Source organism: Boseongicola aestuarii (assembly GCF_900184815.1).
Lineage (GTDB): Bacteria > Pseudomonadota > Alphaproteobacteria > Rhodobacterales > Rhodobacteraceae > Boseongicola > Boseongicola aestuarii.
In genome coordinates this window covers 56,197-113,867 of record NZ_FXXQ01000004.1, presented here as the reverse complement: position 1 = coordinate 113,867, position 57,671 = coordinate 56,197, and the positions used below count along the sequence as shown (strand labels likewise).

52 protein-coding genes (2 of these 52 only partly in view) are annotated in these 57,671 nt (G+C 56.8%); 31 read left to right on the top strand and 21 right to left on the bottom strand.

Features of this window, described 5'->3' with window-relative positions:
* The 3 genes from BOA8489_RS07790 to BOA8489_RS07780 all read right to left on the bottom strand — a co-directional run.
* Positions 1 to 745, bottom strand: partial view of a KpsF/GutQ family sugar-phosphate isomerase gene (locus BOA8489_RS07790; protein WP_093973454.1) — the 5' portion only. Its footprint begins 236 nt before the window's first position; only the first 745 of its 981 coding nucleotides appear in the window; it begins with the start codon at positions 743 to 745; the stop codon falls past the left edge of the window.
* 71 nt (positions 746 to 816) lie between these two features.
* Positions 817 to 1,635 (bottom strand): 3-deoxy-8-phosphooctulonate synthase, encoded by an 819-nt coding sequence (gene kdsA, locus BOA8489_RS07785; protein WP_093973453.1) that lies wholly within the window; start codon positions 1,633 to 1,635, stop codon positions 817 to 819.
* Positions 1,632 to 2,426 (bottom strand): 3-deoxy-manno-octulosonate cytidylyltransferase, encoded by a 795-nt coding sequence (locus BOA8489_RS07780; protein WP_093973452.1) that lies wholly within the window; start codon positions 2,424 to 2,426, stop codon positions 1,632 to 1,634. The genes kdsA and BOA8489_RS07780 overlap by 4 nt, the downstream gene beginning before the upstream one ends.
* 149 nt (positions 2,427 to 2,575) lie before the next feature.
* Between BOA8489_RS07780 and BOA8489_RS07775 the strand changes: the two genes are divergently transcribed.
* From BOA8489_RS07775 to BOA8489_RS07750, 6 genes are all read left to right on the top strand, one after another.
* The gene (locus BOA8489_RS07775) at positions 2,576 to 5,785 is read left to right on the top strand and encodes a 2Fe-2S iron-sulfur cluster-binding protein (protein WP_093973451.1); all 3,210 of its coding nucleotides are present in this window, start codon (positions 2,576 to 2,578) and stop codon (positions 5,783 to 5,785) included.
* Between the two features lie 75 nt (positions 5,786 to 5,860).
* Complete coding sequence (locus BOA8489_RS07770) at positions 5,861 to 7,171, top strand: acetylornithine deacetylase/succinyl-diaminopimelate desuccinylase family protein (protein ID WP_093973450.1); 1,311 nt, start codon at positions 5,861 to 5,863, stop codon at positions 7,169 to 7,171.
* A complete protein-coding gene (locus tag BOA8489_RS07765; RefSeq protein ID WP_093973449.1) occupies positions 7,168 to 8,640 on the top strand; it encodes an ABC transporter substrate-binding protein in 1,473 nt (490 codons plus the stop codon). The genes BOA8489_RS07770 and BOA8489_RS07765 overlap by 4 nt, the downstream gene beginning before the upstream one ends.
* A 66-nt stretch (positions 8,641 to 8,706) precedes the next feature.
* Positions 8,707 to 9,654 carry an ABC transporter permease gene (locus BOA8489_RS07760; protein WP_093973448.1) on the top strand — a complete coding sequence of 316 codons (948 nt, stop codon included), beginning with the start codon at positions 8,707 to 8,709 and terminating at the stop codon, positions 9,652 to 9,654.
* Positions 9,651 to 10,472, top strand: coding sequence for an ABC transporter permease (locus BOA8489_RS07755; RefSeq protein WP_093973447.1), 822 nt, complete (start codon positions 9,651 to 9,653; stop codon positions 10,470 to 10,472). Before BOA8489_RS07760 ends, BOA8489_RS07755 begins: the two co-directional genes overlap by 4 nt.
* Positions 10,469 to 12,049, top strand: a complete 1,581-nt coding sequence (locus BOA8489_RS07750) for an ABC transporter ATP-binding protein (RefSeq protein ID WP_093973446.1) — start codon at positions 10,469 to 10,471, stop codon at positions 12,047 to 12,049. Before BOA8489_RS07755 ends, BOA8489_RS07750 begins: the two co-directional genes overlap by 4 nt.
* Positions 12,050 to 12,119: 70 nt before the next feature.
* On the opposite strand, the gene BOA8489_RS07745 is transcribed toward BOA8489_RS07750, so the two are convergent.
* From BOA8489_RS07745 to BOA8489_RS07725, 5 genes are all read right to left on the bottom strand, one after another.
* Entirely contained in the window at positions 12,120 to 12,419 is a 300-nt protein-coding gene (locus BOA8489_RS07745) for a putative quinol monooxygenase (protein WP_093973445.1), read from the bottom strand.
* 10 nt (positions 12,420 to 12,429) lie between these two features.
* Complete coding sequence (gene otnC, locus BOA8489_RS07740; protein ID WP_093973586.1) at positions 12,430 to 13,068, bottom strand: 3-oxo-tetronate 4-phosphate decarboxylase; 639 nt, start codon at positions 13,066 to 13,068, stop codon at positions 12,430 to 12,432.
* Positions 13,069 to 13,105: 37 nt separating this feature from the next.
* Positions 13,106 to 14,209 (bottom strand): isocitrate/isopropylmalate dehydrogenase family protein, encoded by a 1,104-nt coding sequence (locus tag BOA8489_RS07735; protein ID WP_093973585.1) that lies wholly within the window; start codon positions 14,207 to 14,209, stop codon positions 13,106 to 13,108.
* Positions 14,210 to 14,240: 31 nt separating this feature from the next.
* Complete coding sequence (locus BOA8489_RS07730; RefSeq protein WP_093973444.1) at positions 14,241 to 14,912, bottom strand: GntR family transcriptional regulator; 672 nt, start codon at positions 14,910 to 14,912, stop codon at positions 14,241 to 14,243.
* A 106-nt stretch (positions 14,913 to 15,018) separates the two neighbouring features.
* Positions 15,019 to 15,996, bottom strand: coding sequence for a zinc ABC transporter substrate-binding protein (locus tag BOA8489_RS07725; RefSeq protein WP_093973443.1), 978 nt, complete (start codon positions 15,994 to 15,996; stop codon positions 15,019 to 15,021).
* A gap of 96 nt (positions 15,997 to 16,092) precedes the next feature.
* On the opposite strand from BOA8489_RS07725, the gene BOA8489_RS07720 reads away from it, so the two are divergent.
* The 8 genes from BOA8489_RS07720 to BOA8489_RS07685 all read left to right on the top strand — a co-directional run bounded on the left by BOA8489_RS07720 (position 16,093) and on the right by BOA8489_RS07685 (position 22,942).
* Positions 16,093 to 16,572, top strand: a complete 480-nt coding sequence (locus BOA8489_RS07720; protein ID WP_093973442.1) for a Fur family transcriptional regulator — start codon at positions 16,093 to 16,095, stop codon at positions 16,570 to 16,572.
* The gene (locus tag BOA8489_RS07715; protein WP_093973441.1) at positions 16,569 to 17,303 is read left to right on the top strand and encodes a metal ABC transporter ATP-binding protein; all 735 of its coding nucleotides are present in this window, start codon (positions 16,569 to 16,571) and stop codon (positions 17,301 to 17,303) included. The genes BOA8489_RS07720 and BOA8489_RS07715 overlap by 4 nt, the downstream gene beginning before the upstream one ends.
* A gap of 2 nt (positions 17,304 to 17,305) precedes the next feature.
* The gene (locus BOA8489_RS07710) at positions 17,306 to 18,106 is read left to right on the top strand and encodes a metal ABC transporter permease (protein WP_093973440.1); all 801 of its coding nucleotides are present in this window, start codon (positions 17,306 to 17,308) and stop codon (positions 18,104 to 18,106) included.
* A gap of 108 nt (positions 18,107 to 18,214) precedes the next feature.
* Positions 18,215 to 18,772: a dTDP-4-dehydrorhamnose 3,5-epimerase gene (gene rfbC, locus BOA8489_RS07705; RefSeq protein WP_093973439.1), complete on the top strand. Its 558-nt coding sequence runs from the start codon at positions 18,215 to 18,217 to the stop codon at positions 18,770 to 18,772.
* The gene (rfbB, locus tag BOA8489_RS07700; protein WP_093973438.1) at positions 18,769 to 19,809 is read left to right on the top strand and encodes a dTDP-glucose 4,6-dehydratase; all 1,041 of its coding nucleotides are present in this window, start codon (positions 18,769 to 18,771) and stop codon (positions 19,807 to 19,809) included. The genes rfbC and rfbB overlap by 4 nt, the downstream gene beginning before the upstream one ends.
* Positions 19,806 to 20,663, top strand: coding sequence for a dTDP-4-dehydrorhamnose reductase (gene rfbD, locus BOA8489_RS07695; protein ID WP_093973437.1), 858 nt, complete (start codon positions 19,806 to 19,808; stop codon positions 20,661 to 20,663). Before rfbB ends, rfbD begins: the two co-directional genes overlap by 4 nt.
* Positions 20,660 to 21,544 carry a glucose-1-phosphate thymidylyltransferase RfbA gene (gene rfbA, locus BOA8489_RS07690; RefSeq protein ID WP_093973436.1) on the top strand — a complete coding sequence of 295 codons (885 nt, stop codon included), beginning with the start codon at positions 20,660 to 20,662 and terminating at the stop codon, positions 21,542 to 21,544. The genes rfbD and rfbA overlap by 4 nt, the downstream gene beginning before the upstream one ends.
* 75 nt (positions 21,545 to 21,619) lie before the next feature.
* Positions 21,620 to 22,942 (top strand): UDP-glucose dehydrogenase family protein, encoded by a 1,323-nt coding sequence (locus tag BOA8489_RS07685; protein ID WP_093973435.1) that lies wholly within the window; start codon positions 21,620 to 21,622, stop codon positions 22,940 to 22,942.
* Between the two features lie 13 nt (positions 22,943 to 22,955).
* Here BOA8489_RS07685 and BOA8489_RS07680 read toward each other — a convergent pair whose 3' ends face one another.
* Genes BOA8489_RS07680 through BOA8489_RS07670 form a run of 3 tightly spaced genes read right to left on the bottom strand, consistent with a single transcriptional unit; the run spans position 22,956 to position 26,184 of the window.
* Positions 22,956 to 23,789, bottom strand: a complete 834-nt coding sequence (locus BOA8489_RS07680; RefSeq protein ID WP_093973434.1) for a CpsD/CapB family tyrosine-protein kinase — start codon at positions 23,787 to 23,789, stop codon at positions 22,956 to 22,958.
* 23 nt (positions 23,790 to 23,812) lie between these two features.
* A complete protein-coding gene (locus tag BOA8489_RS07675) occupies positions 23,813 to 25,333 on the bottom strand; it encodes a GumC family protein (RefSeq protein WP_093973433.1) in 1,521 nt (506 codons plus the stop codon).
* Positions 25,330 to 26,184, bottom strand: coding sequence for an ExeA family protein (locus BOA8489_RS07670; RefSeq protein ID WP_093973432.1), 855 nt, complete (start codon positions 26,182 to 26,184; stop codon positions 25,330 to 25,332). Before BOA8489_RS07670 ends, BOA8489_RS07675 begins: the two co-directional genes overlap by 4 nt.
* A gap of 506 nt (positions 26,185 to 26,690) precedes the next feature.
* On the opposite strand from BOA8489_RS07670, the gene BOA8489_RS07660 reads away from it, so the two are divergent.
* From BOA8489_RS07660 to BOA8489_RS07640, 5 genes are all read left to right on the top strand, one after another.
* Positions 26,691 to 27,368, top strand: a complete 678-nt coding sequence (locus BOA8489_RS07660; RefSeq protein ID WP_245813731.1) for a sugar transferase — start codon at positions 26,691 to 26,693, stop codon at positions 27,366 to 27,368.
* Between the two features lie 96 nt (positions 27,369 to 27,464).
* On the top strand, positions 27,465 to 29,912 hold the full coding sequence (locus BOA8489_RS07655; protein WP_093973429.1) for a tetratricopeptide repeat protein: 2,448 nt from the start codon (positions 27,465 to 27,467) through the stop codon (positions 29,910 to 29,912).
* Between the two features lie 121 nt (positions 29,913 to 30,033).
* Complete coding sequence (locus tag BOA8489_RS07650) at positions 30,034 to 30,639, top strand: polysaccharide biosynthesis/export family protein (protein WP_093973428.1); 606 nt, start codon at positions 30,034 to 30,036, stop codon at positions 30,637 to 30,639.
* A 5-nt stretch (positions 30,640 to 30,644) separates the two neighbouring features.
* Complete coding sequence (locus tag BOA8489_RS07645; RefSeq protein ID WP_093973427.1) at positions 30,645 to 32,027, top strand: hypothetical protein; 1,383 nt, start codon at positions 30,645 to 30,647, stop codon at positions 32,025 to 32,027.
* Between the two features lie 21 nt (positions 32,028 to 32,048).
* Positions 32,049 to 32,723: a rhomboid family intramembrane serine protease gene (locus BOA8489_RS07640; protein WP_245813729.1), complete on the top strand. Its 675-nt coding sequence runs from the start codon at positions 32,049 to 32,051 to the stop codon at positions 32,721 to 32,723.
* On the opposite strand, the gene BOA8489_RS07635 is transcribed toward BOA8489_RS07640, so the two are convergent.
* Both BOA8489_RS07635 and BOA8489_RS07630 read right to left on the bottom strand, forming a co-directional pair.
* Positions 32,720 to 33,397, bottom strand: a complete 678-nt coding sequence (locus BOA8489_RS07635) for an acylneuraminate cytidylyltransferase family protein (protein ID WP_093973426.1) — start codon at positions 33,395 to 33,397, stop codon at positions 32,720 to 32,722. The two genes, BOA8489_RS07640 and BOA8489_RS07635, sit on opposite strands and share 4 nt — an antisense overlap.
* A complete protein-coding gene (locus BOA8489_RS07630; RefSeq protein ID WP_176440232.1) occupies positions 33,394 to 34,680 on the bottom strand; it encodes a 3-deoxy-D-manno-octulosonic acid transferase in 1,287 nt (428 codons plus the stop codon). Before BOA8489_RS07630 ends, BOA8489_RS07635 begins: the two co-directional genes overlap by 4 nt.
* Positions 34,681 to 34,819: 139 nt before the next feature.
* Between BOA8489_RS07630 and BOA8489_RS07625 the strand changes: the two genes are divergently transcribed.
* Positions 34,820 to 35,851 carry an N-acetylneuraminate synthase family protein gene (locus tag BOA8489_RS07625; protein WP_093973424.1) on the top strand — a complete coding sequence of 344 codons (1,032 nt, stop codon included), beginning with the start codon at positions 34,820 to 34,822 and terminating at the stop codon, positions 35,849 to 35,851.
* Here the strand turns inward: BOA8489_RS07625 and thpR are convergent.
* Together thpR and BOA8489_RS07615 are read right to left on the bottom strand one after the other, a co-directional pair.
* Entirely contained in the window at positions 35,829 to 36,389 is a 561-nt protein-coding gene (gene thpR / locus BOA8489_RS07620; RefSeq protein WP_093973423.1) for an RNA 2',3'-cyclic phosphodiesterase, read from the bottom strand. The genes BOA8489_RS07625 and thpR overlap by 23 nt on opposite strands.
* The gene (locus tag BOA8489_RS07615) at positions 36,380 to 37,531 is read right to left on the bottom strand and encodes an acetoin utilization protein AcuC (RefSeq protein WP_245813727.1); all 1,152 of its coding nucleotides are present in this window, start codon (positions 37,529 to 37,531) and stop codon (positions 36,380 to 36,382) included. Before BOA8489_RS07615 ends, thpR begins: the two co-directional genes overlap by 10 nt.
* Here BOA8489_RS07615 and BOA8489_RS07610 point away from each other — a divergent pair.
* From BOA8489_RS07610 to BOA8489_RS07590, 5 genes are all read left to right on the top strand, one after another.
* On the top strand, positions 37,477 to 38,106 hold the full coding sequence (locus BOA8489_RS07610) for an NUDIX hydrolase (RefSeq protein WP_306345754.1): 630 nt from the start codon (positions 37,477 to 37,479) through the stop codon (positions 38,104 to 38,106). The two genes, BOA8489_RS07615 and BOA8489_RS07610, sit on opposite strands and share 55 nt — an antisense overlap.
* Positions 38,107 to 38,234: 128 nt before the next feature.
* A complete protein-coding gene (locus BOA8489_RS07605) occupies positions 38,235 to 39,242 on the top strand; it encodes a TAXI family TRAP transporter solute-binding subunit (RefSeq protein ID WP_093973421.1) in 1,008 nt (335 codons plus the stop codon).
* 94 nt (positions 39,243 to 39,336) lie between these two features.
* Positions 39,337 to 41,442, top strand: a complete 2,106-nt coding sequence (locus BOA8489_RS07600; RefSeq protein WP_093973420.1) for a TRAP transporter permease — start codon at positions 39,337 to 39,339, stop codon at positions 41,440 to 41,442.
* Positions 41,443 to 41,525: 83 nt separating this feature from the next.
* Positions 41,526 to 41,981: a DUF1178 family protein gene (locus tag BOA8489_RS07595; protein WP_093973419.1), complete on the top strand. Its 456-nt coding sequence runs from the start codon at positions 41,526 to 41,528 to the stop codon at positions 41,979 to 41,981.
* A gap of 81 nt (positions 41,982 to 42,062) precedes the next feature.
* Positions 42,063 to 43,301 (top strand): aspartate kinase, encoded by a 1,239-nt coding sequence (locus tag BOA8489_RS07590; RefSeq protein WP_093973418.1) that lies wholly within the window; start codon positions 42,063 to 42,065, stop codon positions 43,299 to 43,301.
* A gap of 1 nt (position 43,302) precedes the next feature.
* Here BOA8489_RS07590 and betA read toward each other — a convergent pair whose 3' ends face one another.
* Together betA and betI are read right to left on the bottom strand one after the other, a co-directional pair.
* Entirely contained in the window at positions 43,303 to 44,955 is a 1,653-nt protein-coding gene (gene betA / locus BOA8489_RS07585; protein ID WP_093973417.1) for a choline dehydrogenase, read from the bottom strand.
* A 1-nt stretch (position 44,956) separates the two neighbouring features.
* The gene (betI, locus tag BOA8489_RS07580; protein ID WP_093973582.1) at positions 44,957 to 45,532 is read right to left on the bottom strand and encodes a choline-binding transcriptional repressor BetI; all 576 of its coding nucleotides are present in this window, start codon (positions 45,530 to 45,532) and stop codon (positions 44,957 to 44,959) included.
* Positions 45,533 to 45,614: 82 nt separating this feature from the next.
* Between betI and choX the strand changes: the two genes are divergently transcribed.
* Positions 45,615 to 46,529, top strand: coding sequence for a choline ABC transporter substrate-binding protein (choX, locus tag BOA8489_RS07575; protein WP_093973581.1), 915 nt, complete (start codon positions 45,615 to 45,617; stop codon positions 46,527 to 46,529).
* Here the strand turns inward: choX and BOA8489_RS07570 are convergent.
* Positions 46,526 to 47,164, bottom strand: coding sequence for a glutathione S-transferase family protein (locus BOA8489_RS07570; protein ID WP_093973416.1), 639 nt, complete (start codon positions 47,162 to 47,164; stop codon positions 46,526 to 46,528). The genes choX and BOA8489_RS07570 overlap by 4 nt on opposite strands.
* Before the next feature lie 73 nt (positions 47,165 to 47,237).
* Between BOA8489_RS07570 and choW the strand changes: the two genes are divergently transcribed.
* From choW to ptsP, 3 genes are all read left to right on the top strand, one after another.
* On the top strand, positions 47,238 to 48,071 hold the full coding sequence (choW, locus tag BOA8489_RS07565) for a choline ABC transporter permease subunit (RefSeq protein ID WP_093973415.1): 834 nt from the start codon (positions 47,238 to 47,240) through the stop codon (positions 48,069 to 48,071).
* Positions 48,068 to 49,099, top strand: coding sequence for a choline ABC transporter ATP-binding protein (choV, locus tag BOA8489_RS07560; RefSeq protein WP_093973414.1), 1,032 nt, complete (start codon positions 48,068 to 48,070; stop codon positions 49,097 to 49,099). The genes choW and choV overlap by 4 nt, the downstream gene beginning before the upstream one ends.
* 79 nt (positions 49,100 to 49,178) lie before the next feature.
* Positions 49,179 to 51,440 carry a phosphoenolpyruvate--protein phosphotransferase gene (gene ptsP / locus BOA8489_RS07555; RefSeq protein ID WP_093973413.1) on the top strand — a complete coding sequence of 754 codons (2,262 nt, stop codon included), beginning with the start codon at positions 49,179 to 49,181 and terminating at the stop codon, positions 51,438 to 51,440.
* On the opposite strand, the gene BOA8489_RS07550 is transcribed toward ptsP, so the two are convergent.
* Positions 51,437 to 52,804, bottom strand: a complete 1,368-nt coding sequence (locus BOA8489_RS07550) for an MATE family efflux transporter (protein ID WP_093973412.1) — start codon at positions 52,802 to 52,804, stop codon at positions 51,437 to 51,439. The genes ptsP and BOA8489_RS07550 overlap by 4 nt on opposite strands.
* Positions 52,805 to 52,919: 115 nt before the next feature.
* On the opposite strand from BOA8489_RS07550, the gene BOA8489_RS07545 reads away from it, so the two are divergent.
* Positions 52,920 to 54,581 carry a thiamine pyrophosphate-binding protein gene (locus tag BOA8489_RS07545; RefSeq protein ID WP_093973411.1) on the top strand — a complete coding sequence of 554 codons (1,662 nt, stop codon included), beginning with the start codon at positions 52,920 to 52,922 and terminating at the stop codon, positions 54,579 to 54,581.
* Positions 54,582 to 54,686: 105 nt separating this feature from the next.
* On the top strand, positions 54,687 to 56,309 hold the full coding sequence (locus tag BOA8489_RS07540) for an alpha-amylase family glycosyl hydrolase (RefSeq protein ID WP_245813725.1): 1,623 nt from the start codon (positions 54,687 to 54,689) through the stop codon (positions 56,307 to 56,309).
* Here BOA8489_RS07540 and BOA8489_RS07535 read toward each other — a convergent pair.
* Positions 56,306 to 57,613 (bottom strand): NAD(P)/FAD-dependent oxidoreductase, encoded by a 1,308-nt coding sequence (locus BOA8489_RS07535; protein WP_093973410.1) that lies wholly within the window; start codon positions 57,611 to 57,613, stop codon positions 56,306 to 56,308. The two genes, BOA8489_RS07540 and BOA8489_RS07535, sit on opposite strands and share 4 nt — an antisense overlap.
* On the bottom strand, positions 57,610 to 57,671 hold the final stretch of the coding sequence (locus BOA8489_RS07530; RefSeq protein WP_093973409.1) for a TetR/AcrR family transcriptional regulator. It continues 613 nt past the right edge of the window; the window shows 62 of its 675 coding nt (coding positions 614–675); the start codon falls outside the window, past its right edge; the stop codon is at positions 57,610 to 57,612. Before BOA8489_RS07530 ends, BOA8489_RS07535 begins: the two co-directional genes overlap by 4 nt.

Here is a 57,671-nt window from a genome sequence, read left to right as displayed (position 1 = left end):
CACCGTCGGTTATCACACCTTGCAGTTGACCCGCGTCCGTCACCCCGACGATGCCCTGCCCCTTGGCCGACAATACACTCAAGGCCGACATGACTGGCGTGTCATGCAAGACCAACGGCAGTTCATCGCCCTCGATCATGATCTCATCAACGCGCTTCAAGGCTGCCCCAAGAGACCCGCCGGGGTGAAAGGAATGGAAGCTTTCTTCTGTAAAACCTCGCTTTTGCAACAAAGCGATCGCAAGAGCATCACCCAGAGCGAGTTGTAGCAACGTCGACGTAGTTGGCGCCAAATTGTGAGGACAAGCCTCTCGGACTTTGGGTAGAACGAGTGCCGCGTCCGCCGCGCGACCAAGCGCACTTTCAGCGGACCCGGTGATCGCCACAAGTTTCACCGCATGCCGTTTTGCGTATCCGATCACGTCCGACAATTCGCGTGTCTCACCCGACCAGCTCAGTGCGAGAACCACGTCATCGGGTTGCACCATACCGAGATCGCCGTGGCTCGCTTCTGCGGGGTGCAGGAAGTACGCAGGTGTTCCGGTTGATGCAAAGGTCGCCGCGAGTTTTGCTCCGATATGACCGGACTTTCCAAGCCCTGTGACGATGAGGCGCCCCGACATTTCTGAAATAAGATCAAGAGCCGCCCCCAAAGCCGGTTCCATGCCCTCCAACGCCTCGGTCAAGGCAACAAGAGCAGCAAGATCCGTTTCGATGGCCGTCCTGATGGGCGCGGTCGTGTTCATATCGTGAAAACCTTTCGTTGCCGAAGGACATAACGGATTAACGACCACGGGCAAAGATGGCGCCGGGCAAGTTATTGTTTGACGATGCTGTCCAATGCCTTGAGGCGTTCCAGCAGCACCGGCATATCCGCAAGGGCGACCATATTCGGACCATCAGATGGGGAGCGCGCTGGCTCTTCGTGGGTTTCGATGAAGACCGCCGCGCAACCAACCGCGATGGCCGCCCGCGCGAGTGGCGGTACGAACTCTGCCTGTCCGCCCGTTGATCCGCCAAGCCCCCCCGGCAACTGCACGGAATGCGTTGCATCGAATACAACCGGATAGCCCGTCCGAGCCATGATCGGAAGGCTGCGCATATCGCTGACCAACATGTTGTAACCGAAACTTGCGCCGCGTTCGGTCAGCAATATCTTCTCATTTCCAGTGCTTTCCACCTTCTCAACGATGTTCTGGACATCCCAGGGAGCGAGGAATTGCCCCTTTTTCACATTGATGATGGCACCCGTTTCTCCGGCAGCCAGCAACAAATCAGTCTGGCGGCACAGGAAGGCAGGTATCTGAAGCACGTCAACAGCTTCGGAAGCGGGTTTGCACTGTCCGATATCATGTACGTCCGTAAGAACAGGGCACCCGAATTCTTCCCGGATTTTGGAAAGAATCGTAAGCCCTTCGTCCATCCCCACACCGCGCTTGCCGCTGAGACTTGTGCGGTTGGCCTTATCAAAACTCGCTTTGAAGACAAACCCGATCCCCAAATCGGCACAGGTCTTGGACAGTGTTTCTGCAAGCATGCGCGCGTGATCGAGGGTTTCTAACTGACAAGGCCCGGATATCAATGAGAACGTCGCCTCGTTGGACACGCTGAGCGCGCCGATAGAAACCGTTTTCATACCAAGCCTTCCTTTGCCATTATGTCCTCGATGATCGGAATGTCGGTCGGATTGTTCAACTCCCAAAAGGCGCGTCCGCTTGATGACACTTCAACGCATCTTACCGGGATTCCATGTTCCAGAAACCGCAATTGCTCAAGTCCCTCGCGTTTCTCCAATGGTCCTTCGGGCAAAGAATTGTAGGCTTTGAGGGTCTGCGGTCGGTAGGCATAGCAGCCCACGTGGTGGAAAACGGGGACGGCATCCTGTCGGGCGTTGTCATAAAACGGCAGGACCTCCTTCGAGAAATATAGAGCGTCATGATTTGCGGCAAAGACGGCGGTTGTTGCGCCGACACGCCCGGCTTTCCGGTCTGCCTGAAGCTTGCCAAGATGCTCGGGCGCAGTTCTAAGGACAGGTGTCGCCATCCCGATCGCAGGATCCTCGATCATGGCCGAGACAAGCGCTTCGACATAGTCGGGCGGTGTAAGCGGGGCGTCGCCCTGTAGATTCACGATGATATCCGGTTCTTCCTGCAGCAATTCGGCCGCCGCTGCGCAGCGTTCAGTCCCATTGCGACATGTAGCCGGCGTCATCAGAACCTGCGCACCAAAAGCGTTGGATGCTTCCTCAATGCGCCTATCATCCGTCAGAACGAAAACATCCGATACGCCTGCCACAGAGATCGCTGCGTTCCAGCTACGTTCAATCAACGATTTGGAGACACCACTCGCTCCGCGCAGGACGGCCAATGGCTTGCCGGGAAACCTCGCGGACTGGTACCTCGCGGGAATGAAGATGACAGTTTTCACGTAATCTGACCTTTTTGGACCTTACCTTGGCTTAGGGAATATCCAAACAGTCTGCAATCGTATGGTCACTACGCGACGCGAAACTCCGGTCGACATGACCGAGTGAAGCGTTAATCTGCGGTCTCATTATTTTCACGAAAGGCCGCGTTTTGGGCGTTCGCTTATTCTCCGACAAGAAACGCGCCGTGCACTTGGGCCCTTTCCCGCTTGAGCGTTTGTCACGGGGTGAAATACCGGATTTGTCCGCCGTCCCCGAAGATCGGGAAGTTGTTTTTGCCAGCGACACGCCCGAGTCGTTGCTGAATGCGATGCGAGACTATCAGGCGATGATGGATGCGATCCGTGATGGTCTGGTCAACAGGACGAAATCAAAGATTCCAGACGATATTGCCGAGCGGTCGCGACACCTCAAGGCGTTTTGTTATTTCAACGACGCCAGTATGGTAGGCATCGGCGCATTGCCGGACTCAGCCCGACGCGCGACAGCCATCAAGAACCCCGAGATCGACCGCCTGTCTTACGACCTGTCAACGAAGCAAACCAAGACTTTGGCCAGCGGCATTGATATGATTATGGCCGATTTGAAAGAGTCGATGTCCGCCCCCTCGACCGATATAGACACACATTCCTCCGCACTTGTTATCTTGAACGAAGCGCCGCGCGCACCCTGGCAGGACGAGCCCGGATCAGGCTGGCTGTCGGGCGCGAGCTTGCCTGCAGCTGCGCTGCGTGCGTCCGAAACTGCGGTCGTGTTGGCGAACTATATCCGTCTTCTTGGTTGGGAAGCGCGGGCGCACGCAGTTACGTCATCGGACGTTCATCTTGGCCGCCTCGGCGTGGCTGCCGGGCTTTTGACTTTGGAAAGCGGCGGGCTTGAAGCGCCCTATCTGGGCGAAAGCTATGGCCTTGCGGCGGTGACCACATCCATGCCACTGGAACACGATGCCACTTTGCTCCCAAAAGCGATGCAGTCTTGGGCACGCACCCACGGTCCGAATTGGTGGCTGGGAACCTCGGGTGCGCGCCGCTCCGGCGTCAATGGCGACCCGTTCAGAAAGCGCGCCTTTCATCTGGGGCCACATCCATTTGAAACCCTGAAACGTGTTGAATCACCAACCACTTACATCGATGAACCGAACGTGGCGCGCGTTCCGAAACGTACCGATATGTTCGCGCGGGCGCAGTTCGGGGACATGGGGCCGGCGCTGCAAAATGGTGCGAAAGGTGGCCACTATGTCAGAAAGGCCGCCCCATCGAGCGCGCAGCGCCGCTTGCTCGGGGCTTTTGTTTTGCTTCAGGATGGACCCGCAAAACCACAGCGTTTACAAAGTGATGCTGCGAAAAACGCTTTGGCGATCAAGGCTGCGAGTTATTTTCTTGGTATTGATGCCGTCGGAATAAGCCGTTGCCCGGAGTGGGCCTGGTATTCGCATGATGCGACCGGCGCACCGATAGAGCCGCCCCACGATCAGGCAATTTCAATGATTGTTGATCAGGGACACGAGACGATGGAAGGCGCCAGCGGCGACGACTGGATTAGCGTCGCACAATCCATGCGCGCTTATCTCAGATTTTCGCTGCTTGGTGGCATCATCGCCGCACAAATCCGCAATCTCGGGTATTCCGCCAAGGCTCATACTGTGATGGACGGAGAGGTTCTTCAGCCACCACTCCTGTTGCTTTCCGGCCTCGGAGAAGTCAGCAGAATTGGCGAGGTCATCCTGAACCCGTTTCTGGGGCCCCGCCTGAAGTCCGGTGTCGTAACGACCGACATGCCATTGGCGCATGACATGCCGATCGATTTCGGGATGCAGTCCTTTTGCGAAGCTTGCAACAAGTGCGCCCGCGAGTGCCCAAGTGGCGCGATCACGGCCGGGCCGAAGCTGATGTTCAACGGCTATGAGATCTGGAAGTCGGACAGTCAGAAATGCGCTACTTATCGGATCACCACCGAAGGTGGAGCGATGTGCGGGCGATGCATGAAGACTTGTCCCTGGAATCTTGAAGGCCTGTTTGCCGAGAAACCGTTTCGTTGGGCCGCGATGAATTTGCCGAAGTCCGCGCCCGCTCTTGCGAAACTGGATGATATGGTCGGCAAGGGTCGCCTCAATCCCGCGAAGAAATGGTGGTGGGATCTGGAACTCTCGAACGACGGCGCCTATCGGCCTACGGCGAAGCCAGTGAATGCGCGAGACATTCAGCCGGACCTCGAAGTGAATTACGAAGATCAGACTTTGGCGGTTTATCCGGCAAACCTTGCCCCACACCCTTGGCCCTACCCGTACGCGATGGACCGCGAAGCGGGAATCGAAGCCTATCAGGCACTTGTGACAGCCGAAGAATACCAGCGCCGAAAAGACGGCGGTGACGAAAGCCATATCCATCGGTACGCGGTCGCAGGGGAAAGTCCGGTGCTACGCGTGGTCTGCTCAAAGGCCGAACAAATGTCCCCCGATGTCACAAAGTACGAATTCCGGAACGTTGACGGGAAAGATCTGCCCGTCTGGGAGGCAGGTGCGCATCTCGACATTGTCGTCGCGCCGGAATTCCTGAGGCAATATTCCATGTCCGGTGATCCTGCTGATCGTAAGGTCTATCAAATCGGCGTTCTGCGCGAAGACCATGGTCGCGGCGGGTCCGCATTGCTGCACAGGATATTTTCGGAAGGCAGAAAGGTCTTTATCTCGCGCCCCATCAACCACTTTCCACTGGTTGAAGATGCCGAGATGACGTTTCTGATGGGGGGAGGCATCGGGATCACGCCGATGATCGCAATGGCGCATCGCCTTCACGCGCTTGGGCGTCCCTTTGAGGTGCACTATTCGGTCTCTTCCCGCGAAAACGCGGGCTTTCTAGCCGATCTGGACGCGGCTCGCTGGCGCGAAAACGTAGCGCTTCATATCTCTGATGCAGGAAGTCGCGCCGATTTCTCACAACTTCTAAACAAGTATCGCCAAGGTTCGCACGTCTACACATGTGGACCGGATCGCTACATGGCCGCCGTCCTCGATGCCGCAGAACGAGCAGGGTTTCCCGAAGGCGCGCGGCATCTGGAATACTTCTCGGTTCCGGAAGTCCCCGACTACAAGAACCATCCTTTTTCGATTCGCCTCGTGAAATCCGGCAAGCAACTTCACGTACCCGCTGACAAAACGGCATCGGACGTTCTGATCGCGAATGGGATTCCAATTGACTTAAAATGCTCGGATGGCCTTTGCGGAGTATGCGCTTGCGGCCTTGTCTCTGGCGATGTCGAGCATCGTGATTTCGTTCTGTCCCGCGCGCAGCGCGAAACGCGCTTCATCACTTGCCAGTCACGCGCCACAGACGCGAACGGTATCGTGGAATTGGATCTTTGAGCGCTGCCAGAGCGGCTCAAGGTATTGAATTGGAGGTCTGAGATCTTCATGCTGGCAAGGCAATCAGGACGGAACATGAAGTCGGTTCAAGCTGAAACACTTTTTCGAAGCATCGAACAGCGCCGTGATGATTTGATCGCGCTGACCCAGAGCCTTGTTCGCATCCCAACGATCAACCCTCCGGGCGATCATTATCTGGAAATCTGCGAATTCCTCAAACGGCGACTTGAGGCCACAGGATTTGAAACGGAACTGATCCGTGGGAAAGGCACGCCGGGTGACAGCGATCGTTTTCCGCGCTGGAATATCGTTGCTCGACGTGAGGGGAAACATCCGGGCGAATGCGTTCACTTCAACTCGCACACCGACGTTGTCGAAGTCGGTCAGGGTTGGACCAAAGACCCCTTCGCGGGCGAATTGGAGAACGGCAAGATCTACGGACGCGGCACCTGCGATATGAAAGGGGGCTTGGCGGCTTCGATCATCGCGGCTGAAGCTTTTGTCGAAGCCTGCCCGGATTATGCCGGAGCAATCGAAATTTCGGGGACGGCGGATGAGGAGTCCGGTGGATACGGAGGCGTCGCCTACCTGGCTGAACAGGGATATTTTTCACCAGAACGCGTTCAACATGTCATTATCCCGGAACCTCTACAGAAAGACCGGATCTGCCTTGGACACCGGGGTGTCTGGTGGGCAGAAATCGAAACGCATGGTGAAATTGCACATGGCTCAATGCCATTCCTCGGGGACTGCGCCATTCGCCATATGGCGGCTGTTCTGAACGAGATGGAAACCTCGCTTTTCCCGGTACTGGCAACGCGCTCGACCTCAATGCCCGTTGTTCCGGAAGGCGCCCGTCAGTCCACTTTAAACATCAATTCATTTCATGGCGGACAGGATGAGTCTCCAACCGGATTCACTGGATTTCCATCGCCTTGCGTGCCCGACAGCGCGCGCATGGTGATCGACAGAAGGTTCCTGATCGAAGAGGACTTTTCCGACGTCCAGCAAGAGATCCATGACCTTCTGGAGCGCGTGAAATCTCAGCGGGAAAAATTCAGCTATGACGTGCGCGAGTTACACCACGTGATCCCGACCATGACGGAAAAGACCGCACCCATCGTCGAAAGCGCCGCAAAAGCAATCAAGAGCGTTCTTGGGCAGGATGCAAAATATGTCGTTTCCCCAGGGACTTACGATCAAAAACACATTGACAGGATCGGACGGCTCAAGAACTGCATTGCCTACGGACCTGGATTGCTTGAACTTGCACACAAGCCCGATGAATACATCGGCGTTGAAGATATGCTGGATTCGGCCAGAGTGATGGGATTGTGCTTGATTGATCTTTTGACCGATGCAGGCGAACAGGGAGAAAAGTTATGAACGTCAAGACACTGACAAGCGCGATTGCTCTAACGCTTGCCGCAGGGGCCACTCAGGCCGAAACCGGCTTGATCGTGGGCATCCAACTTGAACCACCACATCTTGATCCAACCAGTGCTGCCGCGGGAGCAATTGACCAGGTACTTTATTCGAACGTCTTCGAAGGACTAACCCGATTTGGTCCCGACGGCTCGGTAAACCCGGGACTGGCAGAAAGCTGGGAGATTTCGGAGGACGGCCTCACCTACACATTCAAGTTGCACGAAGGTGTGACTTTCCATGACGGCACGACGATGGATGCTGACGATGTCGTCTTCTCACTTGATCGCGCGCGGGCTGAAGACAGCGCCAACGCGCAGAAAGCACTTTTCGCCGAGATCAAAACCGTCGAGGCTGTCGATCCGTCAACCGTTCGCGTCACTCTTTCCAGTGCGAACGGCAGCTTCTTGTTCAATATGGCATGGGGCGACGCGGTGATCGTCGCGACCGAAAGCATCGAAGACATCAAAACGATGCCGATCGGCACAGGAGCGTTCAAATTCTCCAACTGGGTGCAGGGCGACCAGATTGAGTTGGTGCGCAACGAAAACTACTGGGGAACGCCCGCCAGTCTCGAATCCGCGACTTTCAAATTCATCTCTGATCCGACTGCCGCTTTTGCCGCGATGATGGCTGAAGATGTTGACGTCTTTTACAGCTATCCGGCTCCGGAAAACCTGCCACAGTTCGAAGCCGATCCGCGCTTCGAAGTTCTTGTCGGTTCGTCGGAGGGCGAGACAATCCTTTCGACGAATAATCTGATGGAACCATTCACGGATATCCGTGTCAGAAAGGCCCTCGCGCACGCAATCGACCGCCAGGCGATCATTGACGGCGCGATGTTTGGTCTTGGAACACCAATCGGAACCCATTTCGCGCCGCACAACCCGGACTACGTCGATCTGACGGCGAACTCGCAGTACGATCCGGAGTTGGCGAAATCACTGCTTGCCGAAGCGGGCTATCCCGACGGTTTCACGACGACGCTGAAACTACCGCCGCCGTCCTATGCCCGCCGCGGCGGCGAGATCATTGCCTCGCAACTGCGCGCTGTCGGAATACAGACCGAGATCAGCAATCTTGAATGGGCACAGTGGCTTGAGCAGGTCTTCCGGGGCAAGGACTTCGGACTTACCATTGTCAGCCATACGGAGCCTTTCGATATCGGGATTTACGCCCGCCCCGATTATTACTTCCAGTACGACAACCCGGATTTCCAGAAGCTCATTGCCGATCTCACTGCCGAGACTGATCCTGCAAAACGCTCCGAGCTTATCGCGATGGCGCAGACCATTATCTCAAACGACTATGTGAACGTTTATCTTTTTCAGCTCGCCGTTCCTACCGTGGTCAAGGCTGGTGTTCAGGGCATCTGGCCCGACGCCCCTACTCAGGCAATTGATCTGACAGTCGTCAGCTGGAGCAAGTGATCGCAAACCCTCGCCCCGGTGTGCAGACCGCCTGCCGGGGCGATCTACTGATTTAAGGCGCATTTCATGGCGCGTTATTTTCTAATAAGGCTGGTATCGCTGGTCATCAGCCTGATCGTTGCCAGTGTGGTGATTTTCAGCCTGATCGAAATCATTCCCGGTGATCCTGCGGCCTTCATGCTTGGGATAAACGCTCAGGAAGACACCGTCGCGGCCTTGCGTGCCGAGCTTGGTCTCGATGTTAGTCCGGTTACGCGCTATTTCGAATGGATCGGCGGAATGATGACCGGCGATTTCGGCACATCCTATACCTATCGAACCCCGGTGACGGAAATGATCGGCGAGCGACTTTGGATTTCGCTTCCGTTGGCATTGATCGCGCTGGCATTGTCGACACTTATCGCCTTTCCCGTCGGCATTTTGGCGGCCTCTAGGCGCGGCTCGATGACCGACACGGTCATCATGGGATTCACGCAACTCGGAGTGGCCATTCCGAATTTCTGGTTCGCAATGCTCATGGTTCTCGTCTTTGCGATCAATCTTCGCTGGTTTTCGGCCGGTGGCTTTCCCGGCTGGGATGAAGGATTTCTTGCCGGACTGAAGGCACTCACGCTGCCAGCCGTATCCCTTGCCTTGCCGCAGGCCTCTATTCTTGCCCGTGTGATGCGGTCGGCGCTGGTCGATACGCTTGATGAGGACTTCATGCGCACGGCACGCGCCAAGGGGCTGAACAGGCGGCAGGCGATTTGGCGACATGCCCTTCGCAACGCGATGATCCCGGTGCTGACGATCATTGGTTTGCAGTTCTCATTTCTTCTTGCAGGCGCAATCATTATCGAGAACGTGTTCTTTCTTCCCGGTCTGGGGCGGCTCATTTTTCAGGCGATTTCCCAGCGCGATCTCATCGTGGTCGAAAGCGTCGTCATGCTACTGGTGTTCGCCGTAATCGTCGTGAACTTTGCGGTCGACATCGCCTATGCGCTTGTCGACCCACGACTGAGGCGGCAGGCATGAACACCTATCGAAACCTAGTTATCGGTGCCACGTTGAGCGGCCTTTTTGTCATCGCTGCGCTCGTCTCGTTTCTGTGGGTTCCTTACGATATCGAAAACCTGAACATCGCCGAACGGATGCGCACGCCGACACCGGCGCACCCACTTGGAACAGATCATTTCGGTCGCGATATTCTGTCTATGGTCATGATCGGTGCACGGACGTCGATTGCTGTTGCATTCGTTGCGGTCGGAATTGGCATGGGACTGGGTGTACCACTTGGACTCGCCGCGGCAGCGCACAAGGGCAGCCTTCTGGATGAAGTGATCGGACGCGGGAATGATCTTGTGTTCGCATTTCCCTCGCTATTGATCGCCATCTTGATCACCGCGACCTTCGGACCAAGCGCAGTGAACGCAATTATTGCAATTGGCATTTTCAACGTGCCCGTCTTTGCGCGACTGACGCGCGGTTCGGCACTGAGCCTCTGGAAACGCGAGTTTATCATGGCCGCCCGCGTCAGCGGCAAGACCACGGTACGGATATCAATCGAACATATCTTGCCGAACCTCTCCAACCTCCTGATCGTGCAGGGAACCATACAGTTCTCGCTGGCGATCCTTGCCGAGGCCGCCTTGTCTTATGTCGGGCTGGGCGCGCAACCACCAACCCCTAGTTGGGGGCGTATGCTTGCCGACAGTCAGACGATGATAAGCCTAGCCCCTCATCTGGCTCTCGCGCCGGGGTTGGCGATCGTTTTCACGGTCTTAGGGTTGAACCTCTTGGGCGACGGCTTGCGGGATGTTTTCGATCCGCGTTTGCGCAGGGGCCGGACATGACGCTTCTTCGTATTGAAAATTTGTCGCTGTCGATACGCGGAACGCCCATCCTCAAGGATATTTCATTGTCCCTTGACGAAGGGAAAGTTCTGGGCGTGATCGGAGAAAGCGGCTCAGGCAAGTCCATGACAGCTTACTCGATCCTGCAACTTCTGCCGTCTGGTGCCGTGACGACGGGTCGACTGAGCGTCGGGGTGATCGACACGCTCGACGCTTCCGAAGAAGACCTATGCAAGATGCGCGGCAACGAGGTCTCAATCGTCTTTCAAGAACCGATGACTGCGCTCAACCCGCTGAAAAACATCGGTCAGCAAGTGGCGGAAAGCATTCTGATCCACGAGCCAAAGACGAAGCGGACCGAGGCATTGACCCGCGCTCGGGCTGCTCTAGCAAGGTGCGAATTGCCAGAGGATCGGTTTTCTTCCTCGCTCTATCCTCATGAGTTGTCCGGTGGACAGAGACAACGCGTCATCATTGCCCTTGCGATCGCACTCCGACCGAAGCTACTCATCGCAGATGAGCCGACGACTGCTCTGGATGTCACGACGCAGGCCGAGATCCTGGACCTCCTCAAACGTCTCGTCCGCGAGGACGGAATGGGATTGATGCTCATTAGCCATGACCTTGCCGTGGTCGCGGACATAGCTGATGACATTGTCATCATGAAAGACGGTCGGATCGTTGAATGTGGCGCGGCCAGCCGCATTTTCCGCGAAATGAAGCATCCCTATACTCGCGCGCTCTATGAAGCCTCCAGCCATGTACCGGAGCGGGTACCTGCAAGAAGCCAAACACCACTTTTGACAGTGCGCGACGTCGTGCGTGATTATCGAATGCCAAGGGCTCGCCTTTTTACGAAGCCCAAGCATTTCCGGGCTGTCGATCATGTCAGCTTCGATATCTTCAAGGGCGAAAGCTTGGGGCTGGTAGGGGAAAGCGGCTGCGGGAAATCGACACTTACGCGCGCCATCCTAGGGCTTGAACAGCTTCAGGGTGGTGAGATCCTGTTGAATGGAACGCCCATTCTGCATGGAAAGAAGGTGAACAGCGGTTTGCGACGACAGATGCAAGCTGTCTTTCAGGATCCCTATGGGTCCTTCAATCCACGCCACCGGGTTGATCGATTGGTCAGTGAACCGCTTCATTTGCTTGAGGCCCCCGAATGGAGGGGCCACAGGCACGAAGTCGTCGCGGATGCGCTTCGCGCCGTAGGTCTCAGCCCCGATGATCAGTTCAAATACATCCATGAATTTTCAGGCGGACAAAGGCAACGCATCGCGATTGCCCGTGCGCTGATCATTCAGCCCGATTTGATCCTGCTGGACGAAGCGACTTCGGCCCTCGATGTCTCGATACGAGCACAAATCCTGGATTTGCTGGCCAGTCTCGCCGCAAGCCACGGCCTGACTTACCTCTTTATCTCTCACGACTTGTCAGTGGTGCGATCAATTACCGACCGGGTGCTCGTGATGAAATCCGGGCAGATCGTGGAGGAAGGTCGGACCGATGAGGTATTTGAGAACCCTAAACATGCATACACCAAGGCGTTGATCGCTGCGACGCCCGTACTGCCCTGAAACACGGCCGCTGTTTGGGCGAAACCTGTTGAAAACTCGATTGAGAAAAGCGTGTCCGAAGGGACACTCCTTACGGCCCGCCGGGCCTGACGTTTTCAAACGTTGAAACCTCTTTTTTTAGCGTCCACCCGGAGACCTCTGCATCAAAAGCCAAGAAGTGTTCGCTTTCACTGTGCAATTCGAACGCACGTCGATCTTCGTAGAGTTCATAGAGGAAAATTGCGCTCGACAGCCCGCCATCGTGACAGACGTCAAACCTGTGGCACCCTTCTTCTTTCGACAGACTATCATCCGCTTGCTGGTGCATTCTTCGCAGGAATTTGTCGAAGGCGTCCGGCCGAATATGGAAAGTCACACAAACTGCATACATGTCGAGCTCCTCAAGCCGTTGACGGAAAACGACGTCGCAGCTCCGCGACCTGCTCGTCGCTCAATGGGCGCGTTTTCATACCTTGCAAGGCAAGGAACAGCTTAGCGGTCTCTTCGAGTTCTTCTGTGGCGTAGACCGCGTCTTCAAGCGATTTCCCCGCCACGACAGGTCCGTGATTGGCCAGTAAAACGGCGTGGTGTTTCGAAGCCATTTCCTTCACTGCATCAGCCAGTTTCAGATCACCCGGGGGAAAATACGGGATCAACGGCAGGACACCGATCCGCATCACATAATAGGCCGTCAGCGGAGGCAGCACATTGGACGGATCCACACCGTGGAGGCAGCTTGCTGCCACCGAATGCGTCGAATGCAAATGAACAATTGCTCCGGCATTCGGGCGGCACTCATACATTGACGTGTGCAAGAACGCCTCCTTGGTGGGCGCATCACCATCGACAAGCTGGCCGTTCAAATCAAGTTTGGAAATCCGTGCCGGATCGAGGTTGCCCAAACTGGAGCCCGTCGGGGTCATCAGCCAGCCGTCCTCAATGCGCACGCTGATGTTTCCCGTCGACCCGAAGGTCAGGCCGCGGTCAAAAAGCGAGCGACCCAAGTCGGCAATTCTCTCTCGAATTCGGCTTTCTGACATCTTGGCGTTCCGCATATTTTTCACGACACTAGTCGGCCTAACTCGCGCTGTCGATCTGTGCCAGCACTTCGCGGGTAACGGCTTTCGTACCCATATTTCCCCCGAATTCCATCGGGTGTATTCTGTTCGCTTCAAATCCAGCCTGAACGGCATCATCCACCATACGCGCGGCCTCTGCATAGGCATCCAAGCCGGTTCTTTCGGCCAGATAATCCAACATCAAGGCACCGCTCAGAATTGCGGCCAATGGGTTGGCTTTGTCCTGTCCCATGATGTCGGGAGCCGTTCCGTGTGCCGGTTGAAAAAGCCCGTGTTCGTCGCCGATTTCCGCACAGGCTGCCATTCCCATACCCCCGACAAGCCCGCCCCCAAGATCGGACAGAATATCCCCAAACATATTCTCCATCACCAGGACATCGGATTCCCAGGGCTGCCGGATCAAATTCAAAGCCTGAGCGTCAACATAGGCGTAATCGTGAGCGATATCCGGATACTTCGGCGCGATTTCATCGAAGATCTTTCGGAAAAAGGCCATTGAATTGAAAACGTTAGCCTTATCAACACAGGTTACCTTTCCCTGACCGCCACGATCTTTACGCCGCGTTGCCAGGCGAAACGCGAAGTTGTGGAGCTTCTCAGTGGTCGTGCGCGTTATCCGCAAGATATCGCGCGCTTCGCTGTCGCCGATGACTTCGCCGCGCCCATGGACGGCTGCCGAATAAAACAAACCCTCAGTCGATTCTCGAAGTATAATCAAATCGATCGCAGCAGCCCTCGGGTCAGCAAGTCGTTGGGGGGCATTCGGATAGGCTTTGACTGGCCGAACACCCGCGTAAAGCCCATAACGATCGCGCAAGCGCAAATGTGGAGCAATTTCCGTGCCGTCCGGACGCCGGACGGACGGCAATCCAATCGCGCCCAGAAAAATCGCATCAGCATCTCCCGCGCGTTCCTCCCCGTCCTGCTCAATGTCGAGACCAGTTTGTTGAAAATAGCCGGCTCCAGCTGCGATCTCAGAAAAAACAAGTGCCTGACCGCCTGCCCTCGAAACCGCAGCGTTTACAACTTCCATGGCAGCATCCGTGACTTCCACGCCGATCCCATCACCCCTGATCAATGCGATTGTTGTTTGCCGTGTCATCTGCGGCGCTCCTGTTTGTTGGACGGACACATCATAAATGAGGCAGCCGATAGTCTTCGAGAATGGAGATCAGTTCCACTGAAGTCCGCTGACGGTGTTTTCGAAACGCCTCTCGCGTTCCTTCGGCGTCACCACGACGCAGGAATTCAAGAATGATCCTGTGTTCTGCAGTCGATATGATCGGAGGCTCCCGCAAGCGGAGGGTCACCATGCGCGCGCGATGGGATTGATCGAAAAGCGCTCCTACGAATGCTGCCAGGCGCTTGTTTCCATGAAGTCTGAGAAGCGTTTGATGAAATCTGTCATCCGCCTCGACCCACCTATCGAGGTCGCCCTTGTCCAGCGCGTCAGTCATATCCTGCGTCGCCTGATCAAGTGGGTCGATTTCTTTCTCGCTGGGCTGGCGGGCAGCAAGGCACGCCGCGGCTTCTGGTTCAAGCGCGGTCAGAATTTCGTAGATCTCTCTCATATCGTCGGCACTGATAGGCAGCACCCGGGCACCTCGCCGCGGAACGATCTCCACAAGTCCTTCCGCTTCAAGCCGGATCAGCGCCTCGTGCACGGGGGTGCGACTCATTCCAAGTCGTGCGGCCAATTCAGGCTCTGGTTCTAGATGCCCCGGGGCCAAACAATTGGCACGTATGTCGTCCTTAAGCCGCGCGTAGGCTTCATCGGTCCGACTGATAGATTTCACTGACTTCATGGCCACGCCCCCAGCCGAGCAATAATGGTTGGGGGATGTATCGTCAAATACATCTATGTATACGTTAAAATATTTCTTATTCCGGACGCGACTGGAAAGCCCGCTGCTAAAGAGACATGCACGCTTTGAAGGCGGCGGCGATGCCCTTCATTTTTTCTGCATAAAGATCCTTTCCAGGCTCAAGGAGTGCCCCCAGCGGGTCAAGCGTACCAACCGCGATATCCGTTTCCCCGGCAAAGACATCCACAATCGGTGCATCTAGTTGCACCTCGGTGAACAAGCACGAAACGCCCTGCTCTTTGATCGCGTGTCGGATAGCTCTGACGCGTCCGGCGCTAGGGGCGGCTGCATCACTTGCGCTGATGGCACCAACTGCGCGCATCCCAAATCGGTCCTCAAAATAGCGGTACCCGTCGTGAAGAACGACAAAGCGAAGCGGCGCCACTGACCGCAAGTCCTCTTCCAACTCCTGCGTAAGCACGTTGATAACACGCAGCGAATTGCTCAAATTGCTTTGGTAAAGCGATGAATTCTCCGGATCGATCCGCGACAGTTCCGAAGCAATGACTTTCAGCCACGTGCTGGCATTTACGGGATCAAGCCATGCATGTGGGTCCAGACCCGAATGGTCATGTGTATCATGCGCCGCTTCGGCATGGTCGTGATCGTCTTCATCCTTGTGACCGTGGTCATGGTCATGGTCATCATCCTCGCCGACTTTAGCGAATGTGGCTCCCTCGCGGAACGCGCGTCGGACTGTTCCTTCGGACTCAATTAATGAGATGGTTGTTGCTGACGCCGAAAGTGTTTCAAGTGTCTCCGCCAACCAAGGAGTTAACGCGCCGCCGACCCAGAAAACCGCATCGGCATCTTGCAGGATCCGTGCGTCGGAAGGACGCAAAGAGTAATCATGTGGCGATGTGACCGCAGGCAACAAAAGGTCGGGTTCGCCGACGCCATCCATGATTTGTGCCACGAGCGAATGCACAGGCGCGATATCCGCAACCACTCGGGGGGCATCCGCAAGAGTCATTGAGGGCAAGCCCGCAATCAGAGCGCTCAAGGCAATTTTCAGAGGCTGCATTCCAATATATCCGTAATGACTGTTTCAAACGAAGTGCTTGTTAAGTGTTATCATATAACATATCAATAGGCTTCTGCACCGCATTCGGAGGGATCCATGGCACCCTTGGGTTTCGAACTACATGACCACTCCTCTTGTATCGCCTCTGCGGTCGCACGGGCTGACGCTGCATGTCGCTCAGCGGGGCTGCAGTTCACGCCCGTCCGCCGACGCGTTCTGGAAATTCTGCTTTCGGATCATCGCGCACGGGGAGCATATGAAATTCTCGATATATTGCGCGACGAAGGGCTTGGCTCTCAGCCACCGGTTGCGTATCGCGCGTTGGAGTTCCTCGTTGCGCATGGGTTTGCACACCGAATTGAAAAGCTGAACGCGTTTATCGCCTGCGGATACTCGGAAAACGCGCATACACCAGCCTTCCTCATTTGCCGGAACTGCGACGCCGTCGCTGAAACGGACGCCGCTCCAAAGAAAAGTGCGGTCGGGCGCACCGCCAAAGCCGCCGGTTTTCAAATCGAACATGCTGTCGTCGAAATTGAAGGCCTCTGCCCCAAATGCCAGGCAGGTGAATCATGACACCGCTTTTCAAAGCCGAGGCACTATCCGTGAAACTTGACGGTCAAACGGTTCTCGCACAGGTCACGCTGGCAATCATGCCAGGAGAGATCGTGACGATCGTTGGGCCGAACGGCTCCGGCAAATCCACATTGCTGCGTGCGATCATCGGTGCCGTGCCGCCTGCCGGCGGCACCTTGACCGTAAGGCCAGGACTGCGAATTGGATATGTCCCGCAGAAACTCCACGTTGATTCGACCTTGCCGGTCACGGTGCTGAGGTTCTTGTCCCTGCCCAAAAGAGTGTCCCGCAGCGAGGCGGCCCATGTGCTTGAACTTGCGGGCGCACAGAACATTGCAAGCAAACAGTTATCAGAGCTTTCAGGCGGCCAGCTTCAACGCGTCCTGCTCGCCCGAGCATTGCTTGCAAAGCCTGAACTGCTCATTTTGGACGAAGCGACACAGGGGCTTGACCAGCCCGGCTCGGCGGCATTCTACCAACTTGTCGGAGACATTCGCGATGATATAGGTTGCGCGGTTTTGATGGTGAGCCATGAACTCCACGTCGTAATGGCGTCCTCTGATCGCGTGATTTGTCTGAACGGCCACATCTGCTGCGAAGGTCACCCGGCGCATGTCGCAAGCGCACCAGAGTACCGCGCGTTGTTTGGCTCCGGGACGGGTGGTGCTTTGGCCCTATATCGGCATGACCACGATCATGAGCACTCACACAAACATGAGCACGTGGAATGAGCATGCTATTCGACGACTTTCTGATCCGGGCAACGCTGGCCGGCATTGCGGTTGCCGTTGCCGCAGCACCCTTGGGATGTTTCGTCGTGTGGCGGCGCATGGCGTATTTCGGGGATGCGACTGCACATGCCGCAATCCTCGGGGTCGCCCTCGCGCTGGCCTTCAACCTGTCGGTGTTTCTGGGGGTCCTGTTCGTCACGATCCTGATGGCAACGCTCGTGTCGCGATTGAGCGGTCGCGGCTTTGCGATGGATACACTTCTTGGCGTGATGGCTCACGCGTCTTTGGCAATCGGACTCGTTGCTGTCTCGTTCTTAAGTGGCGTGCGCGTCGATCTGATGGCCTTTCTGTTTGGCGACATTCTCGCGGTCAGTGTCACGGACCTCGTCGTCATCTGGGCTGGCGCGCTGTCGGTCCTCGCCTTGCTCGTCTGGCGATGGGATGCCCTGCTCACCGCAACTATGAGCCCCGAACTGGCGCGGGCGGGAGGTTTGGATCCCGACCGCGAGCAATTGGTACTGTCGATTACCTTGGCCATTGTCGTTGCCGTGGCGCTGAAAGTTGTCGGAGTTATATTAATCACGGCGATGCTTATTATCCCGGCAGCTGCCGCGAGGCCACTCGCCCGGACACCGGAAAGCATGGCGGTGATTGCCATCCTGGTCGCAATCATCGCAGCCTTCGGCGGTCTGCAAATGTCGCTTTGGGCGGACACCCCGGCGGGTCCCAGCATCGTCACGGTTGCGTTTTGCCTGTTCATGCTGTCCTTGATCACAGGCGCTTTCTATCGCGGCATGCGTTGACGAGTGTTTCCTTGCGAACACGGCGAAACACTGGCTCTTTGGAGATTGATGACCTTTTGAGCGAGTGCTGTTAATCCCCCATCAACCTTGTTGAGTTTGATTGCCATTATGATTGTAAAACAGACCCTCCTTCCGGATGTCTTGATCCTCGAGCCAGCGCGTCACGGGGATTCACGCGGGTTCTTCTCGGAAAGCTGGAATGGTGCCCGGATGTCCGAAGCTGGGATCGATATTCCCTTTGTTCAGGACAACCATTCGATGTCCGATGCCCCTGGCACACTGCGTGGACTGCACTTCCAGTCGCCCCCATATGCGCAGGCCAAACTGGTACGATGTGGCCGAGGTAGTCTTCTTGATGTCGCCGTCGATATCCGAAAAGGCTCTCCTACCTTCGGCAAATGGCACGCCGAAACACTTAGTTTCGAGAACGGGCGACAACTTCTCATTCCCGCAGGTTTCTTGCACGGCTTTCTCACGCTCGAACCAATGACCGAGATCATATACAAGTGCAGCGACTACTATAACGCTGGCGCGGACGGGGCCGTCCACTGGGACAGTTGCGGAATCGATTGGGGGCTGAAATCCGCACCATTACTTTCGCCAAAAGACGCGAATGCACAACGGCTGTCAGATTTCGATAGCCCGTTTGATTGGGAACCCAAATGAAGCTCTTGGTAACAGGTGGCGCTGGCTTCATCGGCTCAGCCGTTGTTCGGCAGGCCGTGCGCGACGGACACGAGGTGGTGAACCTCGACAAGCTTACCTATGCGGCAAATCTGGCGAATGTAGCGTCAGTGGACAACGCCCCGGGCTATGTCTTTGAACAAGCCGACATCTGTGACCGCGCTTCTCTGGACAGGCTCTTCAAGAAACACCAACCCGATATCGTCATGCATCTGGCTGCCGAAAGTCACGTTGATCGCTCAATCGACGGGCCGGCCGCTTTTGTGGAAACCAACATCACAGGCACATATACTCTGCTAGAGGCCGCCCGTACCCATTGGAACGAAGCAGGGCGCGCGGGCAGTTTTCGCTTCCATCATATCTCGACAGATGAGGTCTTCGGCAGTCTGGGCGAAGTAGGCCAGTTCACCGAAACAACCCCCTATGACCCCAGAAGCCCATATTCAGCGACGAAGGCGGCCTCGGACCATCTGGTTCGCGCCTGGCACGAAACGTACGGCTTGCCGGTCGTCCTTTCGAATTGCTCGAATAACTACGGCCCTTTCCATTTCCCCGAAAAACTCGTGCCAGTCGTCATTCTGAATGCACTGCATGGCAAACCAATTCCGATTTACGGAGACGGCAAGAATGTGCGCGACTGGCTCTTCGTGGAAGACCATGCTGATGCTTTGCTGACCGTCGCGACGAAGGGTACCGATGGTCGAAGCTACAACATCGGTGGCGAGGCAGAGGTGTCGAATCTGGAATTGGTGCAGATGATTTGTGCTTTGCTGGACGCGCGCAGGCCGCACAATGCGCCACATTCGTCACTGATCACTTTCGTTGATGACCGCCCCGGCCATGACCGCCGCTACGCAATTGATCCCGCACGCATCAGAAACGAGCTGGACTGGACGCCGTCCGTGACTTTGGAGCAAGGCCTCGCCCGGACGGTTGATTGGTATCTTGAAAACGAAGCTTGGTGGCGTCCGCTGTTAGCGCGCCAGGGTGTCGGTCAGCGCTTGGGAACGAACGAGTGAAGATCGCACTGTTTGGAAAGACCGGTCAGGTCGCGACAGAGATCCAGCGGCGTGCGCCCAAGGGTGTGATCGTGCAAGCCATTGGGCGAAACCGGGCGGACTTCGCGTTAGCCTCGACAGTAGCACAAGTTGCGCTGGATGTTGATGCTGACGTAATCATCAACGCGGCAGCATATACGGCTGTCGACAAGGCCGAAAACGAGGCGGATCTTGCCAATCTGGTGAACCACCTTTCCGTCGCAGCTCTGGCGCAAACCGCGGCGAAGCGCGCAATCCCGTTGATCCATATCTCCACTGATTATGTCTTTGATGGTTCAGGCGAGTTACCACGTACGCCAGATGCCCCGACCGGACCACTTGGGATTTACGGCAGGACCAAGAGGGCGGGAGAAGAAGCGATTCTTGCTGAAAACGGACCTTCCGTGATCCTCCGCACATCCTGGGTTTTCAGTGCCCACGGCTCCAATTTCGTCAAGACCATGCTGAGGCTTGGCAGGGAACGCGATAAGCTTTCAATTGTTGCAGACCAGATCGGCGGGCCGACCTCGGCTGCGGCAATTGCGGATGCAGTTCTTGCCATCGCTGCGCAACTGGGGAATGGCAGCAAGACTGGCATTTACCACTTCAGCGGCGCACCAGACGCAAGCTGGGCCTCATTCGCGCGCGAGATTTTTCGGCAATCAAAACTTGACGTCAGCGTCAATGAGATACTGACTTCGGACTATCCAACGCCTGCGAAACGCCCATTGAACTCAAGGCTGAGCTGCGACAGCCTCGCTCGCGAGTTCGGCATTCAACGCCCGGATTGGCGCGACGATTTGACAACAGTTTTGGAGGAGCTCGGCGCGATATGATCAAACGCAAAGGCATTATTCTTGCTGGCGGCTCGGGCACGCGGCTGTATCCCATCACACTTGGCGTGTCGAAACAGCTCCTGCCGGTTTACGACAAACCCATGATCTACTATCCGTTGAGCGTGCTGATGCTTGCGGGCATTCAGGAAGTTGCGGTTATCACGACGCCTGAAGATCAGTCTCAATTTCAACGCATAATGGGCGACGGAAGCCGCTGGGGGCTGAAACTGACGTGGATCACGCAAGCTTCACCGGATGGATTGGCGCAGGCTTACCTGCTTGCACGCGAGTTCCTCGACGGCGCTCCTTCTGCCATGGTTCTCGGCGACAACATTTTCTTTGGCCATGCCCTTCCGAACATTCTCAAGCGCGCCGACGAACAAGCCACCGGAGGGACAGTTTTTGGTTATCGCGTAGCCGATCCGGAACGGTATGGCGTTCTGGATTTCGATGGCGAGAACGTGCGCGGCATTATCGAAAAGCCGGTCAATCCACCGTCAAACTACGCCGTGACAGGGCTTTATTTCCTTGACGGCACCGCGCCGGAGCGCGCCGCGCAGGTGAAGCCGTCGGCACGAGGCGAGCTGGAAATAACGTCGCTTCTGGAAAGCTATCTCAGCGACGGATTGCTCTCCGTCGAACGAATGGGCCGTGGATACGCGTGGCTTGACACGGGGACGCATGGCTCACTTCTGGACGCTGGAAATTTCGTGCGTACGTTGCAGGAAAGGCAAGGCCTGCAAACCGGTTCACCCGAGGAGATCGCGTTCGAGAACGGCTGGATTTCCCGCGACGACCTGCTGAAAATCGCGGAACCGCTTGGAAAGAACTCCTATGGGAAATATCTGCGCAGCATCGCAGCCGCAAAAAACAAAACCTAGCCAAAGCATCGCGATGGCCTTGACCTCGTCGTATTTGCAATGTCTTGAAAAGCGAAATTCCTGAGGATCTGATAAATGCGTATTGCGATGATTGGCACCGGCTATGTAGGTTTAGTCTCGGGCGTATGCTTCTCGGACTTTGGGCATGATGTCGTTTGCGTCGATAAGGATCCCTCGAAGATTGATCGCCTGAAAGCCGGTGAGGTTCCGATTTACGAACCCGGGCTTGAGGCATTGCTCGCCAAGAATGTTACGGCCGGGCGGCTTCGTTTCACGCAAGACCTCGCGTCGGCATTGGAAAACGCAGAGGCCGTCTTCATTGGTGTTGGAACACCCTCACGGCGCGGCGATGGTCACGCGGATCTAAGCTATGTTTATGCCGCGGCGGCCGAGATCGCAGCGGCCGCTCGGGGATATTTGGTCATTGTCACCAAGTCGACGGTTCCCGTGGGGACAAATCGTGAAGTCAGAAGAATTGTCGCAGAGACGAACCCCGACCTTGATTTCGATGTTGCCTCCAACCCGGAATTTCTGCGCGAAGGCGCCGCGATCGACGACTTCATGCGACCGGATCGCGTTATTGTGGGCGTCGAGAACGACCGCGCCGCCGAGATTATGTCCGAAGTGTACCGTCCGCTCTTTCTGCGTGATTTCCCGATCATCCGCACAGATCTCGAAAGCGCCGAGATGATCAAATATGCTGCGAATGCATTTCTTGCGACGAAAATCACGTTCATAAACGAAGTCGCGGCCTTGTGCGAGAAAGTGGGTGCCGATGTGAAAGAGGTCGCCAAGGGCATTGGCCTGGACGGTCGCATAGGCAACAAATTCCTGCATGCGGGCCCGGGCTATGGCGGTTCCTGTTTTCCCAAAGACACTAAGGCCCTTGCACAGATCGGGCGAAATGCGTCCAGCCCGATGACCATCGTGGAATCCGTGATCAACGTTAACGAAACCGTCAAAGCCCGTATGATCGACAAAATGCGCGCCCTTTGCGATGGCTCATTTGGCGGCAAGAAGGTGTTGGTTCTGGGCGTAACGTTCAAACCCAATACCGACGACATGAGAGACGCCCCCTCACTTACGATCCTTCCGCCCGTTTCAAAAGAAGGCGGTGATGTGCACGTCGTGGATCCGCAAGGTCGTCCCGAAGGAAAGGCCCTGCTTCCCGACGTGACTTGGCATGACGATATCTACGACGCTGCCAAGGATGCGGATCTCATCGTTGTATTGACCGAGTGGAACGAATTTCGTGCCCTTGATCTAAAACGTATCGCGCGTGCCATGCGGTCCCCCCGGATGGCGGATCTGCGCAACATTTATACGGCGCAGGACGCAAGAGTTGCCGGGTTTGAAAGCTACGCCTCGGTTGGACGTACGTCATATCAACCGCACTAGTTAGCCGGGAAATTCAGTACGAGTAACCGTAACCCTCGTCCATGAAACGGCATTTGTTCAGGATCACCCCCGCAACATTCGTGTATTCCGAAACCTCGCGCTCGACCTCGTCGACTTGCGCAATAGAAGTCGTGTCGCTGGCAGCGACAATAAGTGCGGCATCTACAAGTTTCAGGAACGCCCGTGTTTCGTCGCTCACAAGTACAGGTGGAAGATCGAAGAGCATAATGTCCGGTTGATACGTCTGCTGAATCTCATCAAGTGTTTCTGCGGTTTGCTGCTTGGAAAGCAGTTGCGAAGGGTCCCTGAGTGGCCGGTTCGTCATTGACATGATCGTGTTGGGATGAATACGAACGGCTTGTTCGGCGAAGGGGACATTGCCTTCGAATACATCTACAAGACCGCTTTCCGGCGTTGCTCCAAAGAACTTGGCGACGGACGGGCGACGCAAGTCGACATCAAAAAGCATGCAGCGGACTTCCGGCTGTCGCCCGAAGCCTGCAATCAAATTACACGCCGTAGTCGTCTTTCCGGAACCCGCCAATGCCGAAGTTATCGCGATGCGCTTCCAGTTGTTTCGACGCATTTCCAAGAGCAGCTTGGTGCGCAGGATATCGAAATGCGTCCCCTCGTTCGAAGCGTCTGCAGAAAATATCCTGGATTGCTGCATACGGCGCGCGGTCGGCTCGAAAAGCGGGATAGCGCTCCAAACCGAGTCCTTTGCCTCGGATTCCGCGATACGCCGAGATTTCGCCCGTGCCGAAAGCTCCGGACGGCCACCTCTTGAAATCGGCTCGCCATCACGTTGCGCCCGCGCCTTAGCCAATGCTGCCTGAAGTTTTTCCATGTCGTCTACCCGAGCCGCTCGCGTTAAAGTCCAAATCTTCCCAAGGCCCGATCAACAATCAGATCAAGCGGAAGATAAAATGTGTGGACCGCCCAAAGAATGGCGGGAATTCCAATCGCGACACCCGCGATCAGGATCGATTGCAGAGCACGTCGCCGCGCCTTACCTCCGGATGTCTCAAGATACGGTATCGTTGCGATCGGCTGGATCGAAAGACCCTTTACCAGATCGGCAGGACGCCGGATCGCGCGGTTCGTTAATTCCAAGAGCAAGAACGCTCCCACTGCCAACAGCATGCCCAAAACGACTCCGCCGCCTGCGATGAGGGGTCTGTTCGGACTGTTTGGTTCCGAAGGAGGTGTTGCCTGTTCAATCACCGAAATCCGTTCACCCTTTGACAGGACTTCGATCCGCTCTCCAGTCTGGGCGCGGGCCAGATTGGCGACCGCCTGATTGTACTGGTTGAGGGTGTTTTGGTACTCGCGTTCGAGTGACTCCAAGCGGATTGCGTTCTCAGGCGTTCTGTTGATTGCGTCCCGCAACTCTTCAACTTCTTCGGTGACCTGAGCTTCTTGCGCATCCAGAAAAGCAACACGCCGCTCAATCGCTTCCATTTCAAGATCAAAAAGAGCTGCCGTTGGATCGGTTACTGGCGCAACTGCCGAGGCATCCTCGGAACTCACCGCCTCGGTCAATTGCGCTACTCTGGCACGCAGCATTCGAACACGCGGGTTGGTTTCGGAATAGACCGTCAGCGCCCGCTGAAGCTCTTCCTGCGTCGTCTTCAGTTCTTGCTGGGCGGGCGAAAGGCGAATGCCGGCGCCACCCCCTTGACCAATCACCATCATACGGGAACGCTGTTCAGTAAGCGCTGCACGGTCTCGTGCTGCGGCGATCAACTGATCTTGAAGTCGTGCAAGTCGATCTATCCGGAAATCCAGATTTTCCGGCAAAGCGTCTTGGTTGGCATCCTTGAATTGTACGATTGCCGCGCTTTGCAAACCCAGTTGCTGATCAAGCCGCTGAACGCTTTCTTCAAAGAATTCAAGAGTTTGCTCCGCCAAATCCTGCCTGCGCTCGGAATCCTCGCTCAACACCAGCGTTACGAATTCGTTTGCGACATTGGCCGAAAGATTTGGGGACCTAGCGCGGAACGAGATCGTCATGAAGGTCGCGCCGCCCCGGCTGGCTGTGCGCCGAATTTCGGTGAGGTCGCGCATCTCGCTGACAACATCATCCGGGGTCATTCGCCCGCGCCCCTCAAATACAGCGAACTCGTTTGCGATATCGATGAGATTGGCGCGCGTGAGCAATCTTTGCTCGATAATCTGCAACCGTTCCGTCGGGGACGTTCTGACGGTAGACGCGGCAAGTTCGTCGGGGATTTGCGGACTTTCCACCAATAGGGTGGCATCGGCGACGTATCGCGACGGCAACATCACCGCCAGACCGACGCCGATGGCAGAGCACAACACGAAGATCGTCGCCATCATGGGGATTCGCTTCACGAACAGCGATTTGTAGAAACCAAAGTCAGAAGTCATTCAGCTGCGTCTCCTGCTAAATGTACCGCAGGCAGAAAAATCCCGTCTTCCAGCACTTCCTCGATGATGGCACCATCGACGACACGTCGTTCTTCCGTCGCTGCATAAACCATTGCAAAATCACACAATTTATTCACCAATCTGGGTATCCCGCGCGAGTGCTCATGGATGAGCGCAATCGCTTCGGAAGTAAACTCGTTTCCCGATCCACCAACGTGATTGAGCCGGTGTTGCACATATCCCGCGACAGAAGCCCGGTCCAACGCGCCAATGTGGTAGGTCGCCGTCACGCGCTGCGCGAACTGACGCAACTCGGGGCGCATGATCATCTGACGCAGTTCGGGTTGCCCAACCAGGATTAGCTGCAACAACTCGTCCTTGTTAGAGTTGATGTTCGTCAACATACGCAGTTCTTCGAGTCCTTCCACGCTTAGGTTCTGAGCCTCATCAATCAGCAAAACCACGCGACGCCCGCTCGCGTATTCCTCGATGACGTAGTCCTGTAGCTGCTGGAACATGGAAACATAGGCACCGTTCAGGTCCGCTTCTATGGAAAGCGAGTTCAGCACCCACTGCAATAGCTCGCCCCTGCCACCCTGCGCATTCGAGATCAAGCCCAGCGTAATATCATCGTCCAATGCCTGAAGGAGTTTTTGAATAAGAGTGGTTTTCCCCGCCCCGACTTCGCCGGTTACAACTGTTATTGGAGCGCGCGTGATGACACCAAATTCAAGCACGGAAAACGCGCGTCGGTGCGCGCGCGACCAGAAAAGGAAATCTGGATCGGGCAACAGCGTAAACGGTCGCTCGGTAAATCCGAAATACTCAACGTAAAGGTCGTTACTCGTCATCGTCTCGCTACTACTAAAGGTTTTCGGTCCCGATCAAGTCGCCGGATGGGTTAACTAGACTTAAAGGCTATATAATGTCGCCGCCACGACATTTCTGCAAATTCGCCCCCTAATGCGGGAGTCGTTCCCGAATCATAGGGAAAACTCGCATATCGACAGTTAATGGATCGTCGACGATTTGTAGACAATTCGTGCAGTTTTTAATCATTAGCTTACCAAATCGTTGTTAAACGCTTCCAGCGCTGCAAAATGAATGCGGCCAAAAGATGGCGAGGAGAAGGCACTTTTTCGCGGTTAACCACGATAAAATTCCATTTTTGCGGATGTTTACCCTGTCGCAGTCCGCATCCGGGAGGCCATTTCTAACGGAATTCTTTCAATGTGAAGCGCTAAATGTTAACACGAAACAGGGCTCGCCGTTCAGTGCTGCGGATGATCGGTTTGTGTTTGAGTCCATTGAGTTTTAGGGGGCCGAAGGTAATTCGGTAAAAAGTATGACAGTACACGTGACGAATGTTGTAAATCCAACTGCTGCAAACGTTGATGCTCTGCCGATTTCTGGGTCAGTCAAAGCCAGAGGAATTTATCGGTCCGGCCTCAAACGAGTAGTCGATATCACGCTCGTTCTGATTTCCCTTCCTTTTGTCGCGCCGTTTCTCGCTCTGATTGCTGTGGCGATTGCTTCGGACGGGCACTCGCCGATCTTTCGCCAGGAACGTGTCGGCCGAGACGGACGCCGCTTTACGATCTGGAAATTCCGGACAATGGTTCCCGATGCCGAGGTCCTGCTTGAAACCCATCTGTCGCGCAGCCCGAGTGCGCGCAGCGAATGGGATACAAAGCAGAAGTTGGAGAATGATCCCCGCTGCACCCGGATCGGTCGCGCTCTGCGCCGTACGTCCATCGATGAGATGCCGCAGATCATCAACGTATTGATTGGCGATATGTCGCTGGTTGGGCCGCGCCCGATGTTGCCTAGTCAGCAGGCTTTGTATCCGGGCCGAAGCTACTACAGTCTGCGCCCGGGGATGACGGGTCTTTGGCAGGTTTCAAAACGGAACCAGACCGAGTTTGCAGACCGGGCCTACTACGACGATTCCTATGATCTGAGCCTGTCGGCTTGGCAGGATCTCAAAATCCTTGCAAAAACGATGAGCGTCGTGATTAGGGGAACCGGTATTTAAAGATGTCGAATTAATCACGCAACAGTGGGCTTGCTGGGCTAGTTGCGTCTGTGTGTGTTTGTTAGTGTCGCTCCAAATTGTGCCAAGGAGTCCTTTATGCGTTTCTCAACCTTTTCTCGTGGCCTTGCTTTGGGCACAGCAATGGTGCTGCTGGCTGCGTGTGACAGTGCCGAAGAACGTGCAGAAGGCCATTATACAAATAGCCTCGAACTGATTGCCGCCGGCGACGTTGAGCGTGCGCTAGTCGAACTGAGAAACGTCCTGTCACTGGACGAATTTCATGTGGAGGGCCGACGCCTCTATGCTGAAACCGTACGCGAGCGCGGGAATTTCAGCGATGCCTATGCGAATTACCTGCGCATTGCAGAACAAAGCCCGAATGACCTCGAAGCTCGCATGGCGCTGTCGCAAATGGCGATCGAGGCTCAGAACTGGGATGAAGTTGCGCGGCATGCGGCGCCCCTCCTGGACGCAAGCGAACGCATCGAAGGCGTCGATGTCATTGAGCTTGTGCTGGAGTTCCGTGCTGCCGCAGTTGCTGAAGACGATCAGAAAATGGAGGCGTTGACGACCGACGCCATCGCACTCATCGACACGAACCCCGAGGACGTCACGCTTCTTCGCATCGTCATCGAGGGACTGTCGCGCCAGGATCGAATTGACGACACCATCCAGTATATCGACCGCGCAATTACGCTCAGACCTGACTCGCAATTCTTTTACGGACTGAAGTCTTCGGTCCTCGCGCAGCTGGAGGATTTTGATACACTTGAAAATCATTTGCGCGCCACGGTTGCGGCCTTCCCGGACGACGCGGCGACAAAGGGTTCCCTTGTCCGCTTGCTGACTGCGCTTGGGCGACCTGAGACAGCAGAAGACTTTCTGCGCGAACAGATCGCCGAGGCCGAAAACAGCCTAGATCTGCAAATCGCGTTGATCAGCTTCATTCGCGAAGTGCGTGGAAGCGAAGCCGCCCTTGCCGAGATTGACGACTCGATCGAGCGTTATTCCGGAAACGCGGTGCTGCGCGCTTTGCGCTCCGGCGTTCTGTTTGACTCCGGTGACCGCGTCGCCGCCATCGCCGAGATGCAATCTATCGTTGATGAGGCAAGCCCGGACGACGATCAGACTAACGATTTCAAGGTCACCCTCGCCCGGATGCTGATTGCCGACGGCAATGAAGTGGGCGCACGTCAACTTGTTGAAGAGGTTCTTGCGGACGATCCTTCGAAGGCGGCCGCATTGAAGCTTAGTGCGGGTTGGTTGATTGATAGAGACAAGGCCAACGACGCAATCAATAAACTCAGACGCGCGCTTGATCAGGATCCACAGGATTTCGAGGCGATGACATTGATGGCTCAGGCACATCGCCGCGCAGGCGAAACGGAACTGGCGCAAGACATGTTGTCGCTGGCTGCCGAGGCATCGAATTACGCGCCACAGGAAACGCTGCGGTTTGTGCGAACACTCATTGCCGCCGAGCGCCTGCGCCCCGCCGAAGACGCCCTTGTGCGCTCGTTACGTACGGCGCCGTCGGATATCTCGCTCCTTCAGACGCTCGGCGAAGTCTACCTGCGTATGCAAGACTGGCCGCGAGCGTTGCAGGTTGAATCAACGCTGAGAAGAACCGGCAATGATCGCGCAAATGGATTGGCGGATTCTCTTCGCCTTCAGATCTTGTCTCGCCGCGATGGTCGCGAGCAGGCGTTGGCAGCTCTTGAAGAGATCGCACGCGGCTCCGACGCCGGCGTCGCGGCACAGGTAGCTCTACTACGTGAGCGCTTGCGCTCCGGAGAGCGCGATGAGGCACTTGAAATAGCCAACGAAATCGTATCGTCGCAGCCGGAAAATCCCCGCCTCAAGATGGTACTTGGCGGCACGCAACTCGCTTTGCGGGACTATGAAGAGGCCGAAGTCACCTTTTCAAGCATTACCGACGCCGAGCCAACCTTCGAAAATGCCTGGATCCAGTTGATCCGGGCTCAGAGTTCCCAAGGACGCCTCGAAGCCGCAAGCGAGACCCTGGAAAATGCCCTCGCAGCGAATCCAGACGCACCAAATCTTCTTTGGGCGAAGGCTACGTTCCTTGAGCGAGCGAACGATATCGATGGCGCAATCCAGATCTATTCGGACATGTACGAGAAGAATTCCGGCATTCTGGTCGTCGCCAACAACCTCGCCAGCCTGCTTGCGACGTACAAGACAGACGAAGAAAGTCTGGAGCGCGCCTTTGCGATTGCGCGCCGCCTCCGCGGGACTGAAGTGCCGCCGTTCCAAGACACGTATGGCTGGATTCTGCATCGTCGCGGACAGTCGGAAGAGGCCATTGAATACCTCGAACCGGCGGCAAGGGCTTTGGCGAATGATCCGATCGTCCAGTACCATCTTGCGGCCGCATTCGAAGCGGTAGGAAGGTCCGATGACGCGGTGTTGGCTTATCAACGTGCCCTTGAACTTGCAGGCGAAGATGATCCCAGACCGCAGATGGAACTCGCTCAATCCGCACTAGAGCGGCTGTCATCATCGACGGTTTTGGAGCAATAGGGGCATGTAGCCCTTTGAACACAACGCGTTAAGGGATGGGATCGACCTTGATTTGACGCTTTGACAGTAAGGTAAAGAGTCCCATAGTCGTCGGGACGAAGTTTTTTTGGGGGTGAATACGATGAAAACTCTGGTTTTGGCTATCATAGCGTTCATGGCGGCAACTGTCGCTTATGCGCAAAGCGAATACAATATCCGCAGCGGCGACACGCTTGCTGTCGAGGTTCTGGAAGATCCGTCCCTGAACCGGTCTTTGCTGGTTCTTCCAAACGGAACGATTACCTTCCCATTTGCAGGAAGCGTTCAGGCTGGCGGGCGGTCACCCGATGCCGTTGCGGGCAGCATTGCAGCCGGCATCGCTTCGAATTTTGCAGCGACTCCGACGGTTTTCGTTACTGTTCAGGCTCTGCGCCCACTCGTTGAATCTCAAGGACCACAGGTTGGACCGACCATCGACATCTTCATGTTGGGCGAGATCGGTGCACCCGGCCAAAAGCGTATCGAGCGTGGCACGACTGTCTTGCAGGCTCTGTCAACGTCGGGCGGCTTCACACGTTTCGCAGCAACAAAGCGCATCCTTCTGCGTCGCTCGAACCCGAGAACCGGTGAACAAACGGTGTCTCGCATCAATTATAACGCCATTGCAAATGGCGCTTCGGTCGGATCAGACATTGTTCTTGCTGACGGTGATGTTATCATTGTGCCCGAGAGACGCCTCTTCGAGTAGTAAACATGAAAAAAACGCGACCGGGACAACTAAAAACTGCTGCCCTTGCGCTCGCGGCTATGATCGCCTCGCCCGTCCTTGCGCAGGACGGGACAGGCATCCGCGGAAACCTTTCGTTCTCAACAGGACTTGAAGTCAGCGACAACCCCGATCTGGTAACGGTACCCGACGGGACCACGCTGACATCTGTGACGAACTTGGGTTTCTCGGTTACCAGCGAGACAAGAGTCGACAGGTTTCGCTTCAGCCTTGGGGCCGGTATTGAAGGCGACGATGGCGGTGCAAGCACCGAAGCCGATGCCTTGGATATACGACGCTCCAACATCGCCCTGTCTTATGCACGCGACGGGGCCAACTCGCGGCTTTCCTTGTCCGCGCGTTACGACGAAGCAGACCTTGATGACGATGTATTTGGCTTTTTCGTGGACGGTGTATTCGACCCTGACGCTTTGATCGTCGAGGGGGGTACCCGCCAGCTCACACGACTGTCCGCAGACTTCTCAACCGGCATTGATGCGCCATTCGGCGTTGATCTTTCATTCGGTCTGACTTCGAATTCCTATGTCGATGCATCTGATCCAGACCTGAAGGACAGCGACTCCCGCCGCATCAGTGCAACTGCGCGTTTCAGTATCAATCCGGCAACCACGGCGCGCCTGACCACAAACTACGTCAAGACTGAAATCGATGATCTTGTCGACACCTCCCGGACTTCGCAGTCAATAGGAACCGGCGTAACCACGCAAACCCGCACGGGGCTTGAGCTGTCAGCGGATATTTCAATCGACTCGGCAGAGACGCTGAATGGGAGCACCGTGACGAACGAAAGTGACGGTCTCGGCCTCAGTTTTGGCGTGCTTCAACCGCGCCCCGATGGAACACTAGCCGCGTCGCTTTCCAGCCGCATCGACAACAGCGGTCGACGCACAAGCGCAAGCGTTACGCGTAGTTTTGACCTGCCAACCGGCGGCCTAACCTTGTCGCTTGGTGTCGTGGACCAAGAAGACGAGGATTTGGAATTCACGACACAGCTTGGCTACACGCGAGAGGCTGCGGGCGGGACATTGACCGCGAACCTCGTTCAAAGTCCGTCGACCAGCGATGGTGACGCCTTCCTCAATACCTCTGCCGGATTGGGGTTTGAGGCCCCAATCAATTCGATCTCGTCCTGGAGTGCTGATTTTTCTTATGGCTCGGCCGCTCAATTTGGCGAAGAAGATGGTGACGAACGCACCGCCGCCGGAATCCGATATACCCGTGATTTGAATGAAGACTGGGCATTGAACGCAGGATTGCGACACGTTCGGATCACTGAAGACGGAGCCGACAAGCGCACGTCAAACACCCTGTTCTTGAACGTTGGTCGCGATTTCTCGTTTGGTTTTTAATCGATACCGACGGGATATGTTGTGACCAACAACCCCGACGAACCAAGCGCGGAAAAGTTCAAGCCGAAGGTCTACAAATCCGTCTTCGTGCTGATCGGCCTGTATGCCGCCGTCGAGGCCGTTTTGATCGCGGGGGATCTCAGGCTGATCGACATCCCTCGTTTCCGGCTGACGGTCTATGAATTCGCGGGTTTCTGGCCCGGAGTACTTAACGACTGGGAGCCGAACTATGCCGCGCAGCCATGGCTGATGTTTTTCACCTATGGCTTTCTGCATAGCGGCTGGGTCCACTTGGTCGTGAACATGGTTACACTGGCTTCGATTGCCCCTCTCGTTCTTGATCGGGTTGGGCTTTGGAAGGGTGCCTTCATTTTTGGGTTTTCCATCCTCGGTGGAGCGGTCGGCTTTGCAATACTCAGCGACAGCTATCGCCCGATGGTCGGCGCGTCCGGGGCGCTCTTTGGTCTGGTGGGCGCAATTCTTGCCTGGGAATATGTTGACCGTTTCACATTCCGCGCAAAGATGTGGCCGGTTCTGCGCGCGATTGGTTTCTTGATCACGCTGAATGTCGTTCTGTATTTCGCGATGGACCGGCTTCTGGCGTGGGAAGCTCATCTCGGCGGCTTTGTTGCGGGATGGGTTGCCGCCCTCTTGGTCGATCCGCGCAGCCGTGACATCGACGGTCTTGTCGATTAACTGTTCAGCGTCAGGAAAGCCGCTTCAGTGCGCTCAAAATCGGCATCGGTATCAATGTCATGCGACCGCTCAAGCGGCAATTCTATCATTCCGATCCGATCGCTCACAAAACCGCCATTTCTCAAAAACCAGTCACGTCCAAACACATAAACCGCGCCGTTGGGCTTCCAGACTGGCGGGAGGGACTGACGATTTGAAAAGCAATGCTCGGCTTGCCGAAGTGGCGCGAAACGATCCCCTTCGCGAGTGCCGAACTTCAAGATACCACGGTCGGTCTCGGTCGCACTGAGGACAAGATCGAAAGCACCCGTGTCATAAAGGGCAATTCCGGCACGAATATCCGCATCACTTCGCAAGGGTGATGTCGGCTGCAGCAAGACAATCGTTGCACCTGCAAGCGATGGATCATCCAGCGCGTGCATCAAGACAGGCGCCATCGGCACGCTATCTCCTCCAAGCGCGTCCGGTCGTGCAACGATGCGAATGCCCGATGGAAACTCGCCCGCGATCACTGATTTGATATCGGTGGTGACAACAACCTGGTCGGCCCCTGCTGAAAGCCCTTGTTCGGCTGCGCGACGCCATAGCGGAACGCCTGCAAAGTTCCGCGTGTTCTTGCCCAAAGCGCCCTTCGAGCCTGCCCGCGCAGGAACGACCGCTACAAACCTGCTCATGCGTTTCGCTCCATTTCTCGTTCCACATGCTCAAGGATCCTGTTTGACGCGCCAAGGTTCGCCTTGTGGAAATCCTGTGCCGCCATCGCAGAACCACCGCGCGCGTCCTCAAGCATTTCCGCCAGTGTATCGGGGTTTTCGCAGACCGTCAGCACACCTGCGTCCCGCGCCTCCCGTCCGGGAAATTCAATGGTCCAGATATGAGGCCCGACGATCACCGGCTTGCCCAGCGCCAAGGGTTCAATCACGTTGTGCGCTCCCTTTTCGACAAACCCGCCCCCGACGCTGACGACGTCCGCAACCGTCAGATAAAAGAACATCTCCCCGAACGAATCCCCCAGCAACACATCCGTATCGTCAAGCGAGGCGGTGACGCCAAGCCCTTTATCGAGCACCCTGGTACGCCGCTTTAGGCGCAATCCTGCCTTCTCAATGTCTTGTGCCGTCCGGTCGAAGACCTCCGGCGCGCGGGGGACCCATATGATCAGGGGTTTCGGATCGGCTTTGGCAAGCGTCTTGCACGCTTCAAGATATGTTTGTTCCTCCCCCTCGACGACACTTGCAAAGGCATAAACCGACCGTTGACCAAGCGACGCTTTCAGGCGTGCGCCCGCAGCGACGTGATTTTGGGGTGGTGCGATGTCAAATCGTGTCTCGCCAGCAACGTCAACCACCGGCGCGGACAGGGCGCGAAACCGGTCCGCCATGCGCGTGGACTTTGCCAGAACACCAGCGGATCGTGACACCGGATGCGCGCCAAGGAGTCGAAACACCAGGTGCGCACGCGGAAAGCTTTTCTCAGGAATTTGTGCGTTGACGAACCAAAGCGGCAAACCCGCACGCGCGGCGGCTTCGGTCATTGCAGGCCAGAACTCCATCTCGAAAACCAACCCGACGGCGGGCTTCGTCGTCGCGAAAAAGCGCTCCCAGTATCGCACCCGGTCCACCGGCGCATAACAAACGATCACCTGTCCGCGCGCGATTGGTTCTCCAAGCGCTACATGAGATGCTCGACGTCCCGCTGGCGTCGCATGGGTGATAACCAGGCGTAGTCCATTGGCAAGCAACCCTTCGATAACTGGCAAGGCCGAGCGAAATTCTCCCAGCGATACCGCATGAATCCAGACATCTGCTGACGTAGCGGGCAAAATGCCTTTGCGTTCATCCAGATGATCCCCATAGCCCGGATCACCTGCGGCGCGTCTGAGAAAATACCTCCAGACCAGTGGCAAAGCGACCACCCACGCCGCCTGATACAGCGCCATGGCAAGTCGGTATCGCAAGGGTGCGGCCTTGGCGTTCGGGTGCGTCGAAATCATAGTCCGAAAGAAACCGGCTTTAACGCCAGACGCAAGGGCGCTTGTGAAGCGCAGTCACTTCCCGGTAGACCTTGCAGAACACAAGAAGAGGACGTTGCGGCCTATGAAGATTGCTCACCGGAAGATCGGACCTACAGAGCCCCCCCTTGTCATCGCTGAAATCGGCATCAATCACGGAGGCAGCCTTGATGTCGCTAAACACATGGTGACGCTGGCCGCGCAATCCGGTTGCGAAATCGTCAAGCACCAGACCCATTTTGTCGAAGACGAAATGACCGCTGAAGCGAAAGATGTTCTGCCTCCCAATGCAGGGGGCAAGTCGATCTGGCAGGTGATGGAAGAAAGCGCGCTGTCCGCCGATGATGAGATCGCGCTGAAAGCCCATGCCGAAGACCTTGGCCTGATCTATATCTCCACGCCGTTTTCGCGGTCGGCCGCTGACTTTCTGGAAGAGATCGGTGTGCCTGCTTTCAAGATCGGCTCGGGCGAAGCCGATCATCTTCCGCTGATCCGTCATATCGCGGCGAAAGGAAAGCCCGTTATCATGTCAACGGGTATGCAGACGATCGATACGATCGGTGCCTCGGTGCAAATTCTGGAAGATGCCGGCATCGAATACGCGCTTTTGGAATGCACCAACCTATATCCATCGCCGCCCGAGATCGTATCGCTGCGCGGCGTGAGCGACCTTCGCGCCGCGTTCCCGAACGCCGTCGTCGGGTTCTCGGACCATTCGATCGGGCCTGAAATGGCCTTGGCTTCGGTTGCCTTGGGCGCTTGTATTCTCGAACGACACTTCACGGATACGCGGTATCGGGAAGGCCCCGACATCGTCAATTCAATGGATCCGGCCGAACTCCGGCACCTAATCGATCGATCGCGCGAAATCCACATCGCACTTCACAACGAAAAGCGCCGAACCTCTGCCGAAGAAGCCGTCTATCGTTTCGCGCGCACCAGCGTTGTCGCTGACCGCGATCTGCCGGAAGGTCACCTTATCGAGGAAGCGGATATCTGGGGGCGTCGCCCCGGCTCGGGAGAGATTGCTGGCTATGACTTCGATAAAGTCGTCGGCAAGCGCCTGACGCGTACCTTAACCAAGAACACGCAGCTCAAATGGTCGGATCTGGCGTAATCGGATAGTCTGCCAAAGGCTCGTAAACCGGCCCATCCGTGCGAAGGTGGGATCGAAAAAGCGTCAGGGCATAAGGCTGAAATGCCGGCAACTCCACCCTGCCCCGTTTTTCGAAAGCGCGCGCGACTGCAATCGGATCGACTGTGTCGCGTGCGAAGCGAGTAAGCGTAACATGCGGGACAAATCGTCGGCTCGGGATGTCACATCCAACCCGACGCGCAGCATTCGCCAGACGCCGGTGAAGGGCTTCAAGCGGCGGCAAGGGTGTTACTCCGACCCATATGGCACGGGGGCTGGCACTGCCAAACTGGCCAAGTCCGCTTAGTGTAATCGGGGGCAGGCAGAAGCGCATACCGTCCAGCGCAAGGTCAAGCTCATCTGTTAAAGGTTCAGGTACATCACCAAGGAAAACCAACGTCAGATGAAAATTTTCCCACGGCACAGGTCGTCCGGGCGGCAAACCTTTTTGCAACCCCTCCAGCGCCCCGCGCAGAGTATCTGGAAGGTCTATCCCCAAAAACAAGCGCATCAGAGCCATGCCGTCATTCGCGCACCAAGAGCATCAAGCCTTTCACGCACTTCCGGTTTGATCTGGCCTTCTCGCGGAAGATCGCAGATTGTCGTGAACCAATGCTCCGGCGGATTGCGTCCCGCCGCGCGGCCCGGCCACGACAAGTCCCGCAAGACGGCCTCGGCCAAAGGCGGCAATCGCTCCGGGAATTTCTGCTTCGTAAGCGTCCCCCATACCCCTGTCCAAAGGCGTCCCACGCTCCACGGATTATAGCCCCCACCGCCCAGAACAAGATAACGCGGCGCCATGCCGTTCAACGCCTCCACAATCGCCCAATGGGCATTATTGGAAAGCGCCAGACGCGACAAGGGATCCTCGGTTACCGCATCTGCTCCGCATTGCAGGATGATCGCTTCGGGTCGGAACGCCTGCACCAACGGCAAGATGATGTCCTCGCGGGCTGCACGCATTTCAGCGTCGTTGAAACCACGGGGAACAGGCAGATTGAAGACGTTGCCGACGCCTCGATCCTCCAAATGACCCTTGAAAGGCCAGCGGCGTTCTTCGTGGACAGAAATCATAAGGACGTCCGGGTCGGTCGCAAAGGCATGCTCGACTCCATCGGGGTGGTGCGCATCTATATCGACATAGGCGATGCGCTGCACGCCGTATTCACGCATCGAGAGGATGGCCAGAACCGGATCGTTGAAATAGCAAAACCCGTTGGCGTGATCGGGCATGCCGTGATGTGTGCCCCCTGCCGGTGAGTATAACACACCACCGTCCTTCAAGTTCTCGCCGGCCCAGATTGCCGCGCCCGCGGCGGTAGCTGGCCTGCGGTACATCTCGGCGAAAACGGGATTCGCGTGGGTTCCGAGATTGTATCGCCTGCGTACCTCGTCCGAGACCGAACCCTCTTCTTCCGCTTTCATGACGGCCGCCACATAGTCCGGGCTGTGCCAAGCCGAAAGAGCTTTCGGCCGAGCGCGCGGGCTTCGAACCCACTCGTCGGGTGTGAGCCATCCAAGTGCCATCGCAAGATCCATGACAGTCGAGACCCGAGGGATCGCCAGAGGATGCCACGCGCCATAAGTAGAATTGCGATAGATCTCCGATGAAATCAGCTTTGGCGATGATGATGGCGATTCAAACAACACAGGACGCTTCAATAATTGTGGGCCAAAGAGAATTCCTTGCCTTCTTTCGATGGGATGTTAGCGTTTTGAAAAACGTAGTTCCGGATAAACCAAGGCAAGTCGAACGGGCGATGAAAATGAGCATGGCCAAGATCAAGCAGCAGGCGCTCAACCTTGAAAACTATGATAAACGCGATGTGCGCACACAGTTTGGCGCACTTTGTTGGCGTTCGCACAATGGCAAGGTGCAGATTCTTTTGGTGACATCAAAACGGTCCGGGCGCTGGATTGTACCGAAGGGCTGGCCTCTCGATGGTGCCACGCCGGCGCAAACCGCAGTCACCGAGGCATGGGAAGAAGCCGGCGTGACCGGAAAGGCCCGCACCGTCTGTCTTGGTATTTACAGCTATGTTAAAGCCTTGCCCGATTCCGAAAAACTCCCCTGTGTTGTTGCAATTTTCCCATTGAAAGTGAACTCAGTGGCCGGTGAATGGCCTGAAAAGAACCGTCGAAAGCGCAAATGGGTTTCTCCCAAAAAGGCCGCTGCGATGGTGCAGGAACGCGAACTTGCCGGTATTTTGTTAAATTTCGACCCGAGAGACAGCTGAAACCTGCATCGATTGCTCTCGAAATTTGGGTCAGAGTGTGCAGTTTTATACCCTCGGCACTGGCATTTCGCCTGAAACGAAATACACTTTGTCCGAGTCAAAAAAACAATTCTCAGGGAGAGAGAAAAATGCTTGATGTTAAAAAGGTTGCCATCGTGGCAGTCGCGGCTGTTTCATTCGGCGCAACCGCGCAAGCGGAAGAGGCAAGTTATGTCCTTGCGACCGCATCTACAGGCGGAACCTATTACCCGGTTGGCGTGGCACTTTCGACACTGGTGAAGGTCAAACTTGAGCCAGGCGAAAAGATTGGCATGTCCGCGATCAGTTCGGCTGGTTCGGGAGAGAACGTACGCCTTCTGCGCGAAGGCGAAGCGCAGTTCGCTATTATGCAGGGCCTTTTCGGAAGCTATGCAGTAAGCGGAACCGGTCCGATCGCAGAATCCGGCCCGCAGGAGAACCTGCGCTCGATTACGATGCTGTGGCAGAACGTTGAGCAGTTCATTGTGTCTTCGGATGTTGCGGGCGACGGAACCGTTGGAGTTCTTGCCGACCTCAAGGGCGAGGGCATGGCGATGGGAACCCAGAACTCGGGTACGATCGGTTCCAATCGCACGCTTCTAACCGGTCTCGGCGTCGATCTCGACAACGATTATGATCTGGTTTTCGCAGGCTACGGCCCTTCTGCCGAGGCCCTGCAGAACGGTCAGGTCAAAGGCATCAACACGCCAGCCGGCGTTCCAACCGGCGCGGTCTCGCAGCTTATGGCAGCGGCAGGAGACAGCGTGACACCGCTTGACGTGACTGACGAGCAGATGGCTGCGATGGACGGCGGACGTGATCTCTGGACCCGTTACGTGATCCCTGCCGGCACCTATCCAAACCAAGACGCCGATTGGAACACGATTGCGCAGCCGAACTTCCTGGCAACGAATGCCGATATTCCTGAGGAAAACGTCTATCTGATCACAAAGACAATCTACGAAAACCTGCCGTTTCTTCAGGCAATCCACCCGGCAACACAGGCCATGGCCCTTGAACGGGCGATCGCTGGTTTGCCAGCTCCGCTGCACCCCGGTGCAGCTCGGTATTATTCCGAACAGGGCATTGATATCCCGGCGCGCCTGATCGCGAACTGAACTAAGCTTCGCCCGCGCAACGCGGGCGATTTACCGGGGGACTTTGTCCCCCGGACCCCCTAGGATACTGCTACCAAAAAGAAGGGGGAAATCGATGGGCGACGATGTCGAAGTAGAACCACCTAGTTTGCGCGAATTCGACGGCTGGGTGGTTTGGGCTCTTCATGGCTTGTGTTTGTTCATAGCAGTCGGCCATATATATGTGGCCTTCGACCCTTTTATCTCTGAATTTCAACGCAACGCTTACCATTTTGCCGGATTTGCCTTTCTGGCGGCCGTCTACAACCCGATGTTTCGCGGCAACACCCGAAGTCGTGGTCTGCTGGTTTTTGATGTGTCTTTTGGCGCCGCGGTGGCGGCTGCTGCGATCTATATTCCATATGCGGAGAATCCGATTTACGACCGCGGAGTGGATCTGATCGCTCTGGATTGGATCGCGATCGGGATTTGTATTTTGGGAGGTTTGGAACTGACCCGCCGCCTGACGGGATGGGTCATTCCGATCCTCATCGTGACTTCGCTGACCTATATCGGATTTTGGGGCCAGTATATCGGTGGTGTCTTCAGCTTCCCGGGTCTTTCCTGGGAGACCATCGCGTTTCGATCGCTTTTTGGCGATGACGCCATGTTCGGAACAATTGCCCGCATCTCATCGACTTTTGTCTTTCTTTTCATCATCTTCGGGGCTTTTCTCTTGCGTTCAGGTGCGGGTGATTTCGTGATTAATATCGCGCAGGCCGTGGCCGGTCGTATGGCCGGGGGTCCGGGCATTGTTGCCGTGATTGCAAGCGGACTGACGGGAACGATTTCCGGATCGGCTGTGGCGAACACCGCATCAACAGGCGTCATCACCATTCCCTTGATGAAGCGCGCCGGGTTTCGGCCCGCTTTTGCAGGCGGCGTTGAGGCAGCTGCGTCAACGGGAGGTCAATTGATGCCGCCGATCATGGGGGCTGGTGCTTTCGTGATGGCGAGCTTCACTCAGATTTCCTACGAAAAGATCGTGGCCGTCGCGGTCTTGCCTGCCCTTCTCTATTTTCTGTCGGTTGCGTTCTTCGTGCGCATTGAAGCAAAACGTCTTGAGCTGCCCCCGATGGAAAACGATGGCCAGACCTTCGCTTCGGCCTTCCGTAAAGGGGGCGCAAGTTTCGTGATCCCGATCGCGGGACTGATCACAATGCTGATCATGGGCTTTACCCCCGCTTATGCAGCCGTTTTCGGTATACTGGCCGTTATTGCATCGAGCTGGCTGACCCAGAATCCAATGGGCCCGCGCGCGGTGATGGAAGCCTTGGTCATGGGCACGAAGGGGATGATCATGACCGCTGTTCTGCTGTGTTCGGTTGGCTTGGTTGTGAACGTGATTTCGACGGCGGGTATCGGTAACACCTTCAGTCTAATGATTGCGGGTTGGGCGGGGGGTAATCTGTTGATCGCCCTGACGCTTATCGCAATTGCCAGTCTTGTCTTGGGAATGGGTCTGCCGGTGACAGCTGCCTATATCGTCGTCGCAACGCTGTCGGCACCTGCCATTGCCGGCATGATCTCGGACCAAGTCGTGATTGAGGCCTTGGCTTCGGGTGCGTTGAACGACGCTGCAAAAGCTGTGCTCATGCTTGGCGCTCCGGAAACGATGAGTCTGCTCTCTGGACCCATACCGATTGAGCAGGCGACCGAGATAATCCGCGCGCTTCCTCTGGAGGTCGCCGCCCCGTTGCGCGATCTGACGGTTCCTCCAGAAGCGGCTGTCGCGGCCATTCTGTCTGCGCATATGATCATTTTTTGGTTGAGCCAGGACAGCAACGTGACCCCCCCTGTTGCACTGGCATCTTTCACTGCTGCCGCAATTGCAAAGGCACCGGCAATGCGGACCGGCGTCGAAAGCTGGAAGCTCGCAAAAGGCCTTTATATTGTGCCGTTGCTTATGGCCTATACACCCTTCCTGTCAGGGAACTGGGGCGTTGCTTTGGTCATCTTTGGATTTGCGGTTTTTGGCATTTACGGGCTGGCGGGCGCATTGCAGGGTTGCCTTGAAAGGCGTCTTAACTGGCCGATGCGCGCGATTTCGGCCGCGGCGGGTGTTGCGTGTCTGTGGCCAGGTATCATGTTGGTGAACATTGCTGGTGTAGTCGGTGTTGTCGCGCTCTTTGTTCTCAGCCTTCGGATCGGACATGCATCACGGAAAGTGGCAGTAGCGTGAAGGTGTCCGGCCCAAAGGGTGAATTGAATATTGCCGCTTCCTGACCTACATCAGATGAATGCCTTTGAAGACTGGATTTTCCAATGATCCGCTACAATCTGAAATGTGAAAACGCACACCAGTTCGAGAGCTGGTTTCAGTCGGCAGAAGCCTACCAAAGCCTCGCCTCGGCAGGGATGGTTGAATGTCCGGGTTGCGGTTCGCAAAAGGTCGAAAAAACACTCATGTCCCCGGGCGTCACGACGTCGCGAAAAAAAGCAGCGACTCCCGTTGAAGCAGGTTCGCACGACGCACAACCAGTCATGTCTGCGCCTGATCCGAAAATGGCCGAGGCGATGGCAAAACTTCGCAAACACGTAGAACAGAACTCGGATTATGTTGGCTCGAATTTTGCGAAAGAAGCCACAGCGATGCACCTCGGCGACAAACCCTCACGCTCGATTTACGGCGAAGTCGCACCGGAGGACGCCAAACGACTTGCCGAGGATGGTGTGCCCGCAGTGCCGCTGCCTTTTATCCCCAAGGCAAAAACGAACTGATCGGTCGCGCTTTCGTGCTCTTGTCCTGTGCCGGACTATCCCTTAACAGGCGGCTCGTAGACAAAGGATAACGGCGACCTGATGCCAACACTTGTGATGAAATTCGGCGGGACTTCCGTAGCGACGCTCGATCGCATTCGCCGTGCGGCAAAGCGCGTCGGACGAGAAGTGGCAAACGGCTATGATGTGATCGTCATCGTGTCGGCCATGTCGGGGAAGACCAACGAGCTTGTCGGATGGGTGGAAGAAACATCACCGCTGTTTGACGCCCGAGAATACGATGCGGTCGTCAGTTCCGGTGAACAGGTCACAGCGGGGCTAATGGCCTTGACGCTTCAGGAAATGGATGTGCCGGCGCGGTCATGGGCCGGTTGGCAAGTTCCACTGAAGACGAATTCGGCCCATGCGTCTGCGCGGATCGAAGAAATCCCTACTGACAATATCAATACCAAGTTTGCACAAGGCATGAAGGTCGCCGTCGTCGCCGGTTTCCAGGGCATCAGCCCGGAAGGACGGATCACCACGCTGGGCCGAGGCGGCTCGGATACCACGGCTGTCGCTTTTGCTGCTGCATTCGGCGCCGAACGCTGCGATATCTACACCGACGTCGATGGTATTTACACGACTGATCCCCGGATCACCTCCAAGGCCCGCAAGCTCGACAAGATCGCCTTTGAAGAGATGCTGGAGCTGGCATCTCTGGGTGCAAAAGTTTTGCAGACCCGGTCGGTCGAGCTGGCCATGCGATACAAGGTGCGCTTGCGCGTGCTTTCAAGTTTCGAAGACAATGACGAGAACGCGGGCACCTTGGTGTGCTCGGAGGAGGACATTATGGAAAGCAATGTGGTCGCTGGGGTCGCCTTCAGTCGCGACGAAGCCAAAATGACACTTCTGAGCGTTGCCGACCGTCCCGGCATCGCCGCAGCGATTTTTGGTCCTCTCGCCGAAGCGTCGGTGAATGTGGACATGATCGTCCAGAACATCTCGGAAGATGGGCGGACGGATATGACATTCTCGCTGCCGGTCAACCAGATCGGGCGCGCCGAAAAGGCCATGGCCGAGGCAAAAGCTTCGGGCGAGGTTAAATTCTCCGAACTGGTGATTGACTCCGACGTCGCAAAAGTCTCGGTCGTTGGCATTGGGATGCGCAGTCACGCGGGCGTCGCGAGCCAGATGTTCAAGGCTTTGCGCGACGAAGGGATCAACATCAAGGTCATCACAACGTCCGAGATCAAGATCTCGGTCTTGATTGATCGCAAGTACATGGAACTAGCCGTGCAAGCGTTGCACGACACCTTCGGTCTGGACAAAGCGGCCTGAATTAGCGCTGTTCTGTCTGCCAGTCCGGGTGGATCCAAGGCGCACGGGTGTCTTGCGGCAGCATCTTTCCCAAAATGTGGTCGGCGGCCTTTTCGCCAACCATGATTGACGGCGCATTAAGGTTGCCGTTGGTGATCTGCGGGAAGATTGAACTGTCTGCGACGCGGAGGCCCTCGACTCCAATGACCCGGCACTCTGGATCAACGACCGCGCCCGGATCGGCAGCGTTGCCCATCCGGCATGTTCCGCACGGGTGATAGGCGCTCTCGGCGTGCTCGCGAATGAATGTGTCAATATCATCGTCACTGATTGCCGCGTCTCCGGGAAGAATTTCGTGCTTTACGAAAGGCTTGAAAGCCTCCTGCTGGAATATCTCGCGCGTCAGACGCACCGCGCGCCTGAAATCGACCCAGTCCTGCTCGGTGGACATGTAGTTGAACTGAATGTTCGGGGCTGTCTTTGGGTCTGATGAAGCAAGTGTCACAACCCCTCGCGACGGGCTGCGCATCGGGCCGACATGGGCCTGAAACCCATGCCCTTCGGCGGCGGCCTTGCCATCATACCGCACGGCCATCGGCAGGAAATGGAACTGGATATCCGGATATTCCACGCCTGCGCGGCTGCGGATGAAACCGCAACTTTCAAAGTTATTTGATGCCCCGAGACCGGTCTTGCTCAAGAGCCACTGCGCGCCAAGCACGCCTTTCCAGAAAAGCGTCCAATAGCGGAACAGCGTTATGGGCTGGCTGGCGGCCATCTGAAAATAGACTTCCAGATGATCTTGCAGGTTTTGCCCGACCCCTGAGCGGTCCGCGACGACGTCAATGCCATGCTCGGCCAGATGTTCGGCGGGACCGATGCCCGAAAGCATCAGCAGTTTGGGCGAATTAATTGAGGAGGCCGCAAGTATGACCTCCTTGTTGGCGCGGATCATTTCGACCTTGCCGCCGCGCTCAACCGCGACGCCCACGGCACGTCCGTCTTTGATAACAACACGTTGCACGAGGCCGTGGATCAGATTGCAGTTCTCGCGCTTCAGCGCAGGACGAAGATAGGCATTCGCGGCGGACCATCGCCGCCCCTTCCAAACCGTTTGCTCGAAAGGTCCAAAGCCTTCTTGTTGCTCGCCGTTGTAGTCGTCCGTCGTCTGGTAGCCGGCCTGCCGTCCGGCTTCGACGAACGCATGATAAAGTGGATTTTTGCGCGGCCCCCGCGACACATGAAGCGGACCATCGTTGCCGCGCCATGTCGGGTCCCCACCAGACTTCGAGTGCCAATTCTCCAGCCTCAGATAATATGGAAGCACATCGGCATAGCTCCAGCCCGTGGCGCCCATCTGCGCCCATGTGTCGAAGTCGCTTGCATGGCCACGCACATAGACCATTCCGTTGATCGACGACGACCCGCCAATCACCTTGCCGCGCGGAACGACCAGCCTACGGTTGCCCAGATGCGGTTCCGGCGCACTCATGAAACCCCAGTCATACCGCGACATATTCATCGGATAACTCAGCGCCGCCGGCATCTGGATGAACGGACCTATGTCAGTGCCGCCATATTCTATGACCAGAACCGAATGTCCGGCCTCGGAAAGGCGATACGCCATCGCGCATCCTGCCGAACCTGCCCCGACGATCACATAATCTGCCTGCATATCAGCCTCCGATCTCGCGTTCGACAAACTGCATCACGTGACGCGTTGCTGCTTCGCCGTCCGGCGGCGCTTCCGCCAATCCCTGATGGAGATAAAGCCCGTCGATAAGTGCGGCGGTGCGGGCGGCAAGATCAGGCGCGCGGCTTTCCACCAAAGGGCGAAGCGCATGACTGAGATTCGAGCGCAACCGCGCTGCATATATGCGATGCAAGCGCCGCGCAGGCGCGGAAGACAACGCCAGCACATAGAAATTCAGCCATGCCGCGATTGTATCTTCGCGGAAATTCGAGATCGCAAAGCTGCCCTTCACGATAGCCTCGACCCGCGCCAGTGACGTGTTGGCACGCTGAAGTCCATTCAGCACCTCGCGCGCGTATTCGCGCATGACATGGCGCATCGCAGCCAGAAGAATGTCCTCTTTGCCCCCGAAGTAATGGTGCGCCAGTCCCGACGAAACACCCGCACGCCGCGCAATCTGCCCCACGGTAACGTCCAGTGAACCTGTCGCGCCGATCTCAGCGATCGTCGCGTCAATCAAGGCTGCGCGTCTTATCGGTTCCATTCCGAGCTTGGGCATGGTTTTCTCTATGTTGGAATTCCGATAACGGGGTATCTGGTTTTTAATTGACTCGTCAATCAACAAAACAGGGGGAATGCACATGCATTTGAAATCCACTCTATCCGCCTTGGCCATTCTGGCTGCATCGCCAGCGCTGGCTGACTGTGACACCGTCACATTCTCAGACGTCGGCTGGACGGACATCACCGCAACGACGGCAGCGACCACGATTGTTCTTGAAGCCCTCGGCTATGAAACGGACATCAAGATTCTCTCGGTTCCGGTGACTTATACATCGCTTGCGCAAGGGGATATCGACGTCTTCCTGGGCAACTGGATGCCGACAATGGAAGCTGATATCGCTCCCTACCGCGAGGCCGGGACCGTGGATACCGTTCGTTCGAACCTGGATGGCACGAAATATACATTGGCCACAAATGCGGCAGGCGCCGCGCTTGGGATCAGAGATTTCGCCGACATCGCCACCCATGCCGATGCTCTGGACGGCAAGATTTTCGGTATCGAGGCGGGGAATGACGGCAATCGACTGATCCTCGATCTGATCGAAGCCGACACCTACGGCCTTAGCGCAATGCAGCTCGTCGAAAGTTCGGAGCAAGGCATGCTGGCCCAAGCGAAACGACTCGATTCCCGCGGCGAACCTGTGATTTTCCTCGGCTGGGAACCGCATCCGATGAACGCCAACATCGAAATGACTTATCTGACTGGCGGAGAAGAGTGGTTCGGCTCGGAAGGAAGCGTCTTCACCAACACTACGGCCGGCTTTGTCGATGCCTGCCCGAATGTCGGAAAGCTGCTGCAAAACCTTGAGTTCTCGCTGGCTATGGAGAACGAGATCATGGGCGCAATTCTGGACGGCGGCGAAGATCCTGATGATGCCGCCACTGCGTGGCTTACGGCCAATACGGACGTGCTTTCAGGATGGCTGGACGGCGTTACCGCGAAAGACGGAAGCGACGGCATGATGGCTGTGAAAGGCGCACTTGGCCTTTAAGGCATAGGCACTTCGTTGACAAAGTGCGGGACGTGGTACCCGCGCTGGACCGCCGGCCGCTCTGCGAGCCGGCGGTACCATTTCAGGACATGAGGATAGTCCTCAAGATTGATCTCGTGCCATTCAAAGCGCGAGACCCACGGCCAGATCGCCATATCGGCAATCGTGTAAACACCCTGCCCCGCACCGGCGACATAGTCGCGCCCGGCTAGACGGGCGTTGAGGTCCTGATAAACTTGGGCCCCCTGAGCACGGGCCATGGTCTCGGCGGGCTCACCCAGAGGATTGCCGTATTTCGCGAACTGGTGGATGCGGCCCAACGCGGGACCCTGCATGGACATTTGCCACATAAGCCACTCCAGAACCGACGCCTTGTCGCCGGGCGCGCCAAGAAAGCGCCCCTCCCTTTCGGCCAGCCAGAGCATGATCGCACCGGACTCCATGACCGCCTGACCCGTTGCCCGATCACGTATGGCGGGGATCTTGCCGTTCGGCGAGATTGCCAGGAACGCGGGCGTCTTTTGTTCGCCTTTGGCGAGGTCGACCCCGTGAGCCTCATAATCGATCCCAAGTTCCTCGAGCAGAATAGAGAGCTTACGCCCGTTCGGGGTTGTCCACGTGTAAAGATCGATCATGCGGTCCAGCCTTATCTCTGCTTTTCAATTGCCGTCGTCCGCGCCAAAGTAGCGACAAGGGGGACCTTGTCCAATGGAATGGCTTACGGAAAACAAGATACCGGTCGGAAATGCGGCAGCGTCGGTCTTCGACTGGCTGCAAATCAACGGTGCGGTCTTTTTCGATGCGTTGTCAGACCTGCTGGAGGCGATGATCGATGCCATCCTGTGGGTGCTGCAAACGCCGAACCCAATTGTCATCATCCTGCTTTTTGTCGGCATAACCTATGCTCTCCAAAGGAGCTGGAAACCTGCCCTTCTGACTTTCCTCGGATTCCTTTTCATCCTCAATCAGGGGTATTGGGAGGAAACCACCGAAAGCCTGACGCTTGTTCTGTCGGCCTGCGTCGTTTGCATGGGAGTCGGCGTGCCCATTGGCATCGCAATGGCGCATCGCCCCAATCTTTATGCCTGGGCGCGTCCCGTTCTTGACCTGATGCAAACCTTGCCGACGTTCGTCTATCTGATCCCCGCCATTGTGTTCTTCGGGATTGGCATGGTGCCGGGGCTTATCGCGACTGTGATCTTCGTCCTGCCCGCTCCGATCCGCTTGACACACCTAGGGGTGTCGACCACGCCAGCGCCCTTGCTGGAAGCGGCTCAGGCATTTGGGGCCACCCCGCGTCAGACGCTTTGGAAGGTCGAATTACCCTATGCCTTTCCGCAGATCATGGCTGGCCTGAACCAGACGATCATGCTGTCGCTGTCGATGGTCGTGATCGCGGCCCTTGTTGGGGCCGATGGACTTGGCGTGCCTGTCGTGCGGGCGCTCAATCAGGTGAACACATCGCTGGGGTTCGAAAGTGGGTTCATCATCGTGGTCGTCGCGATTGTGCTGGACCGTATGCTACGGGTGGAAAAATCATGAGCGCTGCCGTCACATTCGACAATGTTTCCATAGTGTTCGGAGGCGAACCTGAACAGGCGCTGCCACTCATGGACCAGGGTCTGGAACGCGCGGAAATCCAGACCCGCACGTCGCAAGTGCTTGGTGTCCACGATTGTTCGCTTCAGGTCGAGCCGGGCGAGATCCTGGTGTTGATGGGGCTGTCCGGGTCGGGGAAGTCGACGCTGCTTCGCGCGGTGAACGGTCTGAACCCGGTATGCCGCGGACGCGTGATTGTGGCAGACGGCGACTCGCAAGTCGATGTCACCAACGCCGATGCCGCGACCTTGCGGCATATGCGTTTGAACAAGATCGCCATGGTGTTTCAACAGTTTGGCCTCCTTCCCTGGCGCACGGTGCGTGACAATGTCGGGCTTGGACTTGAACTTGGCGGGATGAGCCCGAAAGCCCGGCGCGAAAAGGTGGATCAGCAACTGGAACTGGTCGGGCTGTCCGATTGGGCAGACCGCAAGGTCGGCGACCTTTCCGGCGGCATGCAGCAACGCGTCGGCCTTGCACGCGCCTTCGTGACGGACGCGCCGATTCTGTTGATGGACGAACCATTTTCCGCGCTTGATCCGCTTATCCGGACGCGCCTTCAGGATGAGCTTCTTGAGCTTCAGGAGCGTCTGAATCGGACGATCATTTTCGTCAGTCACGATCTGGATGAGGCCTTCAAACTGGGAGGTCGGATCGCAATAATGGAAGGCGGGCGCATTGTTCAATGGGGCACCCCGCGCGATATTTATTCAAATCCTTCAAATGAATACGTGGCGGACTTCGTAGCTCACATGAACCCTCTCGGCGTGCTTTGCGCCCGCGATGTCATGGAACCGATCACCAGCTCGGCCGAGGGCATGATAGATGCGGACGGCGAAATATCGGATGTGATCAAGTCGGTTCTCGAGGGCGGCGCGCCGGTTGTAGTGGTCGATGATCGCGCGCCGATTGGCCAAGTGTCGCGCAGCTCGGTTTTGAAGCGCATTCTTGGCGAAAACCCGGGCCATTAAGCGTTTCTCTTTTGGTGCAGGTATGGTGTAGTTGAGCCATTGCGCGGCAGAAGTCGCGCCTTGGTGACAAGCGGGACCGATGGCTGACCCAATCGAAAGCGAAAGCCGTAAGCTTCTTGGCAGGCTGCGCGAAGCGCTGGCTGAAAGCAGTGCCGGTCAGGCGCGCCTTGACCGGATCACGCAGCTTATTGCCTCTTCGATGCAGACCGAGGTGTGTTCGATCTATTTGTTTCGCGACGAAGAAACGCTTGAGCTTTGTGCCACCGAGGGCCTGAAGCCAGACGCCGTACACCAGACGCGCATGCGGCTTGGCGAAGGTCTGGTCGGGCGCGTCGCGCGCACCGGCAAGGTCATCAATACCGCCGATGCGCCTGCGACAAAGGGCTTCCGGTACATGCCCGAGACCGGCGAGGAGGTCTATTCGTCCTTCTGTGGCGTACCAATTCAGCGCCTTGGCGAGCGACTGGGAGTACTGGTCGTCCAGTCCAAGGAGGCGCGCGTCTTCTTCGAAGACGAAGTCTATGCGCTGGAAGTAGTTGCCATGGTTCTGGCCGAAATGACCGAGCTTGGCGCTTTTGTCGGGGAAGGCGAAGCGCTTCGGGCACGCCACACCCTGCCTGTGATGTTCCGCGGAAGCGTGGGCCAGGAAGGCGTCGCAGAGGGTTATGTCTGGCTTCATGAGCCACGGGTCGTCATTGCCAATCCGATCGCCGACGACCCCGAGATCGAAACCAAACGGCTGCGTGAAGCCGTCGACAAATTGCGCATGTCTGTGGACGATATGCTGAGTTCGGTCAGCAACGAAACTGCGGATAAGGACCAGCGCGAAGTTATGGAAGCCTACCGGATGTTCGCCAATTCCCGCAGCTGGCTGCGGCGGATGGAGGAAGACATCGCCGCCGGGCTTTCTGCCGAAGCTGCTGTAGAAAAAGAACAATCCGCCGCGCGCACCCGCATGAGTCAGGTGCCTGACGCCTATCTGCGCGAGCGTCTGCACGATCTTGACGATCTGTCAAACCGGCTTTTGCGTATCCTCACAGGGCAAGGCAGGGACACTGGCGCCGCCTTACCGGACAAGGCTATTCTGGTGGCGCGCAATATCGGGCCGGCCGAACTTTTGGATTATGGTCGCGAACGGTTGCAGGGCATCGTGCTGGAGCAAGGCTCGGTTGGCAGTCATGCCGCGATCGTAGCGCGGGCATGGGCCATTCCGTTGATCATCCATGCGGCCAAGGTCGCGACCGAGGCGCTGAACGGCGATCACGTCATGGTGGACGGTGATCAGGGGCTTGTGCATCTAAGGCCCGACGACACGGTGGTGGCGGCCTTCCGCGACAAGATTGCGATGCAGGCCAAGGCACAGGAACGGTACTCGGGGCTCAAGTCCCTGCCAGCGCAGACAAAATGCGGTGCGGTTGTCGCGCTTCATATGAACGCCGGATTGATTGCCGATCTGCCGTCGCTGGAAAATTCGGGCGCCGAAGGGGTCGGGCTTTTCCGCACGGAATTGCAGTTTCTCATCCGTTCGAAAGTGCCACGGCGCGGAGAATTGGCGGCGATTTATACGCGCGTTCTGGATGCGGCCAAGGGGAAGCCCGTGGTGTTTCGCACGCTTGATATCGGTTCGGACAAGGTGCTTCCCTACATGAAGCGCGAGGACGAACCGAACCCAGCACTTGGGTGGCGCGCGATCCGGGTGGGCCTTGATAAACCGGGCGTCATGCGGATGCAGTTGCAGGCCCTGATCCGGGCGACCAAAGGACGTCCGTTGACAGTGATGTTCCCGTTTGTCGCGCAGTTCGACGAGTTCAAACAGGCGCGCGAGCATGTCTTCAGCGAATTGGAGCGCGAAAAGAAACTGGGGCATGTGTTGCCGGAGACGGTGCGGGTCGGGGCCATGTTGGAGACACCAAGCCTTGCGTTCGCGCCGCGGCAATTCTTTGAAATGGCTGATTTTATTTCAATCGGCGGGAATGATCTGAAACAGTTCTTCTTTGCCGCGGATCGCGAGAACGAACGGGTGCGTCGACGCTATGATACGCTGAACGTCAGCTATCTGACTTTCATCGAAAAAATCGTCGAACGCTGCGCCGAAACAAGCACGCCGGTCAGTTTCTGCGGCGAAGACGCGGGCCGGCCGATCGAAGCCTTGTGCTTTGCGGCGATGGGTCTGCGCGCATTGTCCATGCGCCCGGCATCCATCGGGCCGGTCAAGCATCTGTTGCGACGGGTCGACCTGACCGAGGCAAAAAAGATGATCGACGCCTCTCGGGAGTCCGGGGTGCAATCGGTGCGCGGCGACGTGATGGAATGGCTTCGCACCAAGGTGGACCGCGCCTAGATGCGCGCGTGACGCGTCCAGAAACGCATCTGAAGCAACACGCCGGCAACCGCCAGGCCGACAGAGAGACCGAGCCAGATGCCGACCCCATCCAGACCCAGAGTGAATCCAAGGACATAGCTACACGGGACGCCAACAACCCAATAGCTGAAGGCGGCCATGATCATAGGAACGCGCGTGTCCTGCACGCCGCGTAGCATCCCAAGCGCCATGACCTGCCCCGCGTCGACGGCTTGGAAAAGCGCGGCCAATGCCAACAAGACCGTCCCTACAGCAAGGATTTCTAGGCGGTCTGGGTCGCTGGGGTCAATGAAGGCGCCGATCAAGGTTTCGGGCAGAAGCAGGAAAACGGCCATGGTGACGCCGACGGCAATGGCCGACATCACCAGTGCCGCCTGGCACGCAAGGCGCAGTGTTACCGCATCAGAGCGTCCCCAGGCGCGCCCTGCCCGCACCGTGACGGCCTGACTGAGGCCGAGGTGGATCATGAAGGTGATCGACGCAATCTGAAGTGCGATCCCGTGGGCGGCAAGCGCGATGGTCCCGATCCAACCCATCATGATCGAGGTGATGGCGAAGAGACCGACCTCGGACAAAAGCGTTATCCCGATCGGCCAGCCAAGGTGAAAGACACGGGACATGGCCTCCCAATCGGGGCGCCGGAAGTTTTTGAAAAGCGTGTATTGTGGCGTCTTTTTAAGGGCATAGACCACGAGGATGCACAAGCCGAACAGGTGACCGATTACCGAGGCTATGGCCGCTCCTATGACACCGAGTTCGGGTGCGCCCCAGTTGCCGAAGATCAGGGCATAGTTGACGAAGATGTTCAGGACGAAGGTCGCAAGCGTGGCAATCAGTACGATGCGGGTCAGTTCAAGCGCGGACAGATAGCTGCGCATGACCATGACAATGAGGGCTGGCAGGATGCCGACGCCTGCGTAGGCCATATACTGACCGCCCAGAATACTGATGTCTTCGTCCTGTCCGATCGCCAGAAGAAATGGCTCGAAGAAAAGACAAAGCGGAATGACCGCAAGGCCATATGCAATGGACAACCAAAGGCCCATCCGCGTGACGCGCCGCACCTGACGGTCGTCTTCCGTGCCTGCCGCACTGGCGACCATTGGCATGACACCAATCGCAAAGCCTGCCCCGACGATGAAAATCGTGAAATAGATCGGGCTGACCAGCGAAATCGCCGCAAGGGCGACGACATCATACCACCCAAGCATCAGAACATCGGTGGTCTGAATCGCAATCTGCGCAAGCTGACTGCCGACCAAGGGCAATCCAAGCGTCCATAAAGCACGTGCCTGTCCACCAAACGTTGGGTTTGGTGCGTCTGGTTTCGATGTTTCCGACATGCCTGCGGCTATACGCGCTGGCCGCCTTTCCAGCAAATCTAATTTTTCGCAGATAATCGACTGGTTTTTGTGGGCCTTCCGGGCATAGTGACACAAACAGGTAAACGGTAGGTAAATGACGGACAAAATTTCCATACCGAGAGCGCGGCACGGCGGCACCGCGCTTGTAGAGGCCTTGGTCCAGCAAGGCGTCGAACGGGTCTTCTGCGTGCCAGGAGAGAGCTTTTTGGCGGCTCTGGACGGGCTTTACGACAGCGATATCGACGTGATCGTAAATCGGCAGGAAGGCGGCTCGGCGATGATGGCCGAAGCCGATGGAAAACTGACCGGACGGCCCGGCGTAGCCTTTGTGACAAGAGGTCCGGGGGCGACGAATGCTGCGGCGGGAGTGCATATCGCATTCCAGGATTCAACACCGATGGTGCTGTTTGTTGGCCAGGTCGCGAGCGATCAGAGGGACCGCGAGGCCTTTCAGGAGGTCGATTATCGCGCCATGTTCGGGCCTTTGGCCAAGTGGGTGGCGGAAATTGACCGAACCGACCGGATCCCCGAATACGTGAGCCGCGCCTTTCACACCGCGATGTCGGGACGTCCCGGCCCAGTGGTTCTGGCCTTGCCCGAGGACGTGCTGTCGGCACCCTGCGAGGCGGTCGCTCTGCCGCGTGCCGAATCTGCCGGACAAGGGGCTTCGGCATCAGATATAGAACGTATTATCAAAGATATGCGCGCGGCTTCTCAACCATTTCTGATGGTCGGCGGCGGTGGCTGGGACGGTGAAGCACGTCAGTCTTTGGGCGAATTTGCCGAGGCCATGCAAGTGCCTGTCGGAACATCATTCAGATGCCAGGATTACATCGACAACAGGCATCCGAATTACGCTGGCGATGTCGGAATTGCGATAAATCCAGCACTGTCGGCGCGCATTCGGGAAGCGGACCATCTGTTTGTTTTCGGCGCGCGATTAGGTGAGATTACGACAGGAGGTTACTCGCTGATAGATGCGCCGATGCCGTCGCAAAGGCTGACACACGTCCATAGTGACCCGAATGAACTTGGGCGTGTGTATTGGCCAACACATGGTGTCGCAGCGCGTCCTTCTATTATGATCAAACAGTTACGCACCGAAGCTCATGTATTTTCGAACACGGAACGCGCGGCGGATGTGGACTCCATGCGCAACGCTTTTTCCAAATGGAAACAGCCAGTTACGACACCCGGACCGGTTCAGATGGAAACCGTCGTGCGGTCTCTTAACGAAATTCTGGACGAGCGTGCGATTATCACCAATGGCGCTGGAAATTATGCCGGTTGGGTGCACAGGTACTATATGTTCCGCGGTTGGCGGACACAGTTGGCGCCGACGTCCGGGTCAATGGGATATGGGCTTCCGGCCGCAGTTGCGGCGAAGTTGAGGCACCCGGATCGCGACGTTGTTTGCTTTGCGGGGGACGGTTGCTTTCAGATGATCTCGCAGGAGTTCGGGACCGCGTGCCAGTACCAGGCGAATGTCATTATCCTTATTCATAACAATGGGATATACGGCACAATTCGCATGCATCAGGAGAGAACCTATCCGGGGCGAGTGTCGGGAACAACGATGGTGAACCCCGACTTCGCAGCACTGGCCCGGAGCTATGGCGCCTTTGGCGCGACAGTGGAAAAGACCGAGGATTTCGAGGCGGCTTTCGCTGCCGCAAGAGCCTCGGGGACGCCTGCGATCCTCGACTTAAGAGTGTCTTCAGAAGCGTTAACGACGACTGCGCGGCTAACGCCCTAAAACGTGTAATCTGGCACGTCGGTATGACGTCGGTGTAACGTCGGTATTGCGTCGGTGCGCCCGTTCGGGGGACTTACGACTCGTTTACGAAAGAAGGAGAGCAGTTTGGCTCAGGAATGGTGGCGCGGCGCGGTGGTCTATCAGATTTATCCGCGGTCCTTTCAGGACGACAACGGCGACGGGGTTGGGGACTTGAAGGGCATCACCCGACGGCTGAACCATGTGGCCGAACTGGGCGCGGATGCGATCTGGCTTAGCCCGATCTTTACCTCTCCGATGGCGGATATGGGATACGACGTTTCAAACTATACAGACATTGATCCGCTGTTCGGCACGCTGGAGGATTTCGACGCGTTGATCGCGCGGGCGCATGAACTGGGGCTGAAGGTGATCCTGGATCAGGTGATTTCACATTCGTCCATCAAGCATCCGTTCTTCGAGATCAGCCGGGCTTCGCGCGACAATGAGAAGGCGGATTGGTACGTCTGGGCGGATCCTTCGCCGGACGGAACCGCGCCGACGAACTGGCTGTCGCATTTTGGCGGACCCGCATGGACGTATGAGCCGCGGCGCGGGCAGTACTACATGCACAATTTCCTGTCTGATCAGCCAGACTTCAACATGCATAACGCGGACGTTCAGGACTATCTGATCGAGACAAAACGGTTCTGGCTGGAACGCGGTGTGGACGGGTTTCGCCTTGATACGGTGAACTATTATTTCCACGATATTGAGTTGCGAAATAACCCCCCTCGCCCCGCCGGAAGCAACGCCTTGGGCGATGATACATATGAGATGCAGGAGCACGTTTACGACAAGACCAGGCCTGAAAACATTGCGTTTTTGCAGCGATTGCGGGCGTTAACGGATCAGTATGGTGATCGGGCTATGGTCGGGGAAGTGGGCGAATCGCAGCGCTCGATGCAGGTGATGGCGGAATACACGCGCGGGTCGGATCGTTTGCAGATGGCGTATTCATTCGATCTTTTGGGGCCGAAGTTTTCGGCGGAGCATTTCCGCACGACGCAGGAGGCGTTTTTTGAGGCAGCACCGGATGGTTGGCCGAAGTGGTCGTTTTCGAACCACGATGTGGAACGGCACGTCACGCGTTGGGCAGCGCATGGGGTGGATACGGACAGCCTGGCGAAGCTGGCGATCGGCATTCTGGCGGCGTTTGAAGGAACGATTGGCATTTATCAGGGCGAAGAGCTGGGTCTTGAGCAGACAGAGATGGAATACCATGAGCTGACCGATCCACCGGGATTGCGGTTCTGGCCGGAGGTGAAGGGGCGAGATGGGTGCCGCACGCCAATGGTCTGGGACACACAGGCCGAGCACGGAGGCTTTACGGAGGCGACGCCTTGGTTGCCAGTGAAGGCACCGCAATGGGCGCGTGCTGTATCGGGTCAGGGCGAGGGCTCGGTCTTGGAGCACTACCGCCGGATTCTGGCCTATCGGCGGAGATCGGACGTATTGCGGCGCGGGCGGACGGCGTTTCTGGACGTGGGCGAACCGGTACTGGCGTTTCGGCGGGTGTTGGACGATCAGGCGTTAACCTGTGTGTTCAATCTGTCGCCCGAAGCGCGCGAGGTTGAGGTGACCGGGGACGCGACGGTCGGTTTGTCGACAAGTGGTGACCTGAACAATGGCCGCGTGACCCTGCAAGGAAACGGGTTTGTCTACCTTGAGGGCCACACAGATGATCTGGCAGTTGTCTCGGTGCCTTAGCCAAGGACGGAGAAGCTCGATTCCTCGTTGATCGGGCGTTTGCGAGAGTAAAAGCCGACGTTAATGTCCTTGCCGGTGTAGGGCAGCGTGAAGGTCAGCGGGTCGGAGTCGTGATCGTTTCCGGCCTCGCAGTAGGTCACCAGCGCGGCCATCATCTTGGCGGCGATGGGGGCGTTCTTGTATTGGTTCCCGCTGGTTCCACAGGCCATGTAGTAGCCGGCCACACTCGTCTTGTCGTAGATCGGGATCCAGTCGGTCGAGGCATCATAGAGATCGACAACGCCGCGCATTTTGGACGGGATGCCAAGGCTTGGCACGCGCTGACCATAGCGCAATGCCTGAGTCGTCCACTGGTCCGTGAAGTCGCGGTCATAATCGGTGTCATTCTCGGTCCAGTGATGGGGATCACATTCGGGGTCTTCCGAGCCGACGAGGATGTTGTTGCCCTGCTCTGGCCGACAATAAAGCGCGATATCACTGTCTGATACGATGGTGCCGTTTTCCTCGAAGTTGAAACCTTCAGGTGATGGAACGTGGACAACTTCCTGTCGCAAGGGGCGGGTCTTGATCGTCATTTCGTCCGTGACGCCGGCCATTTCGTTGATGATGGCGCTGCCGGGACCTGCGACGTTGATGACGATTGGCGCGTGGATTTCCCCGCCGTCGGCGAGTTTCACGCCTTGGACGCGGCCATTTTCCTGCAGAATTTCAACCACTTCGACGCCCATGCGGAAGTCTGCGCCGTGCAGGCGAGCAGCTGCTGCGAGGTTTTGTGATGAAAGGGCCGGGTCGGTAACATATCCGGCGCGCGGCCAGTAGACGCCACCTCGGATGTGGTCGCCGTTTGGTTCGCCAAAGCCCGGTTGGTCCTGACGTTTGGGGGGGGTGTAGCTTTGCAGTTCGTAGACCGGCAGGCGGTCGGTGATCTGGTCGGGTCCCCATTCCTCGAACGGACAGTCGAGCGCGGCGGAGTTTTCCATGTGTTTGACGAGGTAGTCGTTGCCAGCGGTCTTCATCACGAGGCAGCCGCATTCCTTGAACTGGGCCAGTTCTTCGCCAACAGGCAGGCCGAGATAGTCGGCCCAGTCACGCCAGTAATGATAGCCCTCCCACGCGAAGGCAGTCCCGTCGAATGTGGAATAGTGCATCCGGATGATCGCGCAGGACCCGGCGGTCGAGCCGTGGCCGATTTGGGTGTTGCGGTCGAGCGAGAGCGTCTTGTAGCCGGCTTTCGCCATCTCGAAGGCGGTCGCGGTGCCAATCACGCCGGTGCCGATGATGATTGCGTCGATGGGTTTGCTCATGGGGTGTCTCCGGTCTGAATGGCCTGACAATAGGCGCGGAAGTCGTCGATTTCGTGTT

Excerpts from the sequence above, each read along its gene's own strand:
- BOA8489_RS07765 (WP_093973449.1), top strand. The coding sequence starts at position 7,168 with ATGAACGTCAAGACACTGACAAGCGCGATTGCTCTAACGCTTGCCGCA.
- BOA8489_RS07725 (WP_093973443.1), bottom strand. The coding sequence starts at position 15,996 with ATGCAGCCTCTGAAAATTGCCTTGAGCGCTCTGATTGCGGGCTTGCCC.
- BOA8489_RS07570 (WP_093973416.1), bottom strand. The coding sequence starts at position 47,164 with ATGATCGATCTTTACACGTGGACAACCCCGAACGGGCGTAAGCTCTCT.
- BOA8489_RS07550 (WP_093973412.1), bottom strand. The coding sequence starts at position 52,804 with ATGTCGGAAACATCGAAACCAGACGCACCAAACCCAACGTTTGGTGGA.
- BOA8489_RS07770 (WP_093973450.1), top strand. The coding sequence starts at position 5,861 with ATGAAGTCGGTTCAAGCTGAAACACTTTTTCGAAGCATCGAACAGCGC.
- BOA8489_RS07545 (WP_093973411.1), top strand. The coding sequence starts at position 52,920 with ATGACGGACAAAATTTCCATACCGAGAGCGCGGCACGGCGGCACCGCG.
- BOA8489_RS07735 (WP_093973585.1), bottom strand. The coding sequence starts at position 14,209 with ATGACACGGCAAACAACAATCGCATTGATCAGGGGTGATGGGATCGGC.
- BOA8489_RS07750 (WP_093973446.1), top strand. The coding sequence starts at position 10,469 with ATGACGCTTCTTCGTATTGAAAATTTGTCGCTGTCGATACGCGGAACG.
- rfbC (WP_093973439.1), top strand. The coding sequence starts at position 18,215 with ATGATTGTAAAACAGACCCTCCTTCCGGATGTCTTGATCCTCGAGCCA.
- ptsP (WP_093973413.1), top strand. The coding sequence starts at position 49,179 with ATGGCTGACCCAATCGAAAGCGAAAGCCGTAAGCTTCTTGGCAGGCTG.
- betI (WP_093973582.1), bottom strand. The coding sequence starts at position 45,532 with ATGCCCAAGCTCGGAATGGAACCGATAAGACGCGCAGCCTTGATTGAC.
- BOA8489_RS07605 (WP_093973421.1), top strand. The coding sequence starts at position 38,235 with ATGCTTGATGTTAAAAAGGTTGCCATCGTGGCAGTCGCGGCTGTTTCA.
- BOA8489_RS07755 (WP_093973447.1), top strand. The coding sequence starts at position 9,651 with ATGAACACCTATCGAAACCTAGTTATCGGTGCCACGTTGAGCGGCCTT.
- BOA8489_RS07595 (WP_093973419.1), top strand. The coding sequence starts at position 41,526 with ATGATCCGCTACAATCTGAAATGTGAAAACGCACACCAGTTCGAGAGC.
- BOA8489_RS07535 (WP_093973410.1), bottom strand. The coding sequence starts at position 57,613 with ATGAGCAAACCCATCGACGCAATCATCATCGGCACCGGCGTGATTGGC.
- rfbB (WP_093973438.1), top strand. The coding sequence starts at position 18,769 with ATGAAGCTCTTGGTAACAGGTGGCGCTGGCTTCATCGGCTCAGCCGTT.
- choV (WP_093973414.1), top strand. The coding sequence starts at position 48,068 with ATGAGCGCTGCCGTCACATTCGACAATGTTTCCATAGTGTTCGGAGGC.
- BOA8489_RS07600 (WP_093973420.1), top strand. The coding sequence starts at position 39,337 with ATGGGCGACGATGTCGAAGTAGAACCACCTAGTTTGCGCGAATTCGAC.
- BOA8489_RS07675 (WP_093973433.1), bottom strand. The coding sequence starts at position 25,333 with ATGACTTCTGACTTTGGTTTCTACAAATCGCTGTTCGTGAAGCGAATC.
- BOA8489_RS07745 (WP_093973445.1), bottom strand. The coding sequence starts at position 12,419 with ATGTATGCAGTTTGTGTGACTTTCCATATTCGGCCGGACGCCTTCGAC.
- BOA8489_RS07625 (WP_093973424.1), top strand. The coding sequence starts at position 34,820 with ATGAAGATTGCTCACCGGAAGATCGGACCTACAGAGCCCCCCCTTGTC.
- choX (WP_093973581.1), top strand. The coding sequence starts at position 45,615 with ATGCATTTGAAATCCACTCTATCCGCCTTGGCCATTCTGGCTGCATCG.
- thpR (WP_093973423.1), bottom strand. The coding sequence starts at position 36,389 with ATGGCTCTGATGCGCTTGTTTTTGGGGATAGACCTTCCAGATACTCTG.
- BOA8489_RS07670 (WP_093973432.1), bottom strand. The coding sequence starts at position 26,184 with ATGACGAGTAACGACCTTTACGTTGAGTATTTCGGATTTACCGAGCGA.
- BOA8489_RS07730 (WP_093973444.1), bottom strand. The coding sequence starts at position 14,912 with ATGAAGTCAGTGAAATCTATCAGTCGGACCGATGAAGCCTACGCGCGG.
- choW (WP_093973415.1), top strand. The coding sequence starts at position 47,238 with ATGGAATGGCTTACGGAAAACAAGATACCGGTCGGAAATGCGGCAGCG.
- kdsA (WP_093973453.1), bottom strand. The coding sequence starts at position 1,635 with ATGAAAACGGTTTCTATCGGCGCGCTCAGCGTGTCCAACGAGGCGACG.
- rfbA (WP_093973436.1), top strand. The coding sequence starts at position 20,660 with ATGATCAAACGCAAAGGCATTATTCTTGCTGGCGGCTCGGGCACGCGG.
- BOA8489_RS07715 (WP_093973441.1), top strand. The coding sequence starts at position 16,569 with ATGACACCGCTTTTCAAAGCCGAGGCACTATCCGTGAAACTTGACGGT.
- BOA8489_RS07655 (WP_093973429.1), top strand. The coding sequence starts at position 27,465 with ATGCGTTTCTCAACCTTTTCTCGTGGCCTTGCTTTGGGCACAGCAATG.
- BOA8489_RS07610 (WP_306345754.1), top strand. The coding sequence starts at position 37,477 with ATGAAATCAGCTTTGGCGATGATGATGGCGATTCAAACAACACAGGAC.
- BOA8489_RS07720 (WP_093973442.1), top strand. The coding sequence starts at position 16,093 with ATGGCACCCTTGGGTTTCGAACTACATGACCACTCCTCTTGTATCGCC.
- BOA8489_RS07680 (WP_093973434.1), bottom strand. The coding sequence starts at position 23,789 with ATGGAAAAACTTCAGGCAGCATTGGCTAAGGCGCGGGCGCAACGTGAT.
- BOA8489_RS07760 (WP_093973448.1), top strand. The coding sequence starts at position 8,707 with ATGGCGCGTTATTTTCTAATAAGGCTGGTATCGCTGGTCATCAGCCTG.
- BOA8489_RS07645 (WP_093973427.1), top strand. The coding sequence starts at position 30,645 with ATGAAAAAAACGCGACCGGGACAACTAAAAACTGCTGCCCTTGCGCTC.
- BOA8489_RS07635 (WP_093973426.1), bottom strand. The coding sequence starts at position 33,397 with ATGAGCAGGTTTGTAGCGGTCGTTCCTGCGCGGGCAGGCTCGAAGGGC.
- BOA8489_RS07685 (WP_093973435.1), top strand. The coding sequence starts at position 21,620 with ATGCGTATTGCGATGATTGGCACCGGCTATGTAGGTTTAGTCTCGGGC.
- BOA8489_RS07590 (WP_093973418.1), top strand. The coding sequence starts at position 42,063 with ATGCCAACACTTGTGATGAAATTCGGCGGGACTTCCGTAGCGACGCTC.
- betA (WP_093973417.1), bottom strand. The coding sequence starts at position 44,955 with ATGCAGGCAGATTATGTGATCGTCGGGGCAGGTTCGGCAGGATGCGCG.
- BOA8489_RS07650 (WP_093973428.1), top strand. The coding sequence starts at position 30,034 with ATGAAAACTCTGGTTTTGGCTATCATAGCGTTCATGGCGGCAACTGTC.
- otnC (WP_093973586.1), bottom strand. The coding sequence starts at position 13,068 with ATGTCAGAAAGCCGAATTCGAGAGAGAATTGCCGACTTGGGTCGCTCG.
- BOA8489_RS07710 (WP_093973440.1), top strand. The coding sequence starts at position 17,306 with ATGCTATTCGACGACTTTCTGATCCGGGCAACGCTGGCCGGCATTGCG.